Origin of the sequence: Okeania sp. KiyG1 (assembly GCF_014132355.1) — a bacterium.
Classification (GTDB): Bacteria; Cyanobacteriota; Cyanobacteriia; order Cyanobacteriales; family Microcoleaceae; genus Okeania.
In genome coordinates this window covers 1-57,671 of record NZ_BLZO01000011.1, presented here as the reverse complement: position 1 = coordinate 57,671, position 57,671 = coordinate 1, and the positions used below count along the sequence as shown (strand labels likewise).

At 34.4% G+C, this 57,671-nt stretch carries 42 protein-coding genes, 1 tRNA gene and 1 pseudogene; 12 read left to right on the top strand and 32 right to left on the bottom strand.

Going from position 1 to position 57,671, the window contains the following annotated elements; all coding sequences use genetic code 11:
- Positions 1-658 precede the first annotated feature (658 nt).
- The 7 genes from SAGCYANO_RS48925 to SAGCYANO_RS48910 all read right to left on the bottom strand — a co-directional run bounded on the left by SAGCYANO_RS48925 (position 659) and on the right by SAGCYANO_RS48910 (position 8,876).
- Positions 659-3,820, bottom strand: a complete 3,162-nt coding sequence (locus tag SAGCYANO_RS48925) for an SUMF1/EgtB/PvdO family nonheme iron enzyme (protein WP_307785790.1) — start codon at positions 3,818-3,820, stop codon at positions 659-661.
- A gap of 471 nt (positions 3,821-4,291) precedes the next feature.
- The gene (locus SAGCYANO_RS00950; RefSeq protein WP_307785789.1) at positions 4,292-4,660 is read right to left on the bottom strand and encodes a Uma2 family endonuclease; all 369 of its coding nucleotides are present in this window, start codon (positions 4,658-4,660) and stop codon (positions 4,292-4,294) included.
- A 17-nt stretch (positions 4,661-4,677) separates the two neighbouring features.
- Positions 4,678-4,857, bottom strand: a complete 180-nt coding sequence (locus SAGCYANO_RS48920; RefSeq protein WP_307785788.1) for a hypothetical protein — start codon at positions 4,855-4,857, stop codon at positions 4,678-4,680.
- 327 nt (positions 4,858-5,184) lie between these two features.
- A complete protein-coding gene (locus tag SAGCYANO_RS00945) occupies positions 5,185-6,522 on the bottom strand; it encodes a hypothetical protein (RefSeq protein WP_202218380.1) in 1,338 nt (445 codons plus the stop codon).
- A gap of 191 nt (positions 6,523-6,713) precedes the next feature.
- The gene (locus tag SAGCYANO_RS00940) at positions 6,714-7,124 is read right to left on the bottom strand and encodes a hypothetical protein (protein ID WP_202218379.1); all 411 of its coding nucleotides are present in this window, start codon (positions 7,122-7,124) and stop codon (positions 6,714-6,716) included.
- A gap of 259 nt (positions 7,125-7,383) precedes the next feature.
- On the bottom strand, positions 7,384-8,061 hold the full coding sequence (locus tag SAGCYANO_RS48915) for an isochorismate synthase (RefSeq protein WP_307785793.1): 678 nt from the start codon (positions 8,059-8,061) through the stop codon (positions 7,384-7,386).
- Between the two features lie 47 nt (positions 8,062-8,108).
- Entirely contained in the window at positions 8,109-8,876 is a 768-nt protein-coding gene (locus tag SAGCYANO_RS48910; protein WP_307785787.1) for a hypothetical protein, read from the bottom strand.
- A 1,155-nt stretch (positions 8,877-10,031) separates the two neighbouring features.
- Between SAGCYANO_RS48910 and menA the strand changes: the two genes are divergently transcribed.
- The 7 genes from menA to SAGCYANO_RS00895 all read left to right on the top strand — a co-directional run bounded on the left by menA (position 10,032) and on the right by SAGCYANO_RS00895 (position 18,194).
- Complete coding sequence (gene menA, locus SAGCYANO_RS00930) at positions 10,032-10,928, top strand: 2-carboxy-1,4-naphthoquinone phytyltransferase (protein ID WP_202218378.1); 897 nt, start codon at positions 10,032-10,034, stop codon at positions 10,926-10,928.
- 380 nt (positions 10,929-11,308) lie between these two features.
- The gene (gene msrB, locus SAGCYANO_RS00925; RefSeq protein WP_202218377.1) at positions 11,309-11,707 is read left to right on the top strand and encodes a peptide-methionine (R)-S-oxide reductase MsrB; all 399 of its coding nucleotides are present in this window, start codon (positions 11,309-11,311) and stop codon (positions 11,705-11,707) included.
- 224 nt (positions 11,708-11,931) lie between these two features.
- A complete protein-coding gene (gene menH, locus SAGCYANO_RS00920) occupies positions 11,932-12,753 on the top strand; it encodes a 2-succinyl-6-hydroxy-2,4-cyclohexadiene-1-carboxylate synthase (RefSeq protein ID WP_237395484.1) in 822 nt (273 codons plus the stop codon).
- An 865-nt stretch (positions 12,754-13,618) separates the two neighbouring features.
- On the top strand, positions 13,619-14,572 hold the full coding sequence (locus tag SAGCYANO_RS00915) for an o-succinylbenzoate synthase (RefSeq protein WP_202218376.1): 954 nt from the start codon (positions 13,619-13,621) through the stop codon (positions 14,570-14,572).
- Positions 14,573-15,377: 805 nt separating this feature from the next.
- A complete protein-coding gene (locus tag SAGCYANO_RS00905) occupies positions 15,378-15,728 on the top strand; it encodes a hypothetical protein (RefSeq protein WP_202218374.1) in 351 nt (116 codons plus the stop codon).
- A 2-nt stretch (positions 15,729-15,730) separates the two neighbouring features.
- A complete protein-coding gene (locus SAGCYANO_RS00900) occupies positions 15,731-16,780 on the top strand; it encodes a 2-succinylbenzoate--CoA ligase (protein ID WP_202218441.1) in 1,050 nt (349 codons plus the stop codon).
- Positions 16,781-17,093: 313 nt separating this feature from the next.
- The gene (locus SAGCYANO_RS00895; RefSeq protein WP_202218373.1) at positions 17,094-18,194 is read left to right on the top strand and encodes an alkene reductase; all 1,101 of its coding nucleotides are present in this window, start codon (positions 17,094-17,096) and stop codon (positions 18,192-18,194) included.
- Between the two features lie 308 nt (positions 18,195-18,502).
- Here SAGCYANO_RS00895 and SAGCYANO_RS00890 read toward each other — a convergent pair whose 3' ends face one another.
- Entirely contained in the window at positions 18,503-19,504 is a 1,002-nt protein-coding gene (locus tag SAGCYANO_RS00890) for a glycosyltransferase family 2 protein (RefSeq protein WP_202218372.1), read from the bottom strand.
- Between the two features lie 453 nt (positions 19,505-19,957).
- On the opposite strand from SAGCYANO_RS00890, the gene SAGCYANO_RS00885 reads away from it, so the two are divergent.
- Positions 19,958-21,277: a glycosyltransferase family 39 protein gene (locus SAGCYANO_RS00885; protein WP_237395481.1), complete on the top strand. Its 1,320-nt coding sequence runs from the start codon at positions 19,958-19,960 to the stop codon at positions 21,275-21,277.
- A gap of 77 nt (positions 21,278-21,354) precedes the next feature.
- Entirely contained in the window at positions 21,355-22,269 is a 915-nt protein-coding gene (locus SAGCYANO_RS00880) for a lysylphosphatidylglycerol synthase domain-containing protein (RefSeq protein ID WP_202218370.1), read from the top strand.
- A gap of 147 nt (positions 22,270-22,416) precedes the next feature.
- On the opposite strand, the gene SAGCYANO_RS00875 is transcribed toward SAGCYANO_RS00880, so the two are convergent.
- From SAGCYANO_RS00875 to SAGCYANO_RS00785, 20 genes are all read right to left on the bottom strand, one after another.
- On the bottom strand, positions 22,417-23,118 hold the full coding sequence (locus SAGCYANO_RS00875; protein WP_202218369.1) for a TVP38/TMEM64 family protein: 702 nt from the start codon (positions 23,116-23,118) through the stop codon (positions 22,417-22,419).
- Between the two features lie 67 nt (positions 23,119-23,185).
- The gene (locus SAGCYANO_RS00870; protein WP_202218368.1) at positions 23,186-24,154 is read right to left on the bottom strand and encodes a glycosyltransferase family 2 protein; all 969 of its coding nucleotides are present in this window, start codon (positions 24,152-24,154) and stop codon (positions 23,186-23,188) included.
- A 242-nt stretch (positions 24,155-24,396) separates the two neighbouring features.
- On the bottom strand, positions 24,397-25,998 hold the full coding sequence (locus SAGCYANO_RS00865; RefSeq protein ID WP_237395479.1) for a hypothetical protein: 1,602 nt from the start codon (positions 25,996-25,998) through the stop codon (positions 24,397-24,399).
- A 412-nt stretch (positions 25,999-26,410) separates the two neighbouring features.
- Positions 26,411-28,012 carry a 6-pyruvoyl-tetrahydropterin synthase-related protein gene (locus SAGCYANO_RS00860; RefSeq protein WP_202218366.1) on the bottom strand — a complete coding sequence of 534 codons (1,602 nt, stop codon included), beginning with the start codon at positions 28,010-28,012 and terminating at the stop codon, positions 26,411-26,413.
- A gap of 769 nt (positions 28,013-28,781) precedes the next feature.
- On the bottom strand, positions 28,782-29,456 hold the full coding sequence (locus SAGCYANO_RS00855) for a hypothetical protein (RefSeq protein ID WP_237395477.1): 675 nt from the start codon (positions 29,454-29,456) through the stop codon (positions 28,782-28,784).
- Between the two features lie 94 nt (positions 29,457-29,550).
- On the bottom strand, positions 29,551-30,300 hold the full coding sequence (locus SAGCYANO_RS00850; protein ID WP_237395475.1) for a 6-pyruvoyl-tetrahydropterin synthase-related protein: 750 nt from the start codon (positions 30,298-30,300) through the stop codon (positions 29,551-29,553).
- Between the two features lie 440 nt (positions 30,301-30,740).
- Entirely contained in the window at positions 30,741-30,971 is a 231-nt protein-coding gene (locus tag SAGCYANO_RS00845; protein WP_202218363.1) for a hypothetical protein, read from the bottom strand.
- 5 nt (positions 30,972-30,976) lie between these two features.
- On the bottom strand, positions 30,977-31,756 hold the full coding sequence (locus SAGCYANO_RS00840) for a hypothetical protein (RefSeq protein ID WP_202218362.1): 780 nt from the start codon (positions 31,754-31,756) through the stop codon (positions 30,977-30,979).
- A 231-nt stretch (positions 31,757-31,987) separates the two neighbouring features.
- The gene (locus SAGCYANO_RS00835) at positions 31,988-32,404 is read right to left on the bottom strand and encodes a hypothetical protein (RefSeq protein WP_202218361.1); all 417 of its coding nucleotides are present in this window, start codon (positions 32,402-32,404) and stop codon (positions 31,988-31,990) included.
- Complete coding sequence (locus SAGCYANO_RS00830; protein ID WP_202218360.1) at positions 32,404-33,096, bottom strand: hypothetical protein; 693 nt, start codon at positions 33,094-33,096, stop codon at positions 32,404-32,406. The genes SAGCYANO_RS00835 and SAGCYANO_RS00830 overlap by 1 nt, the downstream gene beginning before the upstream one ends.
- A 184-nt stretch (positions 33,097-33,280) precedes the next feature.
- Positions 33,281-33,523, bottom strand: a complete 243-nt coding sequence (locus SAGCYANO_RS00825) for a hypothetical protein (RefSeq protein ID WP_202218359.1) — start codon at positions 33,521-33,523, stop codon at positions 33,281-33,283.
- Between the two features lie 450 nt (positions 33,524-33,973).
- On the bottom strand, positions 33,974-34,489 hold the full coding sequence (locus SAGCYANO_RS00820; RefSeq protein WP_202218358.1) for a hypothetical protein: 516 nt from the start codon (positions 34,487-34,489) through the stop codon (positions 33,974-33,976).
- Positions 34,490-34,504: 15 nt separating this feature from the next.
- Complete coding sequence (locus SAGCYANO_RS00815) at positions 34,505-35,986, bottom strand: MBOAT family protein (protein WP_202218357.1); 1,482 nt, start codon at positions 35,984-35,986, stop codon at positions 34,505-34,507.
- Between the two features lie 148 nt (positions 35,987-36,134).
- A complete protein-coding gene (locus SAGCYANO_RS00810; RefSeq protein WP_202218356.1) occupies positions 36,135-37,967 on the bottom strand; it encodes an HTTM domain-containing protein in 1,833 nt (610 codons plus the stop codon).
- Between the two features lie 743 nt (positions 37,968-38,710).
- A complete protein-coding gene (locus tag SAGCYANO_RS47230; protein ID WP_255502434.1) occupies positions 38,711-38,833 on the bottom strand; it encodes a hypothetical protein in 123 nt (40 codons plus the stop codon).
- Positions 38,834-40,047: 1,214 nt separating this feature from the next.
- Entirely contained in the window at positions 40,048-41,280 is a 1,233-nt protein-coding gene (locus SAGCYANO_RS00805; protein WP_202218355.1) for an NAD(P)/FAD-dependent oxidoreductase, read from the bottom strand.
- Positions 41,281-42,275: 995 nt separating this feature from the next.
- The gene (locus SAGCYANO_RS00800; protein ID WP_202218354.1) at positions 42,276-43,733 is read right to left on the bottom strand and encodes an MBOAT family protein; all 1,458 of its coding nucleotides are present in this window, start codon (positions 43,731-43,733) and stop codon (positions 42,276-42,278) included.
- A gap of 314 nt (positions 43,734-44,047) precedes the next feature.
- The gene (locus SAGCYANO_RS00795; RefSeq protein ID WP_202218353.1) at positions 44,048-44,440 is read right to left on the bottom strand and encodes an acyl carrier protein; all 393 of its coding nucleotides are present in this window, start codon (positions 44,438-44,440) and stop codon (positions 44,048-44,050) included.
- A complete protein-coding gene (locus tag SAGCYANO_RS00790; protein WP_202218352.1) occupies positions 44,412-46,214 on the bottom strand; it encodes an acyl-CoA dehydrogenase in 1,803 nt (600 codons plus the stop codon). The genes SAGCYANO_RS00795 and SAGCYANO_RS00790 overlap by 29 nt, the downstream gene beginning before the upstream one ends.
- A 44-nt stretch (positions 46,215-46,258) precedes the next feature.
- A complete protein-coding gene (locus SAGCYANO_RS00785; RefSeq protein ID WP_202218351.1) occupies positions 46,259-48,076 on the bottom strand; it encodes a fatty acyl-AMP ligase in 1,818 nt (605 codons plus the stop codon).
- Positions 48,077-49,291: 1,215 nt separating this feature from the next.
- Here SAGCYANO_RS00785 and SAGCYANO_RS00780 point away from each other — a divergent pair.
- From SAGCYANO_RS00780 to SAGCYANO_RS48900, 3 genes are all read left to right on the top strand, one after another.
- Entirely contained in the window at positions 49,292-49,624 is a 333-nt protein-coding gene (locus SAGCYANO_RS00780; protein WP_202218350.1) for a hypothetical protein, read from the top strand.
- A 494-nt stretch (positions 49,625-50,118) separates the two neighbouring features.
- Positions 50,119-51,051 carry an RDD family protein gene (locus SAGCYANO_RS48905; RefSeq protein WP_307785786.1) on the top strand — a complete coding sequence of 311 codons (933 nt, stop codon included), beginning with the start codon at positions 50,119-50,121 and terminating at the stop codon, positions 51,049-51,051.
- Entirely contained in the window at positions 51,033-52,268 is a 1,236-nt protein-coding gene (locus SAGCYANO_RS48900) for a pentapeptide repeat-containing protein (protein ID WP_307785785.1), read from the top strand. Before SAGCYANO_RS48905 ends, SAGCYANO_RS48900 begins: the two co-directional genes overlap by 19 nt.
- Positions 52,269-53,049: 781 nt before the next feature.
- Here the strand turns inward: SAGCYANO_RS48900 and fba are convergent.
- The 4 genes and pseudogenes from fba to SAGCYANO_RS00755 form a co-directional block, all read right to left on the bottom strand.
- Positions 53,050-54,120 (bottom strand): class II fructose-bisphosphate aldolase, encoded by a 1,071-nt coding sequence (gene fba, locus SAGCYANO_RS00770; RefSeq protein WP_202218349.1) that lies wholly within the window; start codon positions 54,118-54,120, stop codon positions 53,050-53,052.
- A gap of 1,320 nt (positions 54,121-55,440) precedes the next feature.
- Positions 55,441-55,512 (bottom strand) — tRNA-Lys (locus SAGCYANO_RS00765).
- 696 nt (positions 55,513-56,208) lie between these two features.
- Entirely contained in the window at positions 56,209-57,081 is an 873-nt protein-coding gene (locus tag SAGCYANO_RS00760; RefSeq protein ID WP_202218348.1) for an aldose epimerase, read from the bottom strand.
- A gap of 301 nt (positions 57,082-57,382) precedes the next feature.
- Positions 57,383-57,671 (bottom strand): annotated as a pseudogene (locus tag SAGCYANO_RS00755) (hypothetical protein); the annotation flags it as partial.

Sequence of the window (57,671 nt, the reverse complement as noted above, 5' to 3'; positions counted from 1 at the left end):
ATTTTAAATATTGTCAGGGGTTGATGACAAATCAGGGGAAATTTTGTCTGATTTGGCTAACGAGGTTTCAATATTTTCAGCTCTTTGGTTCGGTTCTGTGATAGTCTGAAAGAATGAAAGATCCAAGGGAGAGTTATTGCTTAATTAGATTTTGAAGCTGGAAATACTGATTATATCGTTGTTTGAAGAGGAAATTTTGTTGATTTTTTCTGCCATGAATGACTAATTTTTCTCCCTTCCTGTTATGGCAGTTTGATAGATTTACCGTTTTGTGCTATGTGGGAGTAACAAAGTTTATATCTATATATATAGATGGCTGGTGTTAGGTTTCATTTTTGAGGTTTACCGAATGTCAAAAATTTCATCTATTAGTCAAAAGTTTGTATCTATATATATAGGTAATGTGGGGTTTATCCTAACGGATAAGCTCCGCTAACGTTCCTCAACCCAATCCACTTTGACTAACAAATTAATCCGTACATCCGTGGCATAATCCCTGTGAGCGCTCAATTCAACCTACTTTAACTAAGCTGTCTGAATCTGGTTGATTTAATGATGAGTGCTAGGAACGAAAGACAGAAACTGCACACAAGGATTTGGCCACGGATGCACCGATGGATTTAGGAAAGATACAAAAGGGGAAAAGAGGGGAAGAACTCTAGGAACGAAAGGCAGAAACCACCGGGGAAGACGAGACAATCCGAAAACCCCTAACATTGTAGAAGAGGTCGCCATTATTGTAGTTACGCCCGGCACTCCGGCAACCCCTAGAATTGTTGTTCCAGCTACCACCACGGAGCAATCTTCTATTACTATTTCCCCCAGTTTCCCAAGCACTTCCATCGGTAGGCGCTCCATTATAATTATTGTGCCAAACATCCAGACACCATTCCCAGACATTGCCATGCATATCGTATAAACCAAAGGCATTGGGTGGAAAACTTCCCACATCGGTTGTTTGTCCTATTTTCCCCTCATAGTTAACTAACTCAGACGTTATAGTTTCTCCAAAATAGAAAGGAGTAGTTGTCCCGGCGCGACAGGCATATTCCCACTGACTCTCACTGGGGAGGGTGTAAATTTTCCCAGTTTTCTCAGATAGCTTTCGACAAAACTCTACGGCGTTATGCCAGTTCACATTTTCTACGGGGCGACTTCCTCCTTTAAAAGATGAAGGATTATTTCCCATAATGGCTTGATACTGGTTTTGGGTAATGGGATATTTGCTCATATAAAAAGGTTGGAGAGTTACTTGATGTTGCGGACTTTCTTGATACCCACATTCCACCTCCTCTTCGAGACAATCAAAGTTCACATATATATCCTCCTCAAAATAATTCTCACTTTCATAACTTTCTCTGTTCACATATATATCCTCCTCAAAATAATTCTCACTTTCATAACTTTCTCTTTCCGGCTCATTTTCCGGCGACCCCATGAGAAAACTTCCCCCAGGAATATAAACCATTTCCAATTTAATCCCATTACCGAAGTCTTCAATTTTTTGCCTGGCACTTCCCTGGGTAGGATTAATAATTTTGCCAGAGTTGTTGACAGTAACTACTTCAAAAGTAAAGATTTCCCCTTTCGACTCCCGCTCCCTTTTTTCCTGTGCCTCTCTTTCTTGTCTTTCCCTTTCTTCCCACCTAATTTTTTCCTCCGCCCTACGTTTAATTTCCTGCCAAACACCCAGAGCAATATCTCGATTTTTCACCGCCTCAGTCAAACCTAAATTTACGGCTCGGTTATAATCATCAACCGCCTGCTGATATTCTCCTAATTTAAAGTAGGCATAACCCCGACAATTATATGCCTGAGAGTGACTAGCATCTAACCTAATAACCTGAGTCAAATCATCAACTGCCTCTCGGTATTTTTCCAACTGAATATAAGTCAAACCTCGCCGATAATAACCATCGGCAAATTGAGGATTCAAATTTATAACGTAGCTAAAATCAATAATTGCCTCCTGATATTTTTTCTGATTAAAATTCTTAATTGCCCGCTGGTAACAAGAATTTATTACACTCAATTTTTTCTCCTTAGCCAAACCAACCAAACAGCGATTAACCTTAATAACAAATTCCCGATCTAGAGGCAGTAAATTTTCAGCCACTATGTCAAATTTTTCTCTGCCATTCTCCACAGAAAGATAACGGGAATTTAGCCAAGACTCCAGGGAAAAATCCAACATTTTTTCTGCAAAAGTAGGATTAGATAAACCAGTCAAACCAAAAGCAATATCCGCAGCAAATTCTGGTACTAATTCTGAGCGGTCTTTTTCCATAGCTCGGAGACTGCCAATATAACTTTCAACTACCATTTGAAACAGGTCATCTGCCAAACGGCGATCTACGGAAAATTCTGTTTCTAATTCTGGCAATAATTCTGGCAACTTGGGCGATAAGTTAGTGTGAATTAAATAATGAATGTCGGTAAATAGAGCAGCAATAATATTATGATATGCTCCTAACAAAGCTGATAATTTGCCAAAGTCTTCGCTATTAGTTTTGTAGTGACATTCGATTTCTATTCCATCTGCTGCTAATTCTTGATTTTTTCTATAAATGTTCAAATTTAAAGGATTATCTCCACTGCATATTTGATTTATCTCTTGTTCGGTTTTGCCTTTTGCCAAGAGTTTCTGTTTAACATCCGTTTCCCAATGTAAGGCACGTTGAATAGCAAATTCGTAGAGAATTTTCGGATAATGTAGATGGCGAATCATAGTTTTGTAGAAAGGAGAAATTGCTTGTCCGCCACTCCAATAGGCAACTTGAATATTAATCAGGTCTCCATCTACTTCTGATTCTATTAATAGTATAGGTTCAGATTTTAAGCGACTAAATATGGCTTTAACTGCGCTACCTCCAGCAAAACGGTTACTATCCCAAGCACGGTCTATTAATTCTGTAGGTCGTCGTTCATTTTCCAGAGGATAGTATTTTTCCAGGAAATTTCGTAAGTGTTGAGAAAGACGTTTTTCTACTTTAGGAAATGCGGAGGTGGAAGTTTTATTTAGGTGTTCAAAGTGGTCATAGTCTATTTCTGGAGGTGCAAGAACTATTTGTACCGGAATAGGATTTCTACCTTGATGATATTCGAGAATTTGCCAGGGATAAATTTTGAGTGGCCAGTTATCTAATTCTTTAATTTCTAGACTAACTTCTCGTTGATATGCTGCGTTTAGGAATTGGGTTTCTCGGTTATATTGAGCTAGTTCAATTTGCAGTTGTTTTTGTTGTTGAAATAGCCATGCTTGAAATTCTTGATTACTTTTGGCTATTTGCATATCCACTGCTTTGATAAATTCTTGAAGTTTCCGATTTTCTTGGCATTGATATTCGACTATTTTAGCTTGAAATTCTTGACGATAAGTTTCCAGGTCAAACTGTGCAGATATTTGTTTTTCTTGTAATTCTTTTTGATGAGCAAAGCGTTGAGTTTCTAACTCTCTTTGAAATGCTTGATTATTTCGTTGTGACTTTGCTTGAGCAGCAAGACGTTGATATTCTATTCCTGCCTGAAATGCTTGATTATTTTGTTGTAAATCTAGTTGAAATTGTTGATTATTTTGCTGCAACTTAATCTGAGACATAGTACGCATATATTCAATCTCAAGTTGAGCCACTCTTTGTTTTTCTTGTAATTCTTTTTGATGAACAATTTGTCTTTCTTGTGATTCTTTTTGATGAGCAAGTCGTTGCCTTTCTAAATCTTTTTGCATATTTCTACCAGAGGCACAATTAAAAGCATTAACGCAACTATGCCATAGAGAAGGTCCGGCACTAACAGCAAATGGAAGTAAAGGTATAGCCATAATTTTTTTCTCCTGTAATTTGAAATTTTTAGTAGGTTCAAAAACTTTAAGAAATGTTGGGTTTCCTTTTCAGTTATCAGTTATCAATTTTTTAGTTGTTTAGCTTCTTAATATTGGGTTTTGTTCCTCAAGCAAACCTACATCATCTGGAGGAATATTTCACTATTATTTCTGATTATTATTGAAAGTACTCTCTAAGCAATCTTAGTTTCTCCTTTAATTTGAAATTTTCAGTAGGTTTAATAAATGTTGGGTTTCCTACGTCAACCCAACCTACACATTGGGAGGGGAATATTTCCGGATAATTTATGATTATTATTTAAAGTACCCTCGAAGCTTTCTCAGTCTCTGAGAAATTACTTTTCTAATATTTGGTTCATCAAAATAATTGGATCTAAAACTTTGCCTTTTAAGCCACATCAAAAATGGTGCGTTACGCTCCACTTCGTTTCGCTAACACACCCTACTGGACTAAACTAATAAAATCCGATCTACTGTTAACTTTAATTCGGAAAAAGTACCAGAAATAATTACATCCCGATCGCTAAATTCTTCTGCTTCATAAAATCCATTTACCAAAGTCAACACAGATATTTTTTGTGCCTCATAATCAACTATCCAATATTCAGGAATTTCTCTCACAGCATATTCCGATCGCTTAAACCGATAATCATCATCTCTATTACCAGGACTGACAATTTCTACTGCTAAAATAGGAGCAGAATCTAAAATAGCAGTAGTCATATTTTTGAGTAATTCTGTTTGTTCGGAAGTAATAATTGTTAAGTCGGGAATGCGAGATTTATTAATAGCTGTTCTAATGCCGATATTTCCTGGCATTACCTGCCAAGGAGCATTTATTCTGATAACTTCTTGATAAAATTCTTGAAATAAAAAGTCAAAATTAAAGCATGAATTCCACTAGGAGGTGTCAAAGATATAAGTTCTCCATTCACTAATTCATATTTATTATCTGTACTATCTTGATATTGCGAATATTCAGCAAAGGTGTAAATTTTGGGTTTAGTTTCAATCATTTGTTATTCATTAAGAAAGTTATACCAATTTCATAAAATATTGCAAAGCGTGAGGACACAGGGAACAAGGAACACCGGAGCTGGGAACAGAGAAAGAAAAACATAAATATTAAAGAGGAAAAAAGGTGGAAATTTTAGAATTTATGGAATTTATAATTTTTCTTTTAGGAATAAATCACAAATTAAGATGTAACTGCCTTTTTTGAATTTGGTATTAAATTGGAAACGTAGAGGTTTGGTCTCCAAACCCTCCAAACTCCATAAATATTTGAGGTTGAATTAAGTTATTTTTTTCCTTCTTCCTTCTTCCTTCTTCCTTCCCAAAAATTAATTTGCTCCTCCATAATAAGAACATAATAAATAGGCAGCAGCACCAACCACTCCTTTATTAGTATGGGAAACCTGAATTCCTCCTTCATTATAGACATTGCCATTATTATCTACCCAACCAACAGCATGATTATGATTATCATAAACTTTACCATCTGTACCTGCATATCCTAGATAATTATAACCAGAATTATAAACTGCACGACCTTTTAAATAACCTGCCTTATGATAATGATATTTAGCTGTATGTAAGTAAATATCACCTGAATTATCTATAGTTGCGTAAGGATATTGATCGGAGGATGAATTAAATTCCAAACGATGACTAGATAAACCAATATTGTGACTTTCAAAAGTATGAGAACTTAAACTTAAATTATTTTCCTCTTGCTGAAAGTTAGAAATTTCTGGCAATGGAGATTCAGAATTTACTCCAGAAAAATCTGTACCAAAATCTTGATGTTCAAATTGCTGCTTTTGATGGAAATTATCGGATGAAAAGTGATTTTGAGCAAAGTCTGGATTTTCCTCTAAACCCATATTGAAATTTTGATAGTCGAACTGCTGTTGCTGATGGAAACTATCAGTCAAATTCTGGTTTAAATCTTGATTTATCTCATCCAGAGTTGAGGATAAGTCGTCGTTATTAAGTAAACCAGAGTTGTCACTAATACCACTATCTTGATTTGCCAAATTATCGGATGAAAAGTGATTTTGAGCAAAGTCTGGATTTTCCTCTAAACCCATATTGAAATTTTGATAGTCGAACTGCTGTTGCTGATGGAAACTATCAGTCAAATTCTGGTTTAAATCTTGATTTATCTCATCCAGAGTTGAGGATAAGTCATCGTTATTAAGTAAACCAGAGTTGTCACTAATACCACTATCTTGATTTGCCAAATTATCGGATGAAAAGTGATTTTGAGCAAAGTCTGGATTTTCCTCTAAACCCATATTGAAATTTTGATAGTCGAACTGCTGTTGCTGATGGAAACTATCAGTCAAATTCTGGTTTAAATCTTGATTTATCTCATCCAGAGTTGAGGATAAGTCATCGTTATTAAGTAAACCAGAGTTGTCACTAATACCACTATCTTGATTTGCCAAATTATCGGATGAAAAGTGATTTTGAGCAAAGTCTGGATTTTCCTCTAAACCCATATTGAAATTTTGATAGTCGAACTGCTGTTGCTGATGGAAACTATCAGTCAAATTCTGGTTTAAATCTTGATTTATCTCATCCAGAGTTGAGGATAAGTCATCGTTATTAAGTAAACCAGAATTATCACTAATACTGCTATCTTGATTTGCCAAATTATCAAATAAATTGTTCATAGTATGACTTACTAAATAAATAGAATAGTTATATTTATAGCAAAGAAAGAGTTGGTTAAGACAGAGATTGATAATGAACCTGAGACAGAGAAAAGCTTTTACCTAATAATTAAGGTTTAAAGCCTCTCCTTTAAAGGAGAAAAAGAAAAAATTTCCTTTTAGTCAATCCTCTTATTTTCAAGGAAAAGTAATTATTTATTATTCATTATTAATTGTTGAACATTGAAATTTTGATAGTCGAACTGTTGTTGTTGATGGAAACCATCGGTCAAATTCTGCTTTAAATCTTGATTTATGTCATCCGAACTTGAGGATAAGTCGTCGTTATTAAGTAAACCAGAGTTGTCACTAATACCACTATCTTGATTTGCCAAATTATCGGATGAAAAGTGATTTTTAGCAAAGTCTGGATTTTCCCCTAAACCCATACTTGAATTTTGATAGTGGAATTGTTGTTGCTGATGGAAACTATCGGTCAAATTCTGGTTTAAGTCTTGATTTATATCATCCGGGGTTGAGGATAAATCATCGTTATTAAGTAAACCATAATTGTCACTAATACCACTATCTTGATTTGCCAAATTATCAAATAAATTGTTCATAGTATGACTTGTTAAATAAATAGAATGGTTGTATTTATAGCAAGGAAAGAGTTGGTTAGGACAGAGATTGATAATGAACCTGAGACAGAGAAAAGCTTTTACCGAATAATTAAGGTTTAAAGTCTCTCCTTTAAAGGAGAAAAATAAAAAAATTCCTTTTAGTTAATCCTCTTATTTTCAAGGAAAAGTAATTATTCATTATTCATTATTCATTATTCATTATTCATTATTCATTGTTGAACACTGTTCCCTACTTTACTTAAACTAAAGCTTTTAATAAAGTCTGAAGTTTTAGTTGAACTTCTGCTAATTCTTTGTCTGGTTTTGAACCAACAACTATGCCTGCACCTGCAAAAAGTCTGGTGCGGTCTCCGTCTATTAATGCTGACCTAATACCCACGACAAATTCCCCATTTCCTTGATAGTCTATCCAACCTATAGGTGCTGCATAAAGCGATCGCTCGAAAGTTTCAAAATTATGTATTTGTTGTTGAGCAGTATCTCTCGGAACTCCTGCTACTGCTGGGGTGGGATGTAGCTCTGCTAGGATTTCTAATATATGAATATTTTGGGAAATTTCTGCTGTAATTGGTGTCCATAAATGCTGAATATTTGACAATTGTAGTAGATGGGGTTGAGATGGATAATGAGGATTTAATCCTAAATCTTGGAGATGTTTAATAATAAAATCTATGACAAATTTATGTTCTCGTAAATCTTTTTCACTGCATAATAAATTCTTGGCTAATTTGACGTCTTGAGTGGAGGTTTTACCTCTAGGTGCTGAACCTGCTAAAGCGTCTGTAATTAATTGGTTATTATTAATACTAATTAACCTTTCCGGACTTGCACCTATGAAGTTTTGACCTTTGCCATTACTGGTAGAAAATACATAGCAGTCTGGATAAATGAATCGTAAATTATTTAAAGACTGAATTAAGTTAACAGGGGTTTGAGAATATATGTCTATGGCGTGGGCTAAAACTATTTTTTTAAATAATTTGAGTTAATCAAATCTAGAGCGGAAGCTACTGATTTTTTAAAGTCCTGTAAATGATTGGGATTAATTTTCCGAAGATTTCCGTGAGGCTTGATTAAACTTGATAAAGAAGTATTATTTATTTGAGTAATTTGCTGGTATTTCTGCCAAATTATCTGGGAAATATTTTGAATATCTATGGATGTAGTGAGAACTGTATTAATAACAAGTATATAGCGATTATTTTTCTGAGTTATTTGCCACCGTGGCAAAAATATAGTGGCTGAAGGAAAGTGAGAATTTATAGATAGTTCTTCTTGATAATTAGCATTTTGAGAAATATGTAGATTGATTTGGGAATCTTGTTCAAAGAAAGTAAAACTACAAAAAAAGTGAGGACCTGAAAATGGTAAATGTGTTGCACCTAAAACAATTGTATTATTAAGACATGACTGAATAAAAGATCGAGCTTGTGAGAAACGGTTCCCACTCTTAACAGTAAAGTGGGTAGCAGCATCTACAGCAGCGATCGCTAAGGTATTTTTTTCAGTATTTGTTTTTCCAATAACTTGTTTTTCTAGATAAAAATGTAGTTGATGGGGTTTACAAATTTCCTGCAATACTGCTAGGGGATCTACTGGTAATATTTCCACAGAAATACTAATGACTTTTTTCTGCACCTGTTCCGTTAATGTCTGTTGACAATTTAACAGAAACTGATGCAGGTCCTGGCAGCTTTGAAATAGATTAACAGAAGTGGGTATTGCAGGCATGAAAAAAAGAATCGGAAATTTTTACTGAATATTGAATATTAAGAGATTCATTGGTTGGGCTGTTCAATTCCTAAAAATGGCCCAATTTATCCCCTAGTTTTAATTAAAATTATCACCTTTATTTATATTAGACCCCATAGTTATGGTCAAAATTAAATCTTTTTCCCTCCTTTTTTTTGCGTTTCTCTTTCCTGTTCTCTTTTTGAGACTTTTACATATCGTTAGCACCAGGCTATTACCAAGAGCTTTAAGTTTGGTTTTATAGTATTTAAGATATAATAGCAGTCCTCAGTAAGTAGGTATAAATAAATATCAAACAAAAAGACAGGTATTGAGGTTGAGTGAAAGAAATTGTTTAATTTCTTCTTTAATAAAGATTCTCTATAAAGTCTTAATTTGACCAATAAATAGGGTCAATAGTCTCCTCTTTCAAGGGGATGAAAAAAGTAAACTTCACTATTTTCTTACCTCATACTTTCCTAGGTCATGCTGTGCAAACGGCAGTCGGTACTGATAACTGATAACTGAAATGACCTACCTACTTAACCATTTTTTGTCAAAAATCTCAAAATAGATAAAAAGTCTAAACTCTTACCTTTTCTAGAGCTATTGCCTAATTACAAGAGATTTTGCACAACCACTCCGAAAACTGCTGTGTAGGTCATAGAGAATTATTCAGAATAACTAGAAAGGCCAAATTAAATCAAATGTAAAGGAAAAATAAATTACATTATTTTTTGTTAAGTTTTCTGCATAACTCGGAAATTAAAGTGTTAAGAGATGTCTAATTGTTGTGAGGGAAAAATATTTCTGAAGTATGTTTATCAAAAGTATGTTTATTATTATCTAGAGTTAGGATTGAGAAGTTGGTCACAACTCATTAAACTATAAAAATCAACCTCCATAACTATGTAAGCATTTCCTGCGGACTGCTGCGCAAACAACTATTAGCAGTCAGTTCTTCGGTGCGAAATGGGAACGCATTCAGCTTTTTAATGAATGAAGCAAGCACTTGCTTAACTTCTAGTACATTTTTAAACAAAGAATTGAAGCACAAGAATAACGAGCTTAAATTGTCCACTAAAAGGAATAAAGCTGATAGCTGAATGCTTACATAACTATTACCAAAATCTCAAAATTAATTATCAAATTAAGATGACATTTCAAACAATAAATCAATCTCAGAAAAAATTATGGCTAGCTGCCATCAAACCACCTATGTATAGTGTAGCTATTATGCCTATATGGGTGGGAACTGCAATAGCTTTCTGGGAAAAAAATTCGATTAATTGGTCGATTTTTTCAACATTTATTACATCAGCAATTTTCATTTTAGCCTGGGAAAATATTAGTAATGATGTATTTGATTCAGAAACAGGTATCGATAAAAATAAACATCATTCTTTAGTAAATTTGACAGGAAATAAATCTTTGATGTTTGTCCTGGGTAATTTGTTTTTACTGTTGGGAATTTCAGGTGTTTTAGGAATTAGTTGGTGGCAAAAAGATTTAACGGTGATTGGATTAATATTGTTGTGCTGTTTTTTGGGATATATTTATCAAGGTCCTCCTTTTAGATTAGGATATCAAGGCTTAGGAGAAATTCTCTGTTTTTTTGCTTTCGGTCCTTTGGCAATTTCTGCTGCTTATTATAGTCAAACTAAAAGTTGGTCAATGATAAGTTTGACCGCATCAATAATTATTGGAATTACTACTACTCTTATTCTCTTTTGTTCTCACTTTCACCAAGTAAAAGATGACTTAGCAGCAGGGAAGCGATCGCCTATTGTGAGAATGGGAACTAAAGTAGGTTCTCAATTATTAAGTTGGTCTTGTGGAATTGTTTTTGTACTCATTTCTATCTGTTTAGGTTTAGGAATTTTCCCAGTTTGGACTCTGTTAAGTTTTGGTGGTTTACCATTTGCTATTCAGTTATGTCGCCATGTTGGCAATTATCACGACCAACCAGAAAAAGTTAGTAACTGCAAATTTATTGCTGTTTATCTACATTTTTTTAGTGGATTATTATTTGGTTTGGGATTTATGATTTAAACATGAGATATGAGGAACAATTAATAATTAATAATTAATAATTAATAATTAATAATTAATAATTAATAATTAGGGCTTGCTGATTAAATCTAAAAGTATTTACAGATAAAGGTAAGTGCCTTTTTGGGGTCGAATTGCAGTGCCTGGTTTTCAGCTCTTCACACTCAAAAAGGAGCGTATTTTAGGCGCATAGTTGGGCAGAACAATCTTGGGACAATTCTTAACCTTGGGAAACGCTATATATAATTTTCTGCCCAAGTAAAAAGATAATCCTCAGACTGCTTAACAATATGTTACAATTAGTAAAGCATGACAATCTATAGCACTTAAAAATTAGGTTTTGTGCTCAAAAATAATCTGTGAATAGGAATATTAAAAGTATGGTTAGTAAAGTTCAAAAAAGTGAAAAAGAATGGAAAGAACAACTCACACCAGAACAGTTCAATGTAACTAGAAAAAAGGGAACTGAAAGACCATTTACAGGGGAATATCACAACAATAAAGAAAAAGGAATATACAAATGTGTTTGTTGTGGTGCTGACTTATTTAGTTCCGAAGAGAAATATGATTCTGGCACAGGTTGGCCGAGTTATTGGGCACCGATTAATCAGGAAAATATCAAAGAAGAAGCTGACTGGAGTTTATTTATGCGAAGAACAGAAATTCTTTGTAGTAATTGTGATGCTCATCTCGGTCACGTTTTCCCTGATGGTCCTCCACCAACTGGATTGCGATATTGTTTGAATTCTGCTGCGCTGAAGTTTGTTAAGTCTGAGTAAGTAATTGAGAATTATGGTGGCAAACATACCACCATAATTTAAGGAAAGGTAGACTTATCACTATAAAATCTAAATTCAGTACTTCAATGATATTTATTGTTTTAATTTCTCTACTAATTGGCGACGTTATAAGCTATTTCTTCTTTCTATAAACATTCTTCAATATATTTTATTTCAGTAGTCCAAATCACTTTTATTTCTGAATATAGGGTTTTTTGACAAAATTGACAGAAATATCTCGTTATTATCAACTCCACTATTATTTAACAGGTAAAATTAATAAGCCTGTTATTCTATTACTACATGGATTTATGGGAAGTAGTAATGATTTTGTCGATTTGATTCCCCAATTATGTGAATATTTTTGTTGTCTAACAGTTGACTTACCTGGACATGGGAAAACTATAGTTACTGGCGGTGATGAGTATTACGATATGGAAAATACTGCTATAGCATTGATTCATTTATTGGATGAGTTGAAAATTGATAATTGTTATTTATTTGGTTATTCAATGGGTGGCAGATTAGCTTTATATATGGCAATTAATTTTTCCACTAGATTTAATAAGTTAATATTAGAATCAGCGTCGCCAGGATTAAAGACTGAAGTTGAGCGATCGCTCCGTTGTGAATCAGATTTAAGGTTAGCTGATAAGTTAGAAAATAGTAATTTTCAAGAATTTTTATCTAATTGGTATAGTCAAGGATTATTTAAATCTTTGAGGCAAAATAATAATTTTGAGAAAGTCATAGAAAGACGGTTAGAAAATAACCCTTTAGAATTAGCAAAGTCTCTCCGAAATATGGGAACAGGCAATCAACCTTCTCTCTGGGATAAATTATCAAATTATCAGATTCCTACTTTATTAATGGTGGGAGAATTTGATGATAAATTTAAAGCTATTAATACAGAAATGACAAAATTATCTCCGGTTGCTAATCTGAAAATAATTCCTGAATCTGGTCATAATATTCATTGGGAAAATCCTCAAAAATGGATTGAAATTCTGATAATTTTTTTGCTAGAAGGAAGGAAAAAGAAGTAGTTCAAACAGAGCTAAATTTCATAGAAGCTATAAATTAAACAATTAATAATTAATAATTAATAATTACCTCTTCTTGAAAAGAAGAGAATTGACGCGTTAGGGAAATTTTTTTCTTGTTGCTCCTTTAAAATAGAGGCTTTAAACCTTAATTATTCGGTAACATGGGATTCCTAAATTTATCGTGAATTAGAAAAATTATCAACATATACTTTGACAACTTTTCAGTATTCTTGAAGACTTACTTTTCTATCACGATTAATATTAGTAAGTTGCCAGTATCGTAATTGAGCGAGATTTTTAGCCTACCTTTGCAAGTCTACTATTTCTATATAAGTACTACTATATTGAGCGAGATTTTTAGCCTACCTTTGCAAGTCTACTATTTTTATATAAGTACTACTATCAGTGTCATATACATGAAAATATTTTGTAACCATTCAGCCTTCAGCTAGCCTCCTATGGTCGGAACTACGTTATAAGCTATCAGCTATTAATTCATTGCCTTGAGAGCAGGAATTAATATTAAAAAATTCAAGGATAATTATAAAGTATTGGAAAAAAACTGACCTTGACCTTAGCAGTGTATATACATTATCTATGAAACAGCTAAAAGCTGACCGCTAATAGCTGTTTGCGCAGCATTCCGCAGGAAATACTTACAATATTTTATCCTTACTTTGCAATAAAAAGGCAAAGAGGTTAATTTCAAAAAAAACCTTCCCTAAAAATTATGTACTATCAACTTTGATAGACAACTTTTATAGATGTAGCCTAATTTAATGAACACTGCTATAAAATCTCTCCTTACCTTGCAATGAAAAGGCAAAGAGATAAAATTTTTCTAAGAACACCTCCCCCAAAAATTATGCAGTACCAACTAAAATTTTCCCTCTACAAAAGGAACTTCAAACAACCCCTCAAAACCAGTCATGGTATCTGGGATGTTAGAGAAGGAATAATTTTACAACTAACTAGCGAAACTGGGAAAATAGGGTTAGGTGAAATTGCTCCTTTGAGTTGGTTTGACTCTGAAACTTTGTCGGAAGCTTTAGATTTTTGTCACCACTTACCAACAGAAATTACAGTAGAAACAATTTTATCTATTCCTGAAAATTTACCTGCTTGTAAGTTTGGTTTTGAATCAGCTTGGGAAAATCTGAGGGAAAGAGAAATAGATAAGAAAGAAGAATTAAAAAGCTCTAATTTTTACAGTGCTTTATTACCAGAAGGAGAGTCAGCTCTAGAAGTTTGGCAGCCACTATGGCAAGAAGGATATCGTACTTTTAAATGGAAGATAGGAGTTAGTAAAATTCAAACGGAACTACAAATTTTTCAGCAGTTAGCTAAAGCACTTCCTACAGAAGCAAATCTCAGATTAGATGCTAATGGTGGATTAACTTTTGAGGAGGCAAAACAATGGTTAAAAATATCTGAAAATTTCAATTTAATTGAATTTATAGAACAACCTTTACCTGTTGATAAATTTGAGGAAATGTTGAAATTAAGTCATCAACACTCGACCCCTATTGCTTTAGATGAATCTGTGGCTAACTTCAGTAAAATGCAACAATATTATCAACAGGGTTGGCGAGGAATATTTTCGATTAAACCTGCTATTTTTGGTTCACCTTCGCAACTCCGTAATTTTTGTCAAAATCATACTATTGATATAGTTTTCTCTTCAGTATTTGAAACAAAAGTTGGTAGAAAATCAGCACTACGACTCGCGACAGAATTACAACCAAATATACTTAAAAATCGTGCTTTTGGTTTTGGAATTACCCATTGGTTTGATGAACAAGAAAAAATATGGCAGTAAGTATTCAGCGATTAGCTTTTGAAATAATCGTAATAATTCAGCTATTATCATTCAGCTTTTGAAAGAATCAATAAATTATACCAAATTGATAAATGTTTGCTACAAATAGTTAGGGTATTTATTCTAATGCGCGAATGCGCGAATTTAGGTAAGCATTTCCTGCGCAGCATGACCTAGGAAATGCTTACAACAAATCTACTCAAAAATCGTACCTTTGGTTTTGGAATTACCGAAAAATCGTGGTCTAAAGTATCCCATTTTAAGGGGATAAAAAGCTGTCGAGAGATGGCGATCTTCGGAGCGGCTCTGTCAAGAGCGGGTTTCCTCGCCATATCTAATCGACCAAGAGAAAAGATAATTCCGTATTTTCGTAGCCTCCTTATTGCAGAGGTACTGATAGTTGATAACTGATAACTTATAACTGAAATTACCCATTGGTTTGATGAACAAAAAGAAATATGGCAAGACAGTTTATGAACCAAATTTTTAACTATCTGAGTACAAATAGTGATTTACTAATTGGTAATAAGTAGGGGCGGGTTTAACCAAAATCCTTGAGGTAAGAGCATCTAGTTCTCAAAACCCGCCCTCTTTATTCCATTTAGTATTTGAAACAAAAATTGGTAGAAAATCAGCACTACGACTCGCGACAGAATTACAATCAAATCTACTCAAAAATCGCGCCTTTGGTTTTGTAATTCCCCATTGATTTAATGAACAAGAGAAAATATGACAAGACAATTTATGAACCAAATTTTTAACTATCTAAGCACAAATAGTGATTTACTGATTGGTAATAAAAGTATTGATATCTATTCCATTAGTAAAAAAGTTTGATTACTTGAGCGAAAAATTTCATTCAGAATCTACACCAAAGATATTTATATCAGAATCAAAATCAACAGAATTTATTACAAGTTTCATTGCTGCTGTTGCTACTGGTTTTCAAGTCTTTCTATGTAATCCAAATTGGGGTAAACAAGAATGGGAACAAGTATTAGAATTAGTACAACCAGACATAATTTTTGGAAATACTCCCGACGAAAATTTTCTAGGAGCAGATATATACAAAAATGATGTATCTCCTCAAAATAGCATCTCTATAAAACCAATCCATACTAATAATAATACCAAGGAATTTTTTCCAAAAATTTGATTATGATTCCTACTGGTGGCTCATCTGGAAAAGTTAAATTTACCATTCACACATGGGAAACATTACTATCATCAGTGGAAGGTTTCCAAAAATATTTCCAAGTACAACAAATTAACTCATTTTGTATTTTACCCTTATATCACGTCAGTGGTTTAATGCAATTCATGCGCTCCTTTACTACTGGAGGAAATTTAGTAATTTTGCCATCATATAAAGAAATTTTCGACAAAAAGGAATGGAATATTAATCCCAATAAATTTTTTATTTCTCTAGTACCAACTCAGTTACAAAAGCTCATACAAAATTCAGAAACAGCAAACTGGTTATCTAATTTTCAGACAGTGCTTTTAGGTGGCGCACCTGCTTGGCAAGAATTATTTGATCTAGCCAGAAAATATCAGATTAGATTAGCACCTACTTACGGAATGACTGAAACTGCTGCTCAAGTTGCTACTCTTAAACCGGAAGATTTTTTGACAGGAAATAATAGCAACGGTCAAATTTTACCCCACGCAGAAATTATGATTAAAAGTGAAAATGGGGAGATTTTAGGCAAAAATAAAATTGGGATTCTTAACATCAAATCTCATTCTTTAGCATTAGGATATTATCCCAACTTATTTAATCCTTCTGAAAGTTTTGTGACGGATGATTTAGGATGTTTGGATAATCAAGGTTGCTTAAATATAGTAGGTCGTCGTAGTCAAAAAATTATTACTGGTGGAGAAAATGTTTTTCCGGCAGAAGTAGAAGCAGCTATTTTAGCAACTGGATTAGTTACTGATGTCTGTGTAATAGGTTTACCCGATAAATATTGGGGTGAAATTGTGACTGCTGTTTATGTTGCTGATGAATTAGAGATTTCTATAGAAAACTTTCAGGGTGCTATTAATGGAAAATTGAGTAAATTTAAACAACCTAAATCTTGGGTTAAAGTTGAAAATTTACCTCGTAATTCTCAGGGTAAAATTAATCGGGAATTGTTAAAAAAAATAGCAATTCAGAAGGAAGAAGGAAGAAGGAAGAAGGAAGAAGGAAGAAGAAGACTTTAGTTATCTAGGAGAGAAGAAAATATTACCTTGTCTGAATTTTAAGCTTTTGATATTTCGGCACCTTTCCTTTTTGACTTTTTAACTCATACTAATTCAAGCTCTAATCAAACTGATACCTGACTGCTGAATGCTGAATGCTTACATAATCTTGCTATTGACTAAGCAAAATTATTTAATTCTAAACCTATAGCTATAGATAGTTAAATATCGCTCAAAATTATGATTTTTTGAGAAATTAAATCTATTATTAATTCCAGGTAAAATAAACAGATAAATATCAAATTATCATCCTAGAAACTGGTCAATTAAAAACATGACTACTCAAACAGATTCACAAACTCTACTAACTCCCTTAATAATGGGAGATTTAACCCTAAAAAACCGAGTTGTCATGGCTCCAATGACTAGATCGCGAGCAGGCACAGAACGAATGCCCAATGCTATGATGGCCGAATATTATGGCCAACGAGCTGGGGCAGGTTTAATCATTTCAGAGGCAACTGTCATTTCCAAACAAGCTAATGGCTGGGTCAATTCTCCAGGTATTTACTCAGACGAACAGACAGAAGCTTGGAAACAAGTTGTAGATGCTGTCCATAGCAAAGGAACTCCTATATTTCTTCAATTTTGGCACTGTGGACGAGCTTCTCATAGTAGCTTTCACGAAAATGGTCAATTGCCAGTAGCGCCCTCTGCTATTAGACTGAATCAAGAATATATTCATACTCCCATTGGCAAACAACCATTAGAAACCCCTCGCGCTCTAGAAACAGAAGAGATTCCAGCAATTGTAGAAGATTATCGTTTAGCTGCCGAACGTGCAAAGTCTGCTGGTTTTGATGGAGTAGAAATTCACGGAGCAAATGGCTATTTGATTGACGAATTTCTACAGTCAAAAACCAATCATCGGAGCGATCGCTATGGTGGCAGTCTGGAAAACAGATTTCAGTTTCTCAAAGAAATTGTAGAGTCTATTTTAACTGTTTGGCCTGCTAATAGAGTTGGGGCAAGAATTAGTCCTAATGGTAATTTTAACGATATGGGTTCGCCAGATTTTCGGGAAACTTTTATTTATGTTGCGCAACAGTTAAATAATTATGGGTTAACTTATCTTCACGTTATGGATGGTTTAGCTTTTGGTTCTCACGAATTAGGTGAACCGATGACTTTGGCTGAATTTAGAGAGGTGTTTACCAGCACTCTTATCGGAAATTGCGGATATACTCAAGAAACTGCTGAAACAGCAATTCAAGCTGGAAATGCCGACTTAATTGCTTTTGGGCGACCTTTTATTAGTAATCCAGATTTAGTAGAACGTTTTGCTAATAATTGGCCTCTTAATCCACCTGCTGATGTGAAAATTTGGTATTCATTTGATAAAGAAGGATATATTGATTTTCCCACTTATCAATAATCTGTAGTAATTTAGATAAGGAGTCAGTAGGGGCGAATGGCATTCGCCCGTACAGGAGTCAGAAGGTAGAAAAGAGTTTTTCATTGACATCCTCCCCGCATTAGATTATTGGGACGGGGGCGGGTTCATCTGAATAATTTGTAACACCATTAACTTAACGCGGAACCCGCCCCTACTATTATTTTGGGTGAACATTTACCACTAATTGAATTTCATACATTTATTCAGCAACACCTAAACGCCTTCTCCCTTCTTCCTCCCCCCCTTTCAAAGGGGGGGCAAGGGGGGATGCCTTCTTCCTTCTTCTGTTAATTTTTACCAACAATTTCTCTAACTCGATAAATAGGTCGTTCTTGAGATTCGTGATAAGTTCGCATCAGTAATTCTGCCAATAAACCAAAACTAAATAATTGTAAACCTGCAAGTAATAAGACAACAACTAAAATTAGTAGAGGGCGATCGCCAATCTCTTCATTAAAGCCTAATTTCAGAATCGTTAAATAAATGCCAAAAAGTAAACCTAAGCCCCCAGAAATCAAACCCAACATTCCAAAAACGTGCATCGGTCTAGTGAGGAATTTTTTCATAAAAAATACTGTTAATAAATCCATCACAACTCGAAAAGTTCGCCCTAGACCATACTTACTTTGACCATAGCGACGAGCATAATGTTTTACAGGCATTTCTGCAATTCTTGCCCCTTCAATAAAAGCTAAAGCTGGTAAAAATCTATGTAATTCACCATAGAGATTCATATCAGTAATTAATTCCAAACGATAAGCTTTTAAGGAACAACCATAATCATGTAAATTTACCCCTGTAACTTTACCAATTATCCAATTAGCAATTTTAGAAGGAAGTAGTCGTGTAACAGCGTCATCCTGCCTATTTTTTCGCCACCCACTCACTAAATCATAACCTTCATCAAGCTTAGATAATAATAGTGGAATGTCAGCTGGATCGTTTTGTAAATCTCCATCCAAAGTAACAATTACTTTGCCCATAGCATACTTAAACCCTGCTGCCATAGCTGCCGTTTGTCCATAATTTCGGCGGAGAATTACTGCTTTTAAATCTGTACGTTTTTCAGCTAATTCTGTTAGTAGTTTTGTCGAACCATCCTGAGAACCATCATCTACACAGATAATTTCGTAAGTAAGTTGATTTTCTATTAAAGTAGTAGAAATTTTTTCTAATAGTTGAGGAATACTATCGACTTCATTATAAATAGGTGTAACTATAGATAAATCTAGTTGAGTAGGGGCGCTTTTATGTAGCTCCATCTCTGGAGTAGATAGGTGGTTACTCATTATTAATTATCCTATTGTTTTATAAAGTTTAATTTAAATCTAAGTAAGTTGGTGTTAAAATTTGTTGCTATCTAAATAAGAATGTAAAAAACCTCTAAACTCAACTTTTTGGAGGAGCTTGGAGTCAGTATACAAATCTTAATATAGCTAAGATTTTTCATGCCTACCTACTTATCACTATCAAGTATATATACTAACAGCATTAATCAGTTGGTGAGGGCTTCTACAGGACAAAAGTAACATACTTTTTAATAAATTATATAACCTAATTTTTGCAGCCAGGAAAGATAGTTTATGTTAAGTGCTTTTCAGAGGTTGATTGACGCTATCAAAAAAAAGGAATGGTTTCCTATTTTATTGATTCTTCTTTTAGCCTGTTGTTTATACTTTTACAGAATAAATTTCCGAGGTCTATGGATAGATGAATTTTTCAGTATTAGGGATGGTATGCGAATGGCTTTTAATAAGGGTAGGCTACTCTACTATGCTCTTTTAAATCCATGGATTAACATTTCTGATAATGAAGTATGGTTGAGAGTGCCAGCTATTATTTTTGCAATATTATCTGTATATCTAATTTATAGATTAGGTAATGACTTTTTTAGTAAAAAAATTGGTCTTCTTGCCGCATTTTTACTAACTATTTCTCCACTATTTATCAATCATGCTCAAGAAATTAGATACTATACAATGGGTGTTTGCCTTGGGCTTTGTGGCTGTCTTGGTCTGGCACATTCTCTGAAGCAACCAGATAAAAAACTTCCACGATTCATATGGGTTGTAGGTAGAATTTTATCCTGTTACACTACACCTTTAAATGCAGCCTTTTTGGTACCAGATATTCTGATTTTATGGCTTAAGTTTAAGTTTAAAATTTCCAGATTAATCAGTTATCTAGTTCTATATTTAACAATAATCCTTGCTAGTATTCCTGTAGCTATTTCTGTGAAAAATTATTCAGGTTCACACCGAGTGACTTTACCAATTCCTGGTGTGAAAGAAATCTTTCGAGAGCTAAGAATAATGACTGTGTTTGCTCACCCACCACCACCACCTTATACACAATTATTGATTCAAGTTGTAGCTTTAATTGTTGTTATAGTTATTCTGGCTGCAATTATTAAAAAACCTCGTACTCAGGAAGTTGTATGGTTAGCTTCATGGGGAATTATACCTGCTGCATCTATTTTTGTTTTTTCTAATGTATTCTACTCGATCTGGAATAGTCGTTACCTAATCATTTCTCAGCCATACTTTATATTACTGGTGGCAATTGGCTTTTTTAAGATTTTGGATTGGCAAAAAATAATTGGAGTCATGCTGGCTGTAATATATATGTTGGCTGTTAGTTTTGGTTTAGTAACTTATTATACAACCTCAAAGCGATATACGGGAGCATTAGACCACTACAGACCAGCAGCACAATTGATTGAAAGTCAAGATAGAGAAGGTGACATAATTATGTACTCTACAAATCATGCTAATTCTTTCCCTATCAATGGCGGCTCTTTTCCTCTAGCTTACTATTATCGAGGTTCTGCACCTATATATGTCGATCAGAGGGAAAAAACAGATAAATCAAATCTTCCAGTCCATTTAAAAAATTGGGTTGAAAGTTTACCTCCTAAAGACTCGCGTATATGGTTTATCTATTACGGGGGAGATATGAAAATTTTTAAGTCTGTATTTGCAGAAAAATTTACAATTGAATCAGAGGAAATTATTGGTACTGCAAATATATTATTGCTAATTCCTAAGTTAGATAAAAAATGATTAGGCTGAATACTTACACAGTTTAGAGACGAAAGGCAAAGAGTTAACATTTATCAACCGAGTTATTTTTGTACTTTATGAAAAAAGTTTTGTCGGCCATTAAACCTTATCTGCGGTGGATTATTTTAGGATTAACTCTATTTTTTCTAGCTAAAACTCTCAAAGACAACTGGGAACAAGTGCTAGAAATTAGGATTAGTTATTCTGGGTGGGTAAGTTTAGGAGCTGCTTTGATCCTCACAACAATGGCTCATGTCTGGTCAGGAGTAGTCTGGTTTTGGATTATTAAAGAGTTTCATAAAAAAGTTAATTTGCGGTGGGCAATTAGAGTATATCTACTGACAAATATTGCTAAGTATTTGCCTGGAAATATCTGGCATTTTTATGGTCGAATTAATGCAACAAAAAAAGTAGGAGTACCTGTTGAAACTGCAATTTTAAGTGTTTTAATAGAACCACTTTTAATGGCGGCTGCAGCTTTAGCTGTCGCTTTAGTTGGTTCTACTCAAGAGAGTTTATTTTTGCAAGTTCTGTGTTTTGGCATAGTTATTTTTAGTCTTCATCCACGAATTTTAAATCCAGTAATTAAATATTTAGTTAAAATCAAATTAAAAGTCAGCAAATCTGATTTAGAGCCAGCTACTGAATTAAAATTAGAGCGCTATTTAATCAAGCCTTTTCTGGGAGAAATTTGTTTTGTATTGATTCGAGGTTCTGGATTTTTATTCACTATATTAGCTTTCAATTCTGTTGAATTGAATCACGTTTTATTAATATTTAGTGCGTTTAGTTTAGCGTGGTTATTAGGTTTAGTTGTGCCAGGAGCGCCTGGAGGTGTTGGAGTATTTGAAGCAACTGCTTTAGCTTTACTAGAGCATAAATTTTCTTCTGGTATTGTTTTAAGTGCTGTTGCATTTTATCGATTGATTAGTGTTTTAGCTGAAACTTTTGCTGCTGGTTTGGCTTGGTTGGAACAAAAAAGTCAAAACTAAAAAGTAAAGTTATTGTCGTCTAAGCACAGGGTTTCACATCTAATAAATATAGCAGCGGACGCTAATGTATTTATATATTGAAAGAATTAATAATTATTAAAATTTTTTTTGTCATCTGGTTATTTTTGGAGATTAACAAACAGTAATTTAATCATTAGAAAAATCTGATGAAGATGACTTATTAATTTCTTCTATAACTTTCTTTGGCAAACTACGACGGCGACGATACCAAGTTGCACCTCCTACTAACATTGCAATGAGACTTAATGCTCCAATTAAAGGTAAAACTTCACCCGTTTTTAATGCTGTTAAACCAGAACTTCCTAACATTACAAAAGGCAAAACACCAGGTACAGTTCCCAAGATAGTACCTAATAGATAATCTTTAAAACTAACAGATGTTAAACCAGCAGCAAAATTTACTAAACCATAAGGAATAATTGGCAATAAACGAATGGCAAACATATAAAATAATCCTCCCTGACGCATTTCAGCATCCATTGCCTGCCATCGTCCAGCCAACTTTTGAGAAATCCATTCTCTACCTATAGTACGAGAGTAATAAAATGCGATAATTGCCGCAATTATAGCTGCTAAACTTGTCCATAATGTGCCTATCCACGGTCCAAAAATTGCGCCTCCAGCCAAATTAAGTGCTGTGGAAGGCAACACTAAAATAGTTGCTATTGTATAAATAACTATATAGATTATTGGTGCCCAAATACCTGCTCTTTCTAGCCAAGTTTGAACTTGTTCTGGAGCCAAACCACCTAATAAATAAGCTGTTATTCCCGTGGCAATTATACAAATAATTGTCAGGATAAAAATACCAGTTTTAAAATTGAACATTAAATCTCTACTCCGACCCCAAAATTACTGCTTTAGTATCCTTGATTTAATAACAAAAAGTTAGAGACTATTCACTCCTAGTAATCTGATTTTTAAATCCATAACTTTCCCTGACTAAATAAAGAGGTCTTCTCTTCACCTCATAGTGAATGCGACCTAAATATTCACCCAAAATTCCGAGAGATAATAACTGCATACCACCTAAAAATAAAATAGCTACGATTAATGAAGCATAACCAGGAACATCAGTTCCTAATATCAAAGTCCTAATAACTAAAAACCCAGCATAAATAAACGAAATTAAAGAAATTAATACGCCAATATAACTCCAAATTTTGAGAGGTTTAGAACTAAAAGCAGTAATACCTTCAATTGCAAAATTCCAAAGCTTCCAATAATTCCATTTTGTTTGACCTTTGAAACGAGGATCTCGGTCATATAATATTGAAGTTTGTTGATAACCTACCCACGAAAATAAACCTTTCATAAAACGGTTAGTTTCAGGTAATTGTTTGAGAGCTTCTACAACTTTTCGATCCATTAACCTAAAGTCCCCAGTATCCGGTGGAATTTTTACAGAAGTTAGCCCCTGAATTATCCTGTAGAAACTTTGAGCTGTAAATTTTTTGACCCAACTCTCCCCTTGTCGCGATCGCCTAGTTGCGTAGACCACATCATATCCCTCTCGCCACTTAGCTATAAGTTCTCCAATTAATTCTGGTGGGTCTTGTAAATCTGCATCTATGGGTATAACTGCATCTCCTGTTGTATAGTCAATCCCTGCTGTCAGAGCAATTTCTTTACCAAAGTTACGAGAAAAGTTGACTACTTTAATTGCAGGATTACGTTGATGATATTCTACTAATAACTTGAGAGTATTATCTTTACTACCGTCATTTACACAGACTATTTCATAAGTCATTTCTAGAGGATCTAAGACTGATATTAACCGTTCAAATAAATAGTCAATATTTGGTTCTTCATTATAACAAGGAACAACTATGGAAAGTTGTACTTTTTCTTCTTTTACAAGCATATTAAATCCAAGTAATATAGAGTTAACAGTAGCACCTCTAATCAATTTTATTGGTTATTATTTAGGATAATTAACTTTTCTATAAATCATAATTACTCATCACAGTAACAACAACCTATATGGGTGCATCTCAATGCAAGAATAAAGCCAAAAAATTATTGCTTTTAGGCAATAGGCAACAGGGAATATATAAGAAAAAAGTATTTTTGTAAACTATGAGATGCACCCATCTATATCCCCATTTAATTAATTTGATAGAGATAGTAAGTGCTACCTTCTTTGATTATTTTCATTGTTTTGTCATTCACAGTCTTCTTCATTTTCTTAGAAGGGTAAACCTTAAAAGTACTTGGATTTAAGCCAAACTTACCAGACATATAATAATCACCAGCAGTGCAATTCTCTGAGAATTTTAAGTTTTTTGCTGTTACATACAGGTCTGTATATTGATAGAGGCGTAAATTTTTAGATAATCCTTTTGGATGACAAAATGTTGACCTTTCTGGAAGGGTATCAAGAACTTCTGCGATGGTATTAGTTGCTAGTATTTGATTCTTACCGATGTGGCTGTTGATGTAGTTAATACTTAGTCTCAGATTATTGAGGATAGAAAAACACAATGCAAGTACGATAATAATTAAAATTATTTTTTCTAATGGTTTAGATATATTCAAATAAGCTATACTCACTGCTGTCAAAAATAAAGGCAAACAATATATTAGTAATTTGTAAAATACAGGGTTATAGGTTTTTTCTTGATCCGCAGATGAATACGCAATAAAAAATAGAATTGAAGTTGCCAATACAATCAGGTAAATATTCTTATTACCTCTAAATTTAAGTAATCCAACTAACAGAATAAGACTTAGAAAAGTAACTGACAAAATAGAAAACATTAATAGTCTTCTAGAATCAGCCATAAAGTAAATGTCGTTCCCTAGACTGAAGTAGGATTTGATGATAACTATTACTCTTTCCAACAAATTTAACGAATATTCTTTATCGCTACTTACATTCCTAACAAGGGAAATAATTCCGATTGTATTTATCCAGTTACGTTGTACTTCGCCTATCCAATATGGTAATAAAGTTATAATAGAAGACAACACAGCATATAAACATAATACTAAGCACTTCGGGTTTCTATTATTTTTGAAAAACCAATAGATACAGCTAATTATAAAAACTACTGGCATTACAAAAAGAGCAGAGAAATGTAAGCTTACTAGAATAGCTAAGACTATGCCATATCCAATCCAAGACAAAACAGAATTAGTATACTTTTTTGGTGAACTTAATTGATAGTTATAAAGCCAAATAAAGAGAAGAATAAAAAATGGAATAGAACCAGGATTACCTGCTAGACTCTCGCTAGAGTTCATCCCCATATTTCTAACCAAAACACTATACCAAAAGCCAATTAAACTAGCGATAAAAAATCTTTTTGAAGTCTCTATTCCTTCTAATAGTTGGTAGATTACTGCAACAAGTAAAGGAATACTTAGAAAGGTGAAAAATGCGTTAGGAAGAGCTTGAATTGATAATTGACTACTTAAAATAGTGAAAGGAAAGACTAAATAAAAGTAGAGGGGAGGCAGGTAAACAAAATCTCCCCAAAGAAATTTCCAAGCTGAGTGGGGTCCAAGAGTTGGAAATTTCCCTTGCCAAATTTCCATAGTTGCATAAGCATCTCGTATTTGATCGCCAGACAAAATAGAAAACTGAACAACACCAACTATCCTAATGAATAAACCAAAGACTAGAGATAGAAACAATAATATTGACCCAAATAAAAGCCACTTATCTAATATAATTAGAGATGTATTTTTCAGTATATTTTTCATCACAAATTTACCTTGCCAATATTCTAAATATTTGCAAAGCCAGGTAATTAAGTTGAGGGAGGCACAAAATAAATGTGGTAATTAACTTTGGGAAGAGAAATACAAATAAATTAATTTACGAGACATATATTTGTCTCCCATTATCTTCATTTTCACTATTCCCCCTTCAATTAAATAAGGTGGAAAAGATAATTTAGGGAGCATCTTAGATATTTTATATAAAAACCCTTTCAAGCTTGTTTCTTGTGTCACAAGCTTACCCAATTACTTAACTTCTCTAAATTTTGACAAAACATTCTTCTAGCTTCTGATTCAGTTTCCGGAATAAATCTAAAAACTGGATAATTATGGAATAATTTGACTTGCTACTTGAAATATATGGTTTGATCGACTAAGAATTTTTATTATTGCTTCAAGCAAATTTATACCAATAACTCGCAAGTATGATAATACTAAAAATACTAATAATTACACCGACTATCAATGGATAAGTCCAAGAATAAAAAAGTCTAACTGTATAGTCACCCGGATTTAGCTTGAGTTCAATTGCCCCATCATTAGCCATGCTCAAAGGATAAGGTTTCTGATTAACATAAATACGCCAAGCTGGATAATAATAGGTTCGGACTCTAATCTTGGACTGTTTTTCTGTAGTCACGGAAAATATTCTATTGTAGCTTTGCCATTCCTGGATGTTTATTTTTGCCTGACCACTAACAACAGAAATCTTGGGTTGACCAATGAGCGGAACTGGTGGAGAAGAAGAACCATTTTTTAGAAGAGGACGGTACTCTTCAACATCCCTCAATTTATCTGTGTAGGGGTCATTCATAATTGTTTTGATATATTGAAGATGTTCAATATTAGCTTTTCCTGGCTTACGAAGTGCGATATATTCATTGGATAGTTTATGAAAGTACCTAAAATTCATCAGCAAAATTACAACAATTACTAGGGATAATAAAAATCGAGAACGCAGACGAAGTTTAAGAATTCCACTGAAAACTGTTGCAGATAAGACAGCTCCAACAAAAGAAAAAATTTGTAATAATCGCCAGGGAAACTGAACCATTTGTAAAGTTGGACTAGATTGCCAGATAAACCCAGACCTGGAACTCATAAAAAAAGTTAAAGTAAGTGCAAAAATGCTCCAATGGCAAGTTTCCTGAAGAATAGCGGACTGACGGCGACAGAAAACAAAAGCAATTATTATTAACAGAGCAATTGCTAAAAACTCATGAAGAAAGATATAAGCAGCCCGATAATTATTCTGAATTAGAGTAAAAAGCTGTGTTAGATTAAATAAATTCTCTTTAACTCCTCCGACAACCCCCCTCATTACTTCAATATTAACAAAACGTTTTTCCAGGATAGCTGGTAGTAAATAGAAAGAAGCTATTCCCCATCCTATACCTGCTGATAAAATTGTTTCTACTACAGCTTTCCAAGGTTTATTGAGTAGAAAAAATAATGTATAAAACAGCCAGACAATTGCACAAAGCAACAAGCTTGGAGTATGAGTTAAGGCAATTATTGTCCAACAAATAGCTAATCCCAATCTCCACTTTTTCCCTGAGAAAGACTGCTCAGTTAGCCACCAAAGTAAGGGAATCAATACCTGAACAAATATAGATGCTAAACCTCCTCTCCAGTAGATATCAAGAGCAATATATGGTGATGTCATATAAACCAATCCACCAACTAAAGCAGCAATCCTTCCCCACTTATTTCGACCATAAATGTAAAAAGTTAAACCTGATAAGAAAAGTGCTGAGGAGAAAAGAGTAATAACAGTATCTTGGATATTTAATCCACTTAATTTGAGAAACGAGCCAAGATAGTAAACAAAAGGTGGATAAAATACAAAGGTAGGACTACCATAACCGTAGTTAGTTCCAGCAAGCCATCTAGGATATAAAATTCCTTCAGAGAGTTGTTGAGAAAAATGTTGAATCCATGTAAGATGCCACTTAATATCGACATTGAAATTAAGATTAAGTCCATGCCTAATCATCCTCCAATTTATAATTAAAGTCGCTACAAAGATTAGAAAAACTATCCCCCCTTCAATTAAATAGGGTGGAAAAGAGAATTTAGGGAGAATCTTAGATGTTTTGGATAAGAAACCTTTCAAAGTAGTTTCTTGTGCCACAAGCTTACCCAATTACTTAACTTCTCTAAATGTTGACAAAACATTCTTCTAGCTTCTGATTTAGTTTCCGGAATAAATCTAAAAACTGGATAATTAAAGAAAATTAAAATTATTAGCAGAAGCAAATAAGGGTATCTACTGAATAGATATCTCCGAAAAATAAATCAATTGTGATAGAGTAATAAAAAATGTAATTTTTGGTGGTCAATTATGACCTGCATGGTTGAGTATATTCACAATCATCCACAAGAATCAAAAAGTTTATTAGGCATCAACTATGAACAACTAGAAAAGTTATTAAAACAAGCATAAAAACTCCACAATAATAAGAATAAGCTCAACTACTAGGAATTAAATTTGGAGTGAGTGAAACTACAGAATTACGATACCTTTAATTCTTGGTAGCCAATTATCTGTGATTTATTACCGAAAAATTAAGGTATAAAGCCTCTCCATGAATGGAGAAAAAGCGGTCGTTTGCGGAGCATGACCTAGGATGGGATTGATGGGTTACCTAACCATATTCAATCGACCAAGAGAAGAAAAAAATTCTTTACTAATAACTTATGGAATAATTTGACTTGCTACTTGAAATATATAGTTTGATCGACTAAGAATTTTTATTATTGCTTCAAGCAAATTTATACCAGTATGTCGCAAGTATAATAATACTAAAAACACTAATAATTATACCTACGAAAAATGGATAAGTCCAAGAATAAAACAGCTTAACTGTATACTCACCTGGATTTAGCTTAAGTTCAATTGTTCCATCATCAGATACAATTCTAGGATAGGGTTTATTGTTTACATATAAATGCCAAGCTGGATAGTAAAAAGTTCGTATTTTTAAGTGCGTATCTTCTGTTGCTGAGACATTAAAAATTCTGTTGTAACTATGCCATTGGTCAAGCTTTATTAAGGCTTCTCCTTTAAGAATAGAAATATGAGGTTGTCTAGCTATAGGTTTAGCAGCTATTCCTTCTGGTGTTAATGGTAGATACTCAACCCTACCTCGAAATTGACTAAATTGACTTATTTCTTTTTCCTCAAGAGCAAGCTTGATTACATTATATTTAGGGTTAAATGCAGCTTTCTTTGGATTGCCAGCATTATTAAAACCTGGTAAAGCTCTAGATAAACTATAGAAATAAGTAGCATTAGCTATAAAAATTACTGCTACAATTAAAGATAAAATTAACTTTAGTTGGGATTTGCTATTCAAAACTCTATTCATAGCAATTGCCAGCATAGCAACTACTCCAAATGAAAACATTCCCATGAGTCTCCAAGGAAACTGAACCATTTGCAATGTTCTGCTGCTTTGCCAAATCTTTACAGAGGGATAAGTCATCATAAATAATAAAGTTCCTAAAAAAATCAACCAAATACTAGCTTCTTTAATTTTTTAGGTTCCTGCCGACAGCAAAAAATATTATTATTGTCAAAACAATAATAGTTAATAGTTGATATGTAAAAATATCTGTTATTGTAGTCCTCATAAATATATTAGTCCAACTTCCAGGAGACCATATCAAATTGTCTTGAAAGCCTCCAGAAACTTCTCTCATACTATTTACATTTACTAAATTCTTTTCCAGAATAGCTGGTAATAAGTAGAAGGATGCTATTCCTAAACCGACCATTCCAGATGCGATGGTTATTACAATAGCTTTCCAAGAATATTTTAGTAAGAAGCAAATTACATATGAAAACCAAAAAATAGTGTAAAGAAGTAGACTAGGTGCATGTGTCAAAGATAAAGCTGCGAAACAAAATGCCAAACCTATTCTCCATTTTGGTTTGCCAAAAGCTTGGTCTGTCAAAAATAATCCCAAAGGAAATAGTGCTACAGCAAATGTCTCTGGTAAAGCAGCTCTTTGATATATATTTAGGACTAGATAAGGAGATGTCATATAAGCTAATGCAGCTAATAAAGAAACTCTCTTACCCCATTTGTTTCGACCATAAACATAACAGCTAAAACCAGCCAATAAAGATGCTAGTAAAAATAGGAAAGTTATCGTTTTCTGAATATCTATTCCTGCTAGCTTTAGAAAAGAGCCAATGTAGTAAACTCCAGGAGGATAAAATACAAAATCTGGGCTACCGTATCCATAATTAGTATTAGCTAGCCACCTCGGGTACAAAATCCCTTCCGCAATGTGTCTTGAAAAATGAATTAACCATGTAACATGGGCTTCCATATCATGGCTTTTAAAAATAAGTCCCTCACTAAACATATGTTCAGTAATGATTATAGAACAAATTAATAAGGGTACAAAAGAAATAAAAATTCCCTAAGAAATGGGTGAATAGATAGTCGATTATTCATAATCATATTTACTTGCAAATAAAATTAGTAATTAAATCTAGTTTTCATTTATTTTTTCGCTGATTTTTGCATCATATTTTTGTTTTATTTCTCTTACCAATTTCACTTCATCAGGATTATTTTTTGCCCAAAGTTCACGGTCTTGACGAATTTTTGTGAGATGAGATTCAATATTTTCTGAATTAATTAAAATTCCAAAATCTTCTGGAACTTCTTCTTCTTGATAGGATAAAATCCGGTTGAGAATTAAATCGCCTACTTTTTTGTGTAATGAGAATTATCTCTATAGTTTTCCATATCATTATGGATAGGTTCAGTTGTGATAGTGTTATACCCAGAAAAATCAAATACAGGAGTAATTTTTACCACTTCACGTTTCCATTCTTCAAAAGTTGACCACTCACCTGTTGCTCTAATAGCTTCCCATTGAGTTGCATGAGAAGGAGAAATAAATAGTATTAACTTGATGTTATTTTCTTGACACAAATCTACTATTTTTTTAATTCCTCTAATGGAGTAGATAATTCATATTGAGCATGAAAATTATAATAAACATTGATGCCATTTCTAAATCTCCACTGAGTTGTTTCTGGGTTAGGATTTAGATAAGGCATAAATCCATTTTCTCCAGAGACAATATCATCTGACGGAGTTTTTTTACTATCAACTATCGTTTCTTTACTTGCTGAAAGTGCATCTACAGAAAAGGCAATGTTGATTATATCTTTCAAAGAAATATGCTGTTTTTCTAATCTATCTTCAGAAAAGCCTGGTCGATTTTCCAGCAATGAATTAAACATGAAAAAATCCGAGCCAAGAATAACTAAATCTAAATCTTTTTGATTAGCGATCGCGTGTTCTAAATAACGTCGTAATTCATAAGCATTGATACCATTGATAGCTAAATTGTAAGCAGGTTGTTCATTTTTTAAAGCAGGATGATTAGGGTCTAAACCTTGTTTTGTTCTGGACGAACCAATGAGGATAGTTACAGGTTTGATGCGAATAATATCTGTTGCTTTATATAGGCGATCGCTATTATCTTTTCGAGGTTTTGAATGATTTATTCCCAAGAAATTTGGAGTATTAAATACATCATAAGGATCGACAACAATATTAAATACTCCTACAGTAACTACAGGGAGAAATACCGACAGTAAAAATATCCAATTATATCGGCGATATTTTCTCTTCTTTGCCGCATATTTTTCTAACTTTTTGGGAACGGAAACATTAGAATAAATATAACTAACTAGACGACTTATACTCATGTTATCTCCAATATATTTCAGTTCATATATATATATAGTTTCTTGATTTGAGATGTAAATCTAGATTCAGATTTTTTCTAATAAAAAAGAGTGTTTATTGGGTATCCATTCACTTGTCTTTTTCACTATTTCATGCTGTTTTCCTTCTTTACTATTACCCATTCCCCATTCCCTATTCCCTTTTAAATAGGACTCAGTTTTTACATCCCATTCAGAAACCCTATATAGCTTTTATTGATTTTTTTCTGCTCGCGAAGCATCATGTTTCTGTTTAATTTCCTTTACCAACTTCACTTCATCAGGATTATTTTTTGCCCAAACTTCACGGTCTTGACGAATTTTTGCGAGATGAGATTCAATATTTTCTTGACTAATTAAGATTCCAAAATCTTCTGGAACTTCTTCTTCTTTGTAAGAGAGGAGCTTATTCAAAATTAAATTCCCTACTTTAGGAGTGTAATGAGAATTATCTCTATAGTTTTCCATATCATTATGGATAGGTTCAGTTGTGATGCTGTTGTATCCAGAAAAATCAAGTATAGGAGTAATTTTTACAACTTCACGTTTCCATTTTTCAAAAGTTGACCATTTACCTGTTGCTCTAATTGTTTCCCACTGAGTTGCATGAGAGGGAGAGATAAATAACATTAGCTTGATTTGATTTTTTCAGATAAATCTACTATTTTTTTCAATTCATCCAAGAATTTAGTGGATAGTTGATACCTAGAGTCTGGACTTTTAAAATACAGGAAGATGTTTCCTGTAAATCTCTGCTGAGTTTCTTCAGGATCGAGATTTAGTTCGGGCATAAATCCATTTTCTCCGTAATCTGGATATTCTAGTGGAGTTTTCTTACTATCAATTATAGTCTCTTTACTTGCCTGCACAGCATCTAAAGAAAATGCTACATTAATAAAATCTTTGAAGAAAATATACTGTTTTTCTAATCTCCTTTCTGAAAAAACTCCTCGATTTCTACGCAATGAATTAAACATCAAAAAATCTAAGCCAACAATAACTAAATCTAGTTCTTTCTGATTGGATATCGCGTGTTCTATATAACGTCGTAATTCATAAATATTGGTACCATTAAGAGCTAAATTATAAGCAGGTTGCTCATTCTCTAAAGCCGGATGATTCGGGTCTAAACCTTGTTTTGTTCTAGATGAACCAGTCAAAATAGTAACAGGTTTAATCCGAATAATATCAGTTGCTTTGTAAAGGCGGTCGTTATTATCTTTTCGGGGTTTTGAATGATTTATTCCCCATAAATTAGGAGTATTAAAAACATCATAAGGATCGACAAGAATATTGAACAATCCTACAGTAACTATAGGCATAAATACCGACAATAAAAATATCCAATTATATAGAAGATATTTTCTTTTATTTCCTACAATTTTTCTGATTTTTGGGGAGATGAAGTTTGAGAGTAAGTAGAACTAAGTTGATTATTAATGCTCATATTTAAATCCCAGTTAAAGTAGATTTTAGTGAATTTAATATCTTCAATATAATTTTCATCTATTTTAGCGAGGCATCAAACTTTTGTTTAATTTCTTTTACTAACTTCACTTCATCAGAATGATGTTTAGCCCAAATTTCTCGGTCTTGACGAATTTTTGCGAGATGAGATTCAATATTTTCTGAATTAATTAAGATTCCAAAATCCTGTGGAACTTCTTTTTCTTTGTAAGAGAGGAGTCTATTCAAAATTAAATTTCCTACTTTAGGAGTGTAATGAGAATTCTCTGTATAATTTTCCATATTATTATGAATAGTCTCAGATGTGATACTGTTATATCCAGAAAAATCGAATACATCACTAATTTCTACAACTTTACGTTTCCATTCTTCAAAAGTTGACCACTGACCAGAACTTTTAATAATTTCCCATTGAGTTGCATGAGCAGGAGAAATATATGATATTAATTTAATTTGATTTTTTGCATAAATCGACTACTTTTTTGAATTCATCTAGTAATTTAGGAGATAGTTCATAGGTTGTATAGTAACCTTCATAATAACTATTCATAATTTTTCAAATCTAGACTTAGTTTTTAGGATCAACATTTAGATAAGGTATAAATCCATTTTCTCCATCAAAAATATTATTTGGTAGATTTTTATTACTATGAATTACTGTTTCTTGACTTGCAAAAAATGCATCTAAAGAAAAGGTAATATTCAACAAATATTCCAAGGTAATATATTTTTTTATAGTCTCTGTTCATAAAAACTTTCCCTAGTTTGTATCAATGAATTAAACATAAAAAAATCTAAGCCGATAATCACTAAGTCTAATTTTTTCTGATTAGCGATCGCGTGTTCTAAATAGCGTCGTAACTCATAGAAATTTCCCTTAGTAAGTGCTACATTATAAGCTGGCTGATGATTTTTTAAAGCTGGATAGTTAGGGTCTATAGCGCGTTTTGTTCTGGATGAACCCATCAAAACTGTTACAGGTTTAATGCGAATAATATCAATTGCTTTAAACAGGCGATCGTTATTATCTTTCCGAGGTTTTGAATGATTTATTCCTAAAAAATTGGGAGTATTAAATACATCATAAGGATATACAACAATATTGAATATTCCTACTGCTACTACAGGTAGTATAGCTGACAATAAAAACAGCCAATTATATCGACGATATTTTTTTTTATTTGCCAAATATTTTTCGGCAGTTAAAGGTTGAGAGTAACTAGAACTAAGTTGATTATTTGTACTCATATCTATCTAAGTTTATTAAAATTGGAAATAAAGAAATTCAGACACACGATTCAGCGATAATAAAGCCACACTTGTCAAAACACCAATCCAAACTGACCACCACCATGTAGGTTTCAACTTTGCCAAAATTTCCTGAGTATTGGGTAGGAAACTTACAGAAAAAGTTAAACCTATCAAAGTCAAAATTGAGAAAATTTTACTACCCAAAAATTCCGGTAGATAAGTCATACTTTTCCAAGATTGGAGTTGAAAACCAAAATTAGTTAACACAGATAATTTACCTTTAGCTTCCCCTGGTATAACTACTCCATTGATACCTGCCATTGTCTGTAAAATATCTAGACCATCCTGAAAATTTTGCGCTCTAAATAAAACCCAACTAACAATAACAGCAACAAAAGTAATTACCCATGCCAATACTTTCGGCATCGGAATATTTAACTTTCGCCAACCATGATTAATACATAAATAGATACCATGTAAACCTCCCCAAACTACATAAGTCCAACCTGCACCATGCCATAATCCACCTAACAGCATCGTTGTCAAAAGATTACTATAACGACGCACTTCTCCACGACGACTTCCACCGAGAGGAATATATAAATAATCCCTGAGAAAATTGGATAAAGTAATATGCCATCTTCGCCAAAAATCACTAATAGAAGTAGCCTTGTAGGGAGAGTTAAAATTAATCGGTAATTTAATATTAAACATCAACCCCAAACCGATCGCCATATCAGAGTAACCAGAAAAATCAAAATATAGCTGAAAAGTGTAACTTAAAGCTCCCACCCAAGCTTCAATAAAACTCAAATCAGCAGCATGATTAAAAGCTAGTGCTACCCATGGAGATATAGTGTCAGCTATCAAAACTTTTTTACACAATCCCAGACTAAAAAGACTTAAACCCAAAGCCATATTTTTCTGGGAAAAAATAAAATTACGCAATTGACGAAACTGAGGAATAAGTTCATCGTGGCGTAAAATAGGTCCAGCGATTAATTGAGGGAAGAAAACTACAAAGAAACTATAAGTTAAAAGGTCATAATTTGTCTCTCTTGTTTCCCCACGATAAGCATCTACTAAATAAGCTATCTGAGTAAAAGTATAAAAAGAAATAGCCAAAGGCAAAATAATTTGCCCAGCATTCAAATTTGTAGAAACTACTGAATTAAAAGTATCCAAGAAAAAGTTCGCATATTTATAATAAGAAATTATGGCTAAATTAATAGCTACACCTACCCAAAGTAAAACATTTGCTTGCTTACTTTCTGGTTTAGCCTCAGCAATAAATTTCCCCATTTGATAATTCCACAAAATTGAAATTATCAGCAAAGGCAAATAAGCAACATTCCAATAACCATAAAAAGCAAAAGAACTAGCAGTCAACCAAACTTTGGCAGCCTTAATTAAACCAAATCTCGTTAAACCAAAGAATATAATCAGAGTTAAAGGTAAAAAACAAAAGATAAAAACGTAAGAATTAAATAGCATATCTAGTAACCTAAAAATTGGGTAGTTACGCCTCCTCATTTTAAGAGGATAAAAAAAGAATACTCCGTATTTTCAAGTCTTCTGATTGCAGAAGTACTAAAAACTGATAACTGATAACTGATAACTGATAACTGAAATGACCTTCTCCCTAAATATCTTTTTGCTCATCCGAACAAGACTTTTGCATAATATTTTTCTTTTCCACAGTTTGTATTTCTCCTGGTGGTACAGTTCTCTCCTCCATAAAGAAAATATCCAAACTTTCTAATTTTTCAGCACTCTCATACTTCCTATTCCATTCACGACAAACATACTCTGCATAATAAGGATAAAGCCTTCGACCAATAGCTCGATTTAGAGTAAGAAAATAACTCCGCCATTGCATATTCTTATATAGGTTATTAAATTGTTTCATCGTCGGTTTATCCCAACTTATAGACTCTCCTTTCTCATATAAAACATCAACCTCTTTCCCATTTTTCAACTTCCCAGAAATAACGTGCCAACCATCATCTCGTGGTGGAGCAGGTGCAAAAATACTCCAAGATTGGTCTAACTTTGTGAGCTTACCAAAAACATCCAATTTTTGAAAAGTCCTACGTCGAAATAATTTGTGCACTTTAGCGATTAAATCCTGCTTTTGTACTCCTCTTCTTTGATAAGTTTGCCTAACAAAACCTTTAACATTCCAAGTCAAAGTATAGATAAGTAGTAAAAATACGATGATATTTAAACCCAGAAAAGGACGTACATATAGAGGACGAAATTGCAATGGTTTAGTAAAATTTCCAGCAAATTTTCTATTATTAGCAATAGATTCATAAAATTTTGTTCCTAGAGGCATTATCGCTGATAATCCCATCAAGAAAGCCAAAGGTTTAAAGATAGGAGACAAACTAAATACATAAACCAAAGCTTCCCACTTAAAATGTCGATTTCCTTGCCAGTCTACAACAACCCAAGAATTTTTATCCTGCATATCAGCATAGATAGATTCATCAGTTTGAGCAGTATTTAATGGCGTTCCTGGTAATATCAAAAAAGTGCGTAACAGATAAACAACTTTCTTACAAAATCCACAGTCTGCATCATAATAAATTCTCAATCCTTGCCGTTCATCTGTCTGGATTTTTTCCTGCCAATTATCCCAAACTGCCGTAGGAATAAAAGCCAACCAACTCATAACACTTAAATAAGGAAATATTCCTAGTTCAAAACATAGACCAAAACTAATATGTAAAAGAATAAAAGAAATAACAGAAACGCAGCGGAAAAATGTAATTCCAATAGGAATAAAAATCATAAAAGGTCCTAACCATTCAAACCAAAGAGCTGCCCAGGTTAGTAACTTTAATATCGGCTCAGGAAAACTTAGTAAAAATTGTCCAAATGGTGTAGCATAGCCATCAAAATTCAGAGCATAATAGACTGCATCTCCATCAGGCCACCAAATCTCACTTTTAGTCTTATAAGCTGCCGAACCTGCATAAATTAAAACCATTTGAATCATTAGCGCTACAGTAGCAGCAGAAGCAACACGTTTAGGTAATTTTTCTGTTGAAGAATTAAGAGCGCTATCTATTGAATAATTCGCTCCTAACGGTAAAAACATTGCCCAGAAAAGTAGAGCGCGTAGTACATGATCGGCAGCAAAAATTAGGACTGGATTTCGATTATGAATAGAAATAATAAAAGCCCACATAGCAATAGTTGCTAATCTAGTTCGATATCCTACTAGCAAAGCTATAGCTATCAATCCAGCAAATAAGAAAATTAAACCCTGTACAAAAGCTTCACCACTAACTGAATTTATTGACCAATAAAAAGGGTTTGAAATTTCCTTGAGTAATGTTCGAGGCAACACCCCGGCATCACTATAATGAGCTGTTAAATCTCCTGCACGGATAATTAATTCTACAATAATTACTAATGCTAAACCCACTCTAAATAGGGCGAGCGAACGCAAGTCTAAACCAAACATTTTTTCCAGTGTTGCACTGAAATTATTTTTTCCTTTTCCATAATTACTGTCATTTTAATTATTTAGTTATTAATTTTCTCAAAACAACTTCTAACTTCTAACTTCTGACTTCCTTTGCTAAACCCACTCTAAATAGAGCCAGCTATCGCAAGTCTAAACCAAACATTTTTTCCAGTGTTGCACTGAAATTATTTTTTTCCTTTTCCATAATTACTGTCATTTTAATTATTTAGTTATTAATTTTCTCAAAACAACTTCTAACTTCTAACTTCTGACTTCCTTTGCTAAACCCACTCTAAATAGAGCCAGCTATCGCAAGTCTAAACCAAACATTTTTTCCAGTGTTGCACTGAAATTATTTTTTCCTTTTCCATACTTACTGTCATTTTAATTATTTAGTTATTAATTTTCTCAAAACAACTTCTAACTTCTGACTTCTGACTTCCTTTGCTAAACCCACTCTAAATAGAGCCAGCTATCGTAAGTCTAAACCAAACATTTTTTCCAGTCTGGCACTGAAATTATTTTTTCCTTTTCCATAATTACTGTCATTTTAATTATTTAGTTATTAATTTTCTCAAAACAACTTCTAACTTCTGACTTCTGACTTCCTTTGCTAAACCCACTCTAAATAGAGCCAGCTATCGCAAATCTAAACCAAACATTTTTTCCAGTCTGGCACTGAAATTATTTTTTCCTTTTCCATAATTACTGTCATTTTAATTATTTAGTTATTAATTTTCTCAACACAACTTCTGACTTCTGACTTCCTTTGCTAAACCCACTCTAAATAGGGCGAGCGATCGTAAGTCTAAACCAAACATTTTTTCCAGTGTTGCACTGAAATTATTTTTTTCCTTTTCCATACTTACTGTCATTTTAATTATTTAGTTATTAATTTTCTCAACACAACTTCTAACTTCTGACTTCCTTTGCTAAACCCACTCTAAATAGAGCCAGCGATCGTAAGTCTAAACCAAACATTTTTTCCAGTCTGGCACTGAAATTATTTTTTTCCTTTTCCATAATTACTGTCATTTTAATTATTTAGTTATTAATTTTCTCAACACAACTTCTAACTTCTGACTTCCTTTGCTAAACCCACTCTAAATAGAGCCAGCGATCGTAAGTCTAAACCAAACATTTTTCCAGTCTGGCACTGAAATTATTTTTTCCTTTTCCATAATTACTGTCATTTTAATTATTTAGTTATTAATTTTCTCAACACAACTTCTAACTTCTGACTTCCTTTGCTAAACCCACTCTAAATAGGGCGAGCGATCGTAAGTCTAAACCAAACATTTTTCCAGTGTTGCACTGAAATTATTTTTTCCTTTTCCATAATTACTGTCATTTTAATTATTTAGTTATTAATTTTCTCAACACAACTTCTAACTTCTGACTTCCTTTGCTAAACCCACTCTAAATAGGGCGAGCGATCGTAAGTCTAAACCAAACATTTTTTCCAGTGTTGCACTGAAATTATTTTTTTCCTTTTCCATACTTACTGTCATTTTAATTATTTAGTTATTAATTTTCTCAAAACAACTTCTAACTTCTAACTTCTGACTTCCTTTGCTAAACCCACTCTAAATAGAGCCAGCTATCGTAAGTCTAAACCAAACATTTTTTCCAGTGTTGCACTGAAATTATTTTTTTCCTTTTCCATACTTACTGTCATTTTAATTATTTAGTTATTAATTTTCTCAACACAACTTCTAACTTCTGACTTCCTTTGCTAAACCCACTCTAAATAGAGCCAGCTATCGTAAGTCTAAACCAAACATTTTTTCCAGTGTTGCACTGAAATTATTTTTTCCTTTTCCATACTTACTGTCATTTTAATTATTTAGTTATTAATTTTCTCAAAACAACTTCTAACTTCTAACTTCCTTTGCTAAACCCACTCTAAATAGAGCCAGCGAACGCAAATCTAAACCAAACATTTTTTCCAGTCTGACAGGCAACAGGTAAGAAGGTTTGCCGAACTTTTTACTGTTAGTAAATAACTAACTCTTGTTTGACATATCATCTGAAAACGCTATAGTTATTGACTGTATTAAAATTATAAATTACCTACTTATTTCAACTTTTTGTGACTAGCTGATTTGCCAAATAAATTTTTCCACCAAACTTGTAATCTATGGCGAATAACTTGAAATTTGTGAGATAAAGTAGGTAATCTTTGAATATAAACTCCTAACCTAACTAAAGCAGCAAAAGAGCCAGATAAACTAATACCAAAACTAGAAATAGCTGCCGTATTCATCCCCAAAGTAATCATCTCTCCTAAATGTAAATAATGAAATGGTCTTGGGCGTTTATTATTTAAACTTTTCCACAGATTTTTTGCTGCTTGACTTGCTTGTTGATAAGCAACTTGAGCTGTTGCTGGAAGTTGTTGATTACTGGGGTATGAAATCTCCGCAATATCTCCCAATGCAAATACTTCTGGATAGTCAACTAACTGTAAAGTTGGCTCACAAATAAGTTGACCTCTAGAATTATGAGAACAATCCAAATTTTTCACCCACTCTCTCATTTGAACCCCCGCAGTCCATAATATTAAATCAGTGGGAATAACAGCAGTTTCTCCAGCTTGTAAAATAGTAACTTGGTCAGCTTCAATAGCATTCACACCCGTCTGTAAACTGACTAAAACATTTCTTTTATCTAAAGCAAGTTGAGCATTTTTCCGAGTAGCAGGAGTAAAACTTTTCAGAATTTCCTTTCCTCTTTCTATCAGACGTATTTCTCCCCTTTTACCCAATCTATCCGCTATTTTTCCTGCTAACTCTACCCCACTCGGCCCCCCACCAACAATAGTTACCCTAATTTTTTCTTGACTAGAATTTTCCAAACTTTGTAACTTTTGTTCGAGGCGTTGAATATCAGCTAAAGTTCTGAATGTCAAAACATTTTCTGCACCATTTGGCATTTTTCCATTAGTGACACCCACAGCAATAACTAAATAATCATAAGGTAAACTTCCTCCCTCTAAAAGTTTAACTTCACGAGCTTGAAAATCAATATTTTCAACAGTATCTTGGCAAAACTTAATATCTTTATTTTTGAGTAATTTATCAAAAGATGGAGCTATTTCCCAAGTTTTAAGTTCATCTGTAATCACCTCATAAAGTAAAGGAGTAAATGCAATATGATCGTTTATATCTATTAAAGTTATTTGGCAGTTTTTATGTTTAAATCCCCGAAAACTTTGTAAATACAATGCTGTATAAAGACCGCCGAAGCCACCGCCTAAAATACAAATTTTTGTAGCTATTGCTGTTTCAGATATTTTTCCAGTTTCCACAGCTTTTAATGTCGATAATTATTGATTTTTGCCTATTATATAAAAACTACTCCTGACAAATCCCGATATGATAATTTTCAGGAAGCAATCGTAATTTTTTTAAATTAACTTCAAAGCTTTTACCGAAAAATTGTGGTCTAAAGCCTCCCCTTTTAATACCATTTCTCAAAAAGAATGCTATGTATGATTGGGTGGGTAAGTGTGGGAAGTGTGGGAGGTGGGGAGGGGTTAAAAGTAGGAAAAATCTATACTAACTCACTAATAATTGTCAAAAAAAGACTTTGAATCTTGATAAATCTTTGACTGTTGAAGTATCACTGAAGTATAGCATTACTTTTAGGAATTGGTATAAGAGGATAAAACAAAGATAATATTCGCCAAGGTCAAGCCTCCTTATTGCAGAGATACTGTTAGCCTAGCTCCGACCTAGGAGGCTAACTGAAATGACAGGCAATTAAACTTTTAAATCAAGTCAAATACAGCTCTATTTGTCAGAGCAAAATGTATTAGTACCTAACCAACTTTACTATTCAATATTATCCTACAGATAGCAGTCCAAGCAAATATTAGGCTACCTCTAAAACTTCATTCATCTTAACAAGTAATTGTTTTGAATCTAGCTGATAGATGATAGCTATACATCAGCACTCCAAATTAAATTCAATACAATCATATTTAATCTGTTAACCATGGTATTTCACACCCCCAAAAGTCTTGTAAATCCAAAATATCCTTCCGGAACAAATGTTTTAAATCTAATCATTAGACTTGTTGCAGAAGTCAAGGAATAGGGTATTGAAAATAGGGAGATGAAATTATTGATTTGATATCTTAAATTGATTTAATTAACACTTTTACCGAAAATTTGTGGTTCAAACCATTCTCTTTTAAGGGGATAAAAATAAAAATTTTCCTTTGAATCAATCCTCTTTTTTTAAATGAGAGGTAATAATTAATTATTAATTATTAATTATTAATTGTTGAACAGAGTTCTATTAAAACTCAAAGTAAATAAATTCAGAAGGAATAGTTGCCCCCAGTAAAATAGTTAAACCTAGCAGACCCCTAGATATCCAAGGAGATAACAACAATTCATACTCATCTCGCTGCTGCCAAACTGCCAAATGTTCTAAAAATAATGCCCCTATGGCCACAGTTAAAGTAAAAATTAAAGCCCAACCCTCATTGATGCTATAAGAGCTAAAAGCATCGATCGCTCCTGAAATTGAATAAGCTCCAGGTGTAACTAAAGTTAGTAACTTAGTACCCAACCTACTAATATTAGTTTCCATAAAAAATAAACAGCCTAGAGTCACTGACATAAACGTCAAGGCCCAGGAAACTAAATCAGTTCTAGAAGTCCATCTGCCCACAAACCTCTGAAAAGGTCTCCCAGCATATCTGATCGCCAATAATAATGCCCCGTGGTAAGCTCCCCATAAAATAAAATTCCAGGCTGCCCCGTGCCAAAAGCCTGAAAGAGTAAATGTTATAAATAAATAAAATGGTGCCCACTTTTTATTTGCACCCATTAGTGGAATAAAAACATAGTCCCTAAACCAGTTACTCAGAGTAATGTGCCAACGTCGCCAAAATTCTTGGATACTAACAGAAGTGTAGGGTGCCAGAAAATTTAATTCTAGTTTAACTCCCACAAATCTAGCGATACCAACAGCCATAAAGCTGTAACCAGCAAAGTCAAAATATATTCTTAAAGTAAACAAAAAGGCATGAAACCAAACTAATAAAGCATTTGTTGCTTGCTGTAGGTCTATATATGGACTAATGTTATCTGCTAGAACAAACTTCATAAATAAACCTAGAGATAACCATCGCAAACCTAATTCAAAGTTTTCTACAGTAAACTTGAATTTAAAAGATTCTAACTGGGGTAATAATTGTTTGCGTCTTTCGATTGGACCTGCTACAATTTGAGGGAAAAATGCGATAAAGTTGACGTAATCTATGAAATTAATTGGCTTTTTCTTTTTAGCTGTAAAAGAATCTACAACAAATGCCACCATCTGAAAAGTATAAAAAGAAATACCTGGTGGAATAGTCTTATATACAGGTAAAGGAAAACTTTGTTGCCAATTATCCGGAATTCCTACTACTAAACCTACTACATCTTCTACAAAAAAGGTGAGATATTTAAAGTATGCTAATACCGCTACATCAAATACTATTAAAAATGTAGCGATCGCCCTTGACTCCCAACCACGTCTTTGCAACATTAGTCGCACCATTATGTAGTTGAAAATCACCTCGAATATAAATACGGCAAAACTTTTGAAACTAGCATTTAAAAATAATGTTAATGATAGTACCATCAAGCCGATGGTATCAAAATAATCTTGCCAGAAGTTGAAACTTTTCCCTAGAGCGCGGATGGTGAGGAAAGGCACGCTAAAAATCAGCAGCACCCACCAGAAGGAAAAATCAGAAAAATTCAATTAACTATTTCCTCCTCTGTACTTTATAGCAACCTATCGCAATAAATTGTCGATATATGAAATATTTTGTAGGGGCGAATGGCATTCGCCCTCGCTAAATAACATTCGCAGCACTCAGCAGTAAACGTTTAAAAAGAGAATCTTACCACACCTAAACCTTCCGGTTTCTATAAACCAGGGGTTTAGACCAGAGCTGCTAAAAGCTAACAGCTAGTTAAACCCTGTCCTCGCACATCAGAGTATTATTACTGTTTGCGTAGCATCCCGCAGGGAAGTGCTGACCGCTGATAGCTGAATGCTAAAATATGAACCACTTACTTCCAGAAACTACCCCAACCTTTACCAGATTTTTCAGCAGGTTTTTCTGCTTCTTCTGTTTTTTCTTCAGAACTTTCCAGATTTTCTAATGCCTCAGAAATATCAAACTCAGAAACTAAATATTCAGCAGATTTTTCAATAGTTGGATAATCCCAAAATAAAGTAGAAGGTAACTCCAAATCTAGTTCATCTTCCAGCTCACCAACTAGAGTTACGGCATCAATTGAGTCCAACCCATAACGAGTTAAAGGTTCAGTAAATTCGATAGTGCTTTTGTCAACAGACAATTGTTCTGCTAACTTTTCAGCAATCCACTTTTGTAAGATTTCTAAAGGGGAACTTTCTGTTTTTGCTTCAGTATTAAGCGTGCTGGAGTTCTGAACTTGCATTTATTTTATTCTCCTGTTTTTGAGTTTGTGCTAGTTGAAAAGGAACAATAGAAAATACTTTATTTTCGTTATAAAGTTTGAGCATTTCTTGAGTAACTTTTTCCCAATATAATTGGTCTACTTTTTGTGAATGCCCAAAAGGTTGTAGTAAACGATTTAAACACAGTACCAACCACTCACCATCTGCAAAAAATTCACCCAATATTTCGCGATTATAAATCCACATATGCACACAAGATGCTGCTGCATGTAAAGCACAGTAATTTTTCGCTATTTCAAATAATTCTGGTGACTGGTCGTGACCAAACTCAAATGCTGAATTAGCAATTTGTTCATCGTGAGCGTTTACTTCTGCAATAACACACTCAGTCAGTGCAGTAATTTGCTCTAAAACTTTAGTGTTTAAATTAGCAGCTTTTAAATCTTTTAACTGTTCTAACGCAATTTCTAATCCTTGTAAAGCATCATCAGCACCCCGCCCTACAATTTCCAGTTTTTCTGGTTCAAAAGTAGGCAATTGTTTATCCAAGGAAAAGATGATTTCTAGACGAGATTTAATTCCTTCCATCTTAGCAGAATTCCGTCGAGAACGATTTTTTGTTAACTGACGGAACTGTAAAATTAGAGCATGCAAATTAACAGTTGTACTGCCATCAAATACACTAATAATTGAATTATCTCTCAGCACTTTTTGGAATATTCCCCAGTCATGTTCTTCCCGCATATAAAAGCGAGAACCTAACACTGATGAAATATTATTAATCATTGTTTCTAACTGAACAGTAACAAAATATTTCACCACTGCTGCCCAAACACTAAATTGCTGAGGAATAACATGAAATCCTCTTGCTGCTCCAATAGTTTCACAATCACAAATTAATAGGTCTAAAAAAGCATCTACCAGAATTTTCCTAGGTTGAGGAATGTCAAAAACTGTTTTATTGTAAATAACCCGATTAATAGCAAATTTTAACGTAGTTCTTAAAGCTGTATCTGCTGCTCCATGAGAAAAAGCTGCACATAAAGTTCGAGTAATTTGAAACCCTTTCAAAGCTACTTCTAGACCTGCTCCTTCCCCTTTTATCAACATATCTTCGGGAACAAAGCAATCCTTAAAACCTATCCCACTCATATCAGAAGCTCGAATTCCGTGAGTCAGAATTTTCGGTAAATTGTAGTAATTATCTGGGTCTAGTCGGCTTTTTTCTACCATAAACAAAGACAGCCCCCTAGCACCCCCATCTTCTTGGTCAGTCTTTGCTAATATATAAGATACTCCAGAAATAGTCGCACGATTTATCGGCCACTTTTCCCCATTCAGTAGATAACCTCCAGGAACTTTTGTTGCGGTCAAATCTCCACCAATGAGGTCAGCACCATGTTCCTTCTCTGAGTAACCAAGGCACATTGTCCCATGTTCATCTTTAATATAAGTTGCTAACTTTTGCTTTTGTTCCTCCGTACCTGCCATCCAGGTAAGAAAAGACCAAAACATAGTAGTAAAAGCAATTCCAATTGTTTGGTCGCGCCTACACAAAACTCTAACAAAGGCCACAAACTCTTCAAAAGAAGTAAACTCTCCCCCACAATTAACAGGGATATAGTAATGTTGTAGCTTCCAATTATAGAGCCATTCAACTTCCTGATGTGGAAATTCTTCACTCTCATCAATTTCAATGACTCTCTTGAAAGACATTGTACTGTCTGGATTTTCTGGATCGCCAAGAGAGCGCTCTAATTCTTCAGCTACCCAATATTGCTTGAGTTTATCCATGCTAAATCTCCTAAATTTTTTGTATGGGCGAATGCCATTCGCCCCTACGGGCTACTTTTCATTTGGGATGCTAATGACTCAACTTCTTCTTGTAACTTTCGATACTTGGAGGTTAGTTGAGGATTTTCACTCCAGTCAGATATCACGTCCAGGGTTCCGGCCATAAAATTGGAACGACAAGCACGACGTTGAATCTTGCCACTAGCAGTCTTGAGAATATTTCCTGGTTTAGCCAAAATCACAGCATAAGCTTGTAATTCATGGTCCTCTGAAACAGCTTGGCGGATATCATTGATGACTTTCTCCGTATCCAAATCTTGAGTGCGACGTTCTACCTCTTGAACAATAACTAAATGTTCATCACCCCTAACTTCCACTGAAAAAGCAGCACCATAATCTGGACGAAGTGCCGGGTGAACCTGTTGTACTGTCCACTCAATATCTTGGGGATAGTGATTTGTACCTCGGATAATAATTAAATCTTTAATCCTACCTGTAATATACAACTCCCCATCTTTCATAAATCCCAGGTCCCCAGTCCGTAAGAACGGACCTTCTCCACTATCTTTGATGTAAGCTTGGAATGTTTCTTTGGTAACTTCCGGACGTTCCCAGTATCCTTGAGCTACACTGGGGTCCGATACCCAAATCTCTCCCACTTCATCAGTAGCACATTTTGCTAAAGTTTCTGGATTGACAATAGCTACCTGAGTTTCACAAACTAAGCGACCACAAGATGGATAAGCTCTTACCCCTGTTGCATCGGGAGAAACTTTGACAATTTTATTTTTTTCTACTAGAGCTGTTGCATCTATAGTGCAAAGTACCGGTTCTGTGAGTTTAGGTTTAGCTGAAACCAGTAAAGTATCTTCTGCCAGCCCATAACATGGAGCAAAAGCATTCCAACGAAAACCACAAGCTGAGAAAGTCCCGTAGAAACTCTCCATAACTTTTGGGTTAATAGGTTCCGCTGCATTACCTGCTGCTTCCCAATTACTCAGGTCCAAAGTAGATAGTTGTTTTGGCTTAACTCGTCGAACACAAAGGTCATAAGCAAAGTTAGGTGCTTGAGAGTGGGTCGCTTTATAATTTGACAGAGCTTGCAGCCATCTCAGAGGTTGCTTCACAAATGAGAATGGGGACATTATGTAGCATGGAGTTCCGTTGTATAGGGGTTCCATCATTCCTTCCACTAACCCATAATCATGGAAGAAAGGCATCCAGGTAATAGTTTTGCTTTCTGGCGTGTACCCACAAGCTCTCTGTAGATAGCCTAAGTGATTAATCAAGTTTTTGTGGGTCAGCATTACCCCTTTTGGAGTAGAAGTAGAACCAGAGGTATACTGCAAATACGCTAGTGTATTGCCAGTAATACCAGGATCTTTCCATTCCTGAGCTATTTCTAGATCGACAGATTCAGTATCTATCCAGCGCATAGTCTCGAACTCAGGAAATTCATCAGCCACCTCTTCCACAAGAGAAATAATTGTGGCCGTTGTCATAACTATGGAAGCTTGAGCATCTTGAACGATCGCTCTAAGTCTAGGCAAAGTTCGTTTGAGACGACCTGCTTCTGGAGGAGGTACTGGAATTGCGATAACTCCAGAGTATAGACAGCCACAAAAAGCTGCTATTGCTTCTAGTCCTTGTGGATAGAGTAGTAAACCTCGCTCTCCTTTGACTTCATTTTTCTGTAAAAATGCTGCAATAGCTCGTACTCGATGCTCTAGTGAAGCATAGGTAAAGTTTTCCCCTTCTTTTTTGCCGTCAACCAAAAAAGTGTATGCTAGCTTTTCCGGTTGTTCTGCTGATAAAGTCTGAAGTAGGTTTATTAGGGTGGAATATTTCACTGTCTCACTCATTAGAATAGGACAAGTATTGGCTCATTATTATATATTCAGATATTATTTAGTTATCTGGATTGGACTTAGGATTTTACTTGAGATTATTTACCCTGAGTCATACACTTATTAGAATGTAATTTTAGTGACATTTACTTGTTTTGCTTAAGCCTCAAAGCTTGAGAAAGCGCTACAATAAGTGGGTTTTTAACTATGAGAGGGTAATTTTTTTTACTACACCCTTAGCCAATTTGTTTTATTCTGGCATAAGTTGATTGATGATGGCAACTTTTCGGTTGCTTCTTTACGGAATCTTTAAGTAATTCGGATAGGATTGCATGGAATTTTATCCTAACTTTATATTCTGTACGCCATTTTAGTTATCAGTTATCATTACCAACCGCTGTTTGCGCAGTATGACCTAGGAAATTCAGAGGCTGAAAATAATGAAGCTTACTTTTTTTATCCCCTTAAAAGGCTATGCTTTATAAACATCTTTCTTAACACAAAACTTGACAAAAGATAGAGGTTATGTACTAGCCATTCAATGGGTATTTCGGAGAGTAAACGTATTTAATTAGAGATTTTTTCTCCCCATCCCCCATCTCCCCATCCCCCCATCTCCCCATATACAGGGTTTCAGGAGTTCCTTATAAGGGATAGCTTAAAGGAGGCTTAAGACCCTCTTTTTGGTCAAATTTTAATACTATAAAATAGTACGGCAAGGGCAAAAATGGTGAAATACTTAACTTAAGCTTCCAAATCAAAAAATCTAATTGAACTGAAAGTAGGAGAGCTGTTAAGTTTGGCGAAGTAAGGAGGAGTCCAAAAATTCAGGGCTATTTCATTCTTGATAATCACCTGGGTGTGGAAAGCGTGGGAGGTTTGGGGACCCATCCCAAACCCCTCCTGGGAGGGGAATGTAGGGAGTGTAGAAAAAAACTACAACCATAAGGGTTGAATTAACTGTTTAGGGGTTCGATCTTTCCCATATCCTCCACCAACCTATACCTCCCAAACTCACTCCCCAAAAACGTTTCACCCTTAATGAAACAGCCCTGCCAAAAATTGGAATTTGATTTTTGTTATTTCCTTTTCCTTAATACTTGGTCAATCACCTAGATATTTTAGATTGTAGAGAATGATATTGGCTTTGTTGAGAATTTATAATTATTCCTAAGCAAATATTATCTATAATTTGATGAGTTGATGAGTTAAAGTAAAACTTTTTTTCCGATGAATCATTACAACGATAATAACTTCAAAAAAAATCCCGAAGTAGAGGAGGGATATGTATCAAGTTTACAGAACTCTCTATCTAATATTTTCAAATCGCTTCAAGGTTTTTATTCCCAAATTTTAAAATGGTTTCAAGAACTTCCTCAATGGGCAAAAATTATAAGTTTAATCGTTATTCCTCTATTCATAATCAAGATATTAGAGGCTATTATTAGTTTAGTTTCTTTGTTAATTACTATAGCTGTGTTTGGAGGTTCGATATATATAGGATATAAATTTTTATTCTTACCTAATTATTCAGAAACAGGTAAAAATGAAAGTGAAAAATAGAAATTAATTGTGATTATTGTGGCATTATATTGATAATTAATAACTCAAAAATATAGGTAAATTGATACATTAAAAATATATAAGTTTAAAGATGAGTATTAGATTTATTGGCAGTATTAATCTGACTTAAATTTGCTCAATTAAATTAATTCTAGTATTTACCTAGTAGTGTTAAAGAAAGTGTCAAAGCATTAGTTTGACCACAAAAGAATAATAGTATATAGTATTTCTGCGATCGTTTACCAACACTGTATGAATTGATTACAGTTTTTATCTGTTAACAAGATTTAGACATAACAGATAAGTTTGGAAAGTATGGGAAATATAGATATAGAACCAGTTTAAATGTAATATTAGCTCCTTATTTGTTCCTAGTTAGGAAAGTAAAAAAAAAGGGTGAAAACAGGTAGCCTTAATAGTAATACCATACTTACGGTGCAAAATAACAAAATAATTAGTCTAAAAGTTGAGAATACGAGAATAAGCACATCAATATGACAAGCCCAACTTTTGGTTCAGATATCTCAGATATCAATAATAGTAATAATCCCGAGTCATCGTGGCAGCCAAAATCCAAGCAACTACCTATATGGGTCCGTAGATGTGGTGCTTGGACTACCGAAGTATCCCTGGTTGTGCTTAGTGGAATAATTCCATTTGGCCTTGGTCAATTGGCTAATAATATCGGCACCAAATCTGTTCCTCTTAACCCAGTAGTAGCAACGACCACAGAAGCAATTGCCAATACTTTAGCAATTCCTTTACGAAACCGTTCTCAGAAAGTAACGCCTCCTGCTAATTTATTTTGGTCTGTAGCATTATTTGCTCCTGTCACAATTGTAGGTTGGCAGTTATTTTTGTTAGCCAGAACAGGTCAAACATTGCCTAAGCGTTGGTTTGAAATCAGAGTTGTCACAGCTTTAGGAACTTCTCCAGGCTGGAGAAAAATCCTTGTCCGTGAAGGCTTTGGGAAGTGGGGACTACCTATGGGAACTGCCTACTTGGTTTGGTATCTAACTGGGGCATTTCCTTCTTTGACCATTCTCTCGGCATTATCAGGATTAGCATTACTAGGCGATCTTTATTTTATTCGTTTCAATAAGCTACGTCGCGCAGGACACGATCGCTTAGGAGACACTTTTGTTGTAGATGCCCGTTCTGGCCAATTAGATTCTAATCCTTTTAATTTTATCGATTCTCAGACACAAGCTTCTACAGCAGCAATTGTTACTACTCACAAAAAATCAGAAAGTTTTCATCTTTGGCCTTGGATACGAAAAAATCCAGGTATGACTTTACTGATGATAACTGGTGTAGGTCTGGTCTCGGTTTTGGGGACAATTTTTGGAACTCAAGTTTATATTCAAAATCAAGCAAATTCCCGGAGTTTAAACAACAAGATAATGATATGTTTCTGGCTCTTGTGAATAAGTTGTCCCTGACTTCGGCTAAAACTCAGCAACGACGAGTGGCAGTTTTAGCTTTGGGTTCTACGAAAGATCCTCGTGCCATACCATTGTTAGTGGATTTGTTGGGGCAAGAAAATGAACCAAGTATACTTGATGGAATTCAACAATCTTTAGTTAGTGCTGGACCAACGGTAATACCGGAACTACGTCACTTAAATCAAGCTATCAAAAATGATCTAGATTCTCTCAGTTATGGAGGCAACTCTCAAGAACAGCTTTTAGTATCTCTGCGACTACGAGCAACTCAAAAGGCGATCGCTAAAGTTCTCAAAGTTTACAGTGGGTCGGTTAAAGAGGCTGACTTAAGTGGGGTTGATTTAGGCCAGAGAACTTCTGGTCCGGCGAGCTTTACTTTGATATTAGAAAATACTGATTTGTCTGGAGCGAAATTTAGAGGCGCTATTCTTAATCAGGCTAGTTTTAAGAATAGTCGCTTTTATGGACCAGGAAAAGATAATCGCTTAGGGACTTTTGATGATTTGATTGCTGATTTGAGTGGAGCAAATTTGATAGAAACGAATTTAACGGGTGCGGTATTTGGCCCAGTGGTGATGAAGCGTGCAGACTTATTTAGAGCAATTCTAAATAAAGCAAAAATGCCTGATTCGGTTCTGACAGAGGCCAACTTAAGCAGCGCTAAGTTAATTGAAACTGATTTACAGCGAGCAGATTTAACAGAAGCAAGTTTGACTGGTGCAGATTTAGGAAGTGCTAATTTATCAGAAGCTAATTTACGCAGAGCTCATTTAAGTAAAGTTAAGGCTGAAGGAGCTAACTTTCAATCATCTAATTTAATGGAGTCTAATTGGCAAGGAGCAAATTTATCAGGAGCAAACTTCAGTAGAACTAATTTAAGAAAAGCAGATTTGAGTTTAGCCCAACTAACTAATGTTAATTTTCGGAATGCTCAACTACAGAATGCTAATTTACGAAATGCTGATTTGAGTTTGGCAGATTTACGAGGAGCAAATTTGAGTGGAACTGATTTAAAAGGAGCTAAATTAGTAACTCCAAAACCAGCTCAATTAGATCAATTTTTGGCTAGTCCACTTGATACATTCAAATCCGATCATTTAAGAGGTGTTAATTTTAATTTTGCCAAAAATTTAGACCCTAATCAAATTAATTACATCTGCAAACAGGGGGGAATTCACGAGCAATGTATGAATAATTAGGGCTTGGTGAAAAAGTATGCATCGTAGGGGTAGGAGTCAGGAGACAGGAGACAACCCACCCCTAACCCCTCCTGGGAGGGGAGGGGAAGACAGGAGAAATAGGAATGAGGGAGGAGGTAGGAGTAAGAATTGTTCCAAGATTGTTCTGCCCAAATCTTGACCAAAATCAGCTCCTAATTGAACCATTACCACCTAAAACCTCGCACTTTTTGATACTTAAAAAGGCACTTACCTTTATCTGTAAATACTTTTAGATTTAATCAGCAAATCCTAATTAGGGTTTGGTGAAAAAGTATGCATGGTAGGGGTAGGAGTCAGGAGTCATAATTCAGGAGGAACTGGAAATTTAGAAGAGGTAGTTGGATGTATTTATCTCTTGATTTTTCTGTAGTTATTCTGCCTTTTATCCTAACTTTGCTATTCATTCTGACTTTCTAACTTCTAAATTCTGAATTCTGATTGATTAATAAGATAAGTTATGAACTAACAAATGGCATCGAAGCTATTCATTCTAACTTCTGAATTCTAACTTCTAAATTCTAACTTCTGAATTCTAACTTCTAAATTCTAACTTCTGAATTCTAACTTCTAAATTCTAACTTCTAAATTCTAAATTCTAAATTCTAAATTCTAAATTCTAACTTCTAAATTCTAAATTCTAAATTCTAAATTCTAAATTTTGACTTTTGACTTTTGACTTTAAAAAATGAGAAACCCTAATTATTTTCAGGGCTTCTCATCAACTAAACTAATTAAATATTTTATTTCAGAAATTAAACTGCTACTGCTTTTTAGTAGTCGCAGCTAATTCTCCACTAGCATATTTAGCAGCAAACTCATCCAAAGTGTGAACCTTAATTTTGCTAGCATTACCAGCAGTACCAAACTGTTGATAACGGTCTAGACATACTTGCTTCATGTACTTGATAGAAGGCTTCATAAAGTGACGAGGGTCAAAGTTAGAAGGATCTTTGGCAGCAGCTTCACGAATAGCAGCAGTAATGGCCAAACGGTTATCAGTATCGATGTTTACCTTACGAACACCACTCTTGATTCCTTTTTGAATTTCTTCTACAGGTACACCATAGGTTTCTGGAATTGAACCACCATATTGGTTGATCATTTCCAACAAGTCTTGAGGTACAGAAGAAGATCCATGCATAACCAAGTGAGTATTGGGTAGGCGACGGTGAATTTCTTCAATACGACTAATAGCTAGAATTTCTCCTGTAGGCTTACGGGTAAACTTGTAAGCACCATGGCTAGTACCAATAGCAACTGCTAGAGCATCTACTTGGGTACGTTCTACAAATTCTACTGCTTCATCTGGGTCTGTCAAAAGTTGTTCGCGAGAAAGGACGCCTTCTGCACCATGACCATCTTCTTTGTCGCCCATACCAGTTTCTAGAGAACCTAAGCAACCTAATTCTCCTTCGACACTTACACCAATGGAGTGAGCAACTTTAACTACTTCAGCAGTAACATTAACGTTATATTCAAAGCTAGCAGGAGTCTTAGCATCTGCCTCTAGAGAACCATCCATCATTACGCTAGTGAAACCATGGCGCATAGCAGAATAGCAAGTAGAGGGTGCATTACCATGGTCTTGATGCATGGCGATGGGAATATGAGGATATGTTTCTACAGCAGCAATAATTAAGTGACGTAGGAAAATTTCACCAGCATATTTGCGTGCCCCACGAGAAGCTTGGAGAATTACAGGACTGTCTGCTTCATCTGCTGCCTGCATAATGGACTGAATTTGCTCCATGTTGTTGACATTATATGCAGGAATTCCATAACCGTTTTCTGCTGCGTGGTCTAATAATAACCGCATTGGTACGATAGCCATACCTTGTCCTCCTATATTTTTTGTTATTAGCCGATCGGTAAATTTGATTTACTTAAGTTTAAATCTTACGACAATATTAAGACAAAATGAAGATTCTGTCTATCTATACTTTTTTATTTATTTATCTCAACGTTGGTTGGAGGCCCGCACTGTCCATCCTCCCTAGCTACCCTTTGAAAGCTATGTTTTACCCACATCTGTTGAATTATTTGCAGGATAGGGGTTCTGAGGGATAGGGAGAGGATAGGGAAGTGGAGACAAACCCGCCATTTCTGATTCCGGACAGAGGTGGCTAAAAGTGAATCAGGAATGGGTGTGCCATTTGATTTCTAGCAGCGTTGCTACTATAACCATCTCCCTACACTCCCCTCTTTGGAGCAGGGCTGAGAGCTGATTTATCAAGTAAATATTAAGAGGATAAATGCTTTACAGTGTAAGGGTTTGAGACTATCTAAGCCCCCAGAACATAGTTTTCAGCAAACCCATGCTAGAAAGGAGTTTCAACTCAGTTTACAAATCAGCTCTAATTCATGGTGGTCAGAGAATATTTACCGAAATATTGTGGTTTAAAGCCTCCCCTTTTAAGGGGATAATAAATAAAAATTTTCATTATTAGTCAATCCTATCCGTTTTAAAGGAGAGGTAATTCTAAATTATAAATTCTAAATTATAAATTCTTGAAAACCCTATATTTTTTGAGCCCTGTACTTCCAACACTTCCCACACTTCCCACACTTCCCACACTCTCCTCCTTTTTTCTAAGCGTGACAATAAATTGACCCTGCCTCTTTGGAGGGGTTAGGGGTGGGGACCCACCCTCACCAAACTCTTGATCTAATTAGGGTTTGCTTATGGAAAGTCTTTTTGCTGGGGTAGGAGACAACCCACCCTAACCCCTCCCTGGAGGGGAAGACAGGAGACAGGAGAAATGGGTCGGGAGCGAGGAGGTATGGAGTAAGAATTGTCCCAAGATTGTTCTGCCCAACTATGAGCCTAAAATACGCTCCATGCATGAGCATGAAGAGCTGAGGGGGGCACACTTTTAAAGGCACCAAAAGACACTTGTCTTTATATGTCAATGCTTTTAAATTTAATCAGCAGAGCAATAATTAGACCGATGCTATCAGATTTGCTATGAGGGGGTGTGTTGGAGTGTTTTTCAACCCTTTTCCTGTATTGCCTCTACTCAACTCCCGACTCGTAGCTCAAAAATTTTTACTCGGGCTAATATTCCATAAGGCTTCTATTAATATAAAGGCAAAATATTCATAGAGCAGGGTTTAAGCTCTAAATTAATAATTTTTAAGTTTTTAATATTAATGGGTCGCCCGGGATTCGAACCCGGAACAAATCGGTTAAAAGCCGAGTACTCTACCGTTGAGCTAGCGACCCTTCTAAATTTTGTCTTATTTCACACTTCCACTAAATATAGCATAGTCATAATTAATATTGCAATACCTTTCAGAAAAAAATTTGAGATTTTGTGAAAAATTTATGGACAATTTAGTTATTTTCTATGCATTATGAACTTCATAGCGAATGGACAAATCAACACTAAACTATATGATAGTCCTAAAGATTTAAGAATATTCATTATTGACTTCTCCCTCGACTAAAGTACGAGGGATTCTAAGCAGTTGTTCCAAATCGGGTTAAAACCACGATTCTGAACGACTACTAGCTGTCACTAGTCTCTTTTTCTAGTGGGAGTAGTCAAAAACCCCCTAAACGCTCAGATAGGCTGAATATTTCACCTACATTGCACTTACTTTCGCGCGTCGCTTTCGTGAGTGGTTGCCTATACCAGTCTGGCAGATTCAAATAGCTACTTCAGCTGCGTTGCTTGCCTGTCCCCTGGAACTTTACCCGAATCAATCGGTTAGTTTCCTACTGGCTGGAATTTCACCTGTACTAGCTTCAGATCAACACTATCAACCTTGTTCCTACTCGCTTGTTGTCATTATAGCCAAAAACACGGGGTTAAAACCCCTCTGTGTCATTCAACCCGGGATAAATCCGCGTGGCTTTCTGACTGATTCTCTGTAAAATCATTACTTGTTTACCATTTTAAGTATATCATATCAAGTATCACAAAAATGTTGCAGTGAGTCTAACTACCATTTCACATGAAGCTCCAGGCTCTAAATCAATCAAGCGATCGCCTGTATTTAGAGAATTTGGAGGAGCTGTCCATGGTTCTAAGCAATAAAATTCTTCATTTTTAACTGTCCAGAATGCCATAGTTGAATAAGTAGATGTATAACTCAAAATAATCTTTAGACCACGGCTTTGGTCGTAAACGGTAGTGGCCAAGCCTGTTAATTTTCCAAATATTGCATCTACTTCATCTTGATTAAGGTCAAATTTACCATCATTATCGTGGACTTTTCCTGTTTTTGTTTCCACATATTGCATTGAAGGGATATCAAAGCGAAGCTGATGCTTATTTGGAGCAAAAAAATAAGGATGTAGCCCTGTCGAAAATTGCATCCTTTCTGTATTGCTCAAATTGGTGTAAACTTGGAATATTTCTAGAGAATTACCTTTTACTCGATAAGTAAAAGTTAACTTAAAATCGAAGGGATAAACAGTTTTTGTTAATCTATTACTGGTTAAAACTAGAGTTATTGAAGCCCGGTCTTTAGTAGACTTTTCTATGACTTCCCAAGGTAGTTCTCGTGCAAATCCATGTTGTTTGAGAAAGTAATTATTACCATTATATTTATATATATTATTCGGCAAGTTGCCACAAATAGGAAACAGGATAGGTATACCACCTCTTACTATTAATTCTGGATTTTCCAACCTTTTGGAATCAAAATAAAGTAGCTCCTGATTATTAATACACCAACTTGTAATTATTCCTCCTCTCTCTGGAATGACATTTATACTAGAATTAAATCCTAAATCAGAGAGGGTATAAGTTTTGTATTGTTTTTGTTGAAGTGCGATGGCAAACACAGTTTTTAATTCAGGAATTGATTATTTAATATTGGGCATTGGGTGATGATAACTAGAAATAAAAATCAACTTGCTTGGTGATTTGCCCAATAATTATTTAAACCTCTAGTTTTTATATGATTAAAGTATAGTAATTTCCGAGAAACCATCAATTTTTTTAGATAGTATTTTCATTTTGCACTTTATTCTACATCATTGTATACCTCCTATTTTTAGCAATCTATCCACAGGAATAATTGAATAGAAAAAACAGAGTATGTAGCCATAACTATTATAGTTATTCATGTTTGTATGATTTTAATTAAATTCTTAAACGTGGCAACTCAATAAAAGGTTCCTTGATAAAAGGTTCTTTGATAAAAGGTTCTATTGCTTCTTTAGCAGTTGCTTCAGGATTCAATATTGGTGGTAGAGGAAAACTATTCTGACTATCTACACCTACTTCTCCTTCAGGCAAATTCTGAGGAGCGTCAATGGAGTTTTGCCCATTTTCTGTACTTCTAGGTGGTAACTCAGGTAAAGTAGGAGTTGATAAAGTATTAGAATTCGGTCTATTTGAATTAGAATTATTACCAGCAAACTTTACAGAA

Excerpts from the sequence above, each read along its gene's own strand:
- SAGCYANO_RS00900 (WP_202218441.1), top strand. The coding sequence starts at position 15,731 with ATGATTCCTACTGGTGGCTCATCTGGAAAAGTTAAATTTACCATTCAC.
- fba (WP_202218349.1), bottom strand. The coding sequence starts at position 54,120 with ATGGCTATCGTACCAATGCGGTTATTATTAGACCACGCAGCAGAAAAC.
- SAGCYANO_RS48900 (WP_307785785.1), top strand. The coding sequence starts at position 51,033 with ATGTTTCTGGCTCTTGTGAATAAGTTGTCCCTGACTTCGGCTAAAACT.
- SAGCYANO_RS00785 (WP_202218351.1), bottom strand. The coding sequence starts at position 48,076 with ATGAGTGAGACAGTGAAATATTCCACCCTAATAAACCTACTTCAGACT.
- SAGCYANO_RS00915 (WP_202218376.1), top strand. The coding sequence starts at position 13,619 with ATGCAGTACCAACTAAAATTTTCCCTCTACAAAAGGAACTTCAAACAA.
- SAGCYANO_RS00810 (WP_202218356.1), bottom strand. The coding sequence starts at position 37,967 with ATGTTTGGTTTAGACTTGCGTTCGCTCGCCCTATTTAGAGTGGGTTTA.
- SAGCYANO_RS00840 (WP_202218362.1), bottom strand. The coding sequence starts at position 31,756 with ATGAGTATAAGTCGTCTAGTTAGTTATATTTATTCTAATGTTTCCGTT.
- SAGCYANO_RS00780 (WP_202218350.1), top strand. The coding sequence starts at position 49,292 with ATGAATCATTACAACGATAATAACTTCAAAAAAAATCCCGAAGTAGAG.
- SAGCYANO_RS00795 (WP_202218353.1), bottom strand. The coding sequence starts at position 44,440 with ATGCAAGTTCAGAACTCCAGCACGCTTAATACTGAAGCAAAAACAGAA.
- SAGCYANO_RS00865 (WP_237395479.1), bottom strand. The coding sequence starts at position 25,998 with ATGAAAAATATACTGAAAAATACATCTCTAATTATATTAGATAAGTGG.
- SAGCYANO_RS00875 (WP_202218369.1), bottom strand. The coding sequence starts at position 23,118 with ATGTTCAATTTTAAAACTGGTATTTTTATCCTGACAATTATTTGTATA.
- SAGCYANO_RS00825 (WP_202218359.1), bottom strand. The coding sequence starts at position 33,523 with ATGGAAAATTATACAGAGAATTCTCATTACACTCCTAAAGTAGGAAAT.
- SAGCYANO_RS48905 (WP_307785786.1), top strand. The coding sequence starts at position 50,119 with ATGACAAGCCCAACTTTTGGTTCAGATATCTCAGATATCAATAATAGT.
- SAGCYANO_RS00885 (WP_237395481.1), top strand. The coding sequence starts at position 19,958 with ATGGCTTTTAATAAGGGTAGGCTACTCTACTATGCTCTTTTAAATCCA.
- SAGCYANO_RS48920 (WP_307785788.1), bottom strand. The coding sequence starts at position 4,857 with ATGATTGAAACTAAACCCAAAATTTACACCTTTGCTGAATATTCGCAA.
- SAGCYANO_RS00890 (WP_202218372.1), bottom strand. The coding sequence starts at position 19,504 with ATGAGTAACCACCTATCTACTCCAGAGATGGAGCTACATAAAAGCGCC.
- SAGCYANO_RS00950 (WP_307785789.1), bottom strand. The coding sequence starts at position 4,660 with ATGCCAGGAAATATCGGCATTAGAACAGCTATTAATAAATCTCGCATT.
- msrB (WP_202218377.1), top strand. The coding sequence starts at position 11,309 with ATGGTTAGTAAAGTTCAAAAAAGTGAAAAAGAATGGAAAGAACAACTC.
- SAGCYANO_RS00815 (WP_202218357.1), bottom strand. The coding sequence starts at position 35,986 with ATGCTATTTAATTCTTACGTTTTTATCTTTTGTTTTTTACCTTTAACT.
- SAGCYANO_RS00790 (WP_202218352.1), bottom strand. The coding sequence starts at position 46,214 with ATGGATAAACTCAAGCAATATTGGGTAGCTGAAGAATTAGAGCGCTCT.
- SAGCYANO_RS00820 (WP_202218358.1), bottom strand. The coding sequence starts at position 34,489 with ATGAGTACAAATAATCAACTTAGTTCTAGTTACTCTCAACCTTTAACT.
- SAGCYANO_RS00895 (WP_202218373.1), top strand. The coding sequence starts at position 17,094 with ATGACTACTCAAACAGATTCACAAACTCTACTAACTCCCTTAATAATG.
- SAGCYANO_RS48910 (WP_307785787.1), bottom strand. The coding sequence starts at position 8,876 with ATGCCTGCAATACCCACTTCTGTTAATCTATTTCAAAGCTGCCAGGAC.
- SAGCYANO_RS00830 (WP_202218360.1), bottom strand. The coding sequence starts at position 33,096 with ATGCCTATAGTTACTGTAGGATTGTTCAATATTCTTGTCGATCCTTAT.
- SAGCYANO_RS00945 (WP_202218380.1), bottom strand. The coding sequence starts at position 6,522 with ATGAACAATTTATTTGATAATTTGGCAAATCAAGATAGCAGTATTAGT.
- menA (WP_202218378.1), top strand. The coding sequence starts at position 10,032 with ATGACATTTCAAACAATAAATCAATCTCAGAAAAAATTATGGCTAGCT.
- SAGCYANO_RS00860 (WP_202218366.1), bottom strand. The coding sequence starts at position 28,012 with ATGATTAGGCATGGACTTAATCTTAATTTCAATGTCGATATTAAGTGG.
- SAGCYANO_RS00835 (WP_202218361.1), bottom strand. The coding sequence starts at position 32,404 with ATGTTATTTATCTCTCCCTCTCATGCAACTCAGTGGGAAACAATTAGA.
- SAGCYANO_RS47230 (WP_255502434.1), bottom strand. The coding sequence starts at position 38,833 with ATGGAAAAGGAAAAAAATAATTTCAGTGCAACACTGGAAAAAATGTTT.
- SAGCYANO_RS00870 (WP_202218368.1), bottom strand. The coding sequence starts at position 24,154 with ATGCTTGTAAAAGAAGAAAAAGTACAACTTTCCATAGTTGTTCCTTGT.
- SAGCYANO_RS48925 (WP_307785790.1), bottom strand. The coding sequence starts at position 3,820 with ATGGCTATACCTTTACTTCCATTTGCTGTTAGTGCCGGACCTTCTCTA.
- SAGCYANO_RS00855 (WP_237395477.1), bottom strand. The coding sequence starts at position 29,456 with ATGGTTCAGTTTCCTTGGAGACTCATGGGAATGTTTTCATTTGGAGTA.
- SAGCYANO_RS00940 (WP_202218379.1), bottom strand. The coding sequence starts at position 7,124 with ATGAACAATTTATTTGATAATTTGGCAAATCAAGATAGTGGTATTAGT.
- SAGCYANO_RS00880 (WP_202218370.1), top strand. The coding sequence starts at position 21,355 with ATGAAAAAAGTTTTGTCGGCCATTAAACCTTATCTGCGGTGGATTATT.